Below are 56,966 nucleotides of genomic sequence, written 5' to 3'. Positions count from 1 at the left end.
CGTTCGTCACCGCCAAGTACGGCGTGCCGGGCCGCGCCTACGCCGACTTCGCCACCCTGCGCGGCGACCCCAGCGACGGGCTGCCGGGCGTGCCCGGGGTCGGCGAGAAGACCGCCGCCGCCCTCATCACCCGCTTCGGCTCGCTGCCCGCCCTGCTGGAGGCCCTCGACGCGGGCGTCACGGACGGCTTCCCCGCGGGCAGCCGCACCCGCCTGGCCGCCGCCCGCGACTACCTGGCCGCGGCGCCCGCGGTCGTCAAGGTCGCCCCGGACGCGCCGCTCCCCGACGTGGACCTGACCCTGCCCGCCAAGCCCCGCGACCCGGAGGCACTCGTCCGCCTCGCCGACCGCTACGGCCTGGACAGCCCGCTCAACCGCCTCCTGGACGCCCTCGGCCGCTGATCCCTCGCCCGCGACCCGCCCTCGACGCGCCGACCACTTCGCGCCGGACTCCGCCGCACACCACCCCGCCGACCCGGCGCCACGAGAGAGCCCGCCGGGGCAGGTGAAGCCGCCGGTACCGGGCCGAGGCGGAAGGCCCAGGCGGGAGGCCCCGCCGGGAGGCCATGCCAGAGGCGATGCCAGGAGTCCCAGGTGGGTGGGGCCGAAGGGCGGGCGCAGGCGGTGGGCCGGGAGGGGTGGGCGGGCCGCGTCAGGTGGCGAGGTAGGAGCGGACGGCGTCCTGGGCCGCATCCCGGAGCCGGGCGTGCACCAGCACGTTCTCCTCCCGGTCCGTCCGCACCTCCACGATCCGGGGCCCTTCCCCGCGCAACGCCTTCGGCAGGTCGCCGATGTCCCCCACCAGCGTGTACGGCGTGCCCGTGGCGGCGGCCACGTACCCGAGGTCCACCCCGTGCGGCGTCCCGAAGACCCGCTCGAACGGATCCCGGACGGCGGCCTGCGGCAGCAGCGAGAAGATGCCGCCCCCGTCGTTGTTGACGACGACGTAGCAGATGTCGGGCCGCGGCTCGCGGGGCCCGAGGATGAGCCCGTTCTGGTCGTGCAGGAACGACAGGTCGCCGAGCAGCGCGTACGACGGCCCGTTGTGCGCCAGGGCGGCCCCCATGGCGGTGGAGACGAGCCCGTCGATGCCGGAGGCGCCGCGGTTGGCCATGAGGCGGATGCCGCGCCGGGGCCGCATGGCCTGGTCGAGGTCGCGGATGGGCATGGAGGAGCCGCAGAACAGCAGGGCGCCGTTGGGCAGGGCGTCGACGAGGTCTCTGGCCAGGCGCGGCTCGCTGGTGCCGGACAGGTCGAGGACCTCGTCCATGGCGGCGCGGACGGCGAGGTCGGCCTGGCGCCAGGCGTGCAGCCAGGAGTCGTCGCCGGAGGCGACGGGGATCTCGACGGCCTGGGCGACCTGGGTGGCGGAGCGGGTGGGGTCGGGCCAGCGGTCGAGGTCGGGGGCGACGACGATGTGCTCCTCGGCCCGCCGCAGCCACGACAGCAGCGGCCGTGACAGGCCGGGCCGGCCGAGGGTGACGACGACGTCGGGCCGGTGCGTGTCGGCGAACTCGGGCGTGCTGAGCAGGTAGTGGTAGGTGGAGATGGCGTGGTCGCCGTAGCGGGCGCCGCCGTTCGGCTCGGACAGCACGGGCCAGCCGGCCATGCCGGCGGCGGCGACGTAGCGGCGCACGTTGGCGGCGCCGTCGCCGACGACGAGGACGCCGCGCCTGGTGGGCGGGATGTGCAGGGCGATGGGCGGGGGCGCGACGCGGGCGCGCACCCACGGCCCGGAGACGCCGCCGTCGAGCGGTTCGCACCAGCCGGTGTCGCCGTCGGGGATCAGCGGCTCGCGGAAGGCGAGGTTGAGGTGCACGGGGCCGGGGTTGCCGGCACCGGCGGCGCGCTGGTAGGCGCGGCAGGCCAGGGAACGCCAGTAGGCGACCTGCCCGGGACGGTCCTCGGGCACGCCGACCTCGGCGAACCAGCGGGTGGCGGTGCCGAACAGCTTGATCTGGTCGATCGTCTGGTTGGCGCCGGTGCCGCGCAGCTCGGGCGGGCGGTCGGCGGTGAGCACGAGCAGCGGTACGCCCGATTCGCCGGCCTCGATGACGGCCGGGTGGAAGTTCGCGGTGGCGGTGCCGGAGGAGCAGATCAGCGCGACGGGCCGCTCGGAGCGCTTGGCAAGGCCGAGGGCGAGGTAGGAGGCGGAGCGCTCGTCCACGCGTACGTGCAGGCGGACCCGGGACTCGGCGTGCAGGGCGAGCGCGAGCGGGGCGGAGCGGGAGCCGGGGGCCAGCACCACGTCGGTCAGGCCGCAGCGCACCAGCTCGTCGACCAGTACGGTGGCCAGCGCGGTAGCGGGGTTCAACGTGAGGCCTCCTGCATCCGGCGAAGCCACTGGGGAGATTCAATCTCAAAAGCCGACAAATGCTGAAAATCTACCGAGGGGCGCCTGACCGCCAGCCGGCCGTCCACCGGCACCAGCGGGTCCGCCACCACGTCGCCCGACAGCAGCGACACCGTGCCGAGCCCGCACGCGTACGGCAGCGCCGGCAGCGCCGCCGCCAGCGCTAACCCGGCCGCGAGCCCCACCGACGTCTCGACGGCGCTGGACACCACGGCAGGCAGCCCGCACGCCTCCACCACGCGCAGCGCGGCCCGCACCCCGCCGAGCGGCTGCACCTTGACCACGGCGATGTCGGCGGCCTCGGCCGCCCGCACCCGCAGCGGGTCGTCGGCGCGGCGGATCGACTCGTCGGCCGCGATCGGCACGTCGCAGGCCCGCCGCACGGCCGCCAGCTCGTCGAGCGTGGCGCACGGCTGCTCGGCGTACTCCAGGTCGAAGCGGTCGAGCCGCTTGAGCCTGCGCACGGCCTCGCCGGGCTCCCAGGCGCCGTTGGCGTCGACGCGCAGCCGCCCCGAGGGGCCGAGCGCGTCGCGGACGGCCTCGACCCTGGCGAGGTCGTCGTCGAACGTCTGCCCCCGCTCGGCCACCTTGACCTTGGCCGTGGCGCAGCCCGAGCGGCGCACGATCTCGTGGGCCGACTCCGGGTCGACCGCGGGGACGGTCGCGTTGACCGGCACGCTGTCGCGCACCGGCTCGGGCCAGCCCTCGAAGGCCGCCTCGCGCGCGCACGCCAGCCACCGGGCGCTCTCGCGCGGGCCGTACTCGGGGAACGGCGAGAACTCGCCCCATCCCGCCGGGCCGTGCAGCAGCACCCCTTCCCTGACGGTCTGCCCCCGGAACCGCGTGCGCATCGGGATCCTGAAGACTCTGGGACCCGCTGGAGCCACGGGAGAACGCGTCACGACCCTCCCCTGCGCCGCTGTCCGACCTGTCGCCATTAACCTTACGAGCATGTGGAGGAACCCGTCGCATCCGGACCGTCCGCTGCATGCCATTGTGCAGCCTCCGGGCCCCGCCCTGTTCGCGGCCGTGCGCGACGCCCTGTCCGGTGACGGGCCCGCGGTCCTCCCCCTGTCCCCCGGCCACGCCGGCGCCGCGGTGGCCGCCCTGCGTCCCACGCACGCCGGCGGCGTCCCGCTCGACGGCGGCGAGGGCGTGCCCGGCGACGTGGCGGTGGTGATCGCCACCAGCGGCAGCACCGGCGCGCCCAAGGGCGTGCTGCTCTCCGCCGCCGCCCTGCGCGCCTCGGCGGCCGCCTCGCTGCGCCGCGTCGAGGCCGCCGAGGGTGAGCGCTGGCTGTGCTGCCTGCCCGTCGCGCACGTCTCCGGCCTCCAGGTCCTGGTACGCGCCCTGCTGTCCGGCAGCGAGCCGATCATCCATCCGGCGTTCGACCCCGGCGCGGTGCTGCGCTCGGGCGCCGACCACGTCTCCCTCGTGCCCACCCAGCTGCACCGGCTGGTGGAGGCGGGGGCCGACCTGTCGGTGTTCAGGACGATCGTGCTCGGCGGCGCCGCCGCCCCTCCCGGCCTGCTGGAACGGGCCAGGGAGCGGGGCGCGCGCATCGTGACCACGTACGGGTCGAGCGAGACGAGCGGCGGCTGCGTGTACGACGGGCGGCCCCTCGACGGCGTGGACGTCAAGATCGGCGAGGACGGCCTGATCAGGATCGCGGGCCCGGTGCTGTTCTCCGGTTACCGCTTCGGCGTGCCCGCCGCCCCGCTCGACGGCGGCTGGTTCGTCACCTCCGACCTCGGCGAGCTGCGCGAGGGCCGGCTGCGCGTGCTGGGCCGGGCCGACGACGTCATCAACACCGGCGGCGAGAAGGTCGTGGCCGGCGCTGTGACCGACGTGCTGCGCACCCACCCGGAGGTCGCCGACGCGGCCGTGATCGGCGCCCCGGACCGCGAATGGGGCGAGCTGGTCACGGCCGTCGTCGTGCCCGCCAACCCCGACACACCGCCCACGCTTGAGCAATTGAGGGCGTACTGCCGCGATAGGCTTCCCCCTCACGCCGCCCCGCGCGACCTGCGGCTCGTCCCCGCACTGCCCCTGCTGCCCAACGGCAAGACCGATCTGGTACGGCTGAGAGCAGGAACCTGACGAGTTGCGGCTGCGTCATATTGGGGAGAAGGAGGGAGCCTTCATGGACCAGACCCGCAAGATGTGGGCATCCGCGGCCGTCGTCGGCGTCATCGTCGTCGGGGGCGCCTCAGTCGCGGCGGCCGCCTCGGCGGGCAAGCTCGACCAGGTCGCGAGGGAGACCCGAGCCGTGGTGGAGAAGGCGTCGCCGTCCGGTGAGCAGCAGGCCCCGGCCCCCAAGAGCACCAGCGACGACGGCCTCGTGGTCTCCACCGAGGTCAACCCCGACCCGCGCGAGGTCATCGACTACTGGACCGACGAGCGGATGGAGGACGCCGAGCCCATGCCGATGCCCGAAGTGACGCCCGGCCAGTTCGAGGTCGGGCCCGAGCAGGTCGAGTCCGGCCCTGGCGGCACCGTGTCCGGACAGGCCGAGCCCGCGGAATAGACCTGCCGCAGGGGTGGTTCCGCACAAGGGGCGAACCGCCCCTTTTTCATCTCGCAGGGGCGTACGGGAACAAATGACGGCGATTGGCGTTATTGATACTGGTGCGCCGTGCGGACGCGAAACCGCCCCACCACAACCTGCCTGATCGCTTCCACTCCGTACGGAGGAGGTGTCCTCATGCCCAGAACCGCCGTGGCGACCCCACCCGCAACTCTCGACCAGCTGATTGAACGAGGGCGAGCCCAGGGTCACCTTTCTCTGGCGGAGCTGCGTGACGCATTCGCCGAGGCCGGCATCAGCCCCTCTGAAGGCCGCACGATCCTGCGTGAGCTGTCAGAGGCCGGCGTGAGCCTGGCCGCCGAGAACGAGCCGTCTCTCAGCACCACCGCCCCGAAGAAGACCCAGAAGAAGCCGGCCACCGCCAAGAAGACGACCTCGCGGGCAAAGACTACCGGCCGCAAGGCCGGCGAGGCAAAAACCTCCGCTCCCAGCGGAACCGCCGCCGCCGCCAAGGCCGTGACGCCGCCCGAGGCCAAGCCCGAGCACGAGGAGGACGTCCCCGACGACCTCGTCCTGAGCGAGGACGCGGAGCTGGACAACGAGCCGCTCGACCTCGACGACACGCAGTCCGTCATGGGCGACTCCGTGCACACCTACCTCAAGTCCATCGGCCGCCGCACCCTGCTCACCGCCGCCCAGGAGGTCGAGCTGGCCCGGCGCATCGAGGCCGGACTGTACGCCGAGTACAAGCTGGAGACCCAGCCCGACCTGCCCCCGTCCGTCCAGGAGGACCTGCACCTCGTGGTCGAGGACGGCCGGCAGGCCAAGGACCACATGCTGGAGGCCAACCTGCGGCTCGTGGTCTCGGTCGCCAAGAAGTACACCGACCGCGGCATGTCGCTGCTGGACGTCGTCCAGGAGGGCAACCTCGGGCTGATCAGGGCCGTGGAGAAGTTCGACTACACCAAGGGCTTCAAGTTCTCCACGTACGCCATGTGGTGGATCAGGCAGGCCATCCAGCGCGGCTTCGCCGACTCGGCCCGCACGATCCGGCTGCCCGTGCACGTCCTGGAGATGCTCTCCAAGCTGTCGCGGGTCGAGCGCGACATGCACCAGCGCCTCGGCCGCGAGCCCACGCCCGAGGAACTGGCCGTCGAGCTCGACAAGACCCCCGACCAGATCGAGGAGCTGCTGCGCACCAGCCGCCAGCCCATCTCGCTGAACGCGACGATCGGCGAGGACGGCGAGACCACGATCGGCGACCTCATCGAGGACGTCGACTCCCCCGAGGCGTCCGAGATCGTCGACCGCCAGCTCCTGGGCGACCAGCTCCGGGGCGTGCTCGACAACCTCTCGCCCCGCGAGTCGAAGATCATGGCGCTGCGCTTCGGCCTGGTGGACGGCAAGCCGCACACCCTCGACGAGATCGGCAAGCACCTGGGGCTGACCCGGGAGCGGATCCGGCAGCTCGAGAAGGAGTCGCTGTCCAAGCTCCGCCACCCGAGCAACACCCGTCCGCTGCTCGACTGGGCCAGCTGACCCCATGCCCGGCCCCTCGGCCGGGCCCGAAAACACGCGACCCCCGGCACCTCCCATCGGCGCCGGGGCTCTCGTCTTTCGAGGGTCCGCCGTCGCAGGGAGACGACGCACGGCAGCAAGAGCACCTCGTCCCGGACGGCGCACCGTTCGCGCGGAGGCGCACCACGGCAAGGGCACCTCACCTGGGACAGCACACTGCTTGGGAGGCGCGTCACCGCAGGAGCCACGCAATCGCACGGGCGCGCCGTCACACGGGCGAGCGCCGCCGTCACGGGCACACCGCCACACGGGCGCGTGCCACCGTCACAGGCGCGCCCCTCGCAGGAGGCGCGGCGCCGTCACGGGTGCGCCCTCGCAGGAGGCACGGCGCGCGGCGTGGCGCGTCGCCTCAGGAGACGCGTCGTCTCACGTGAGGCACGCCCCCACCAAGGCACGCCGCGGCGAGGGCGCCTCCTCTCGGAGCGGACACCCGCAGGAGACGCGCCCTCTTGCGGGGAGCCGCCTCACTGGCACGCACCGCCCACACGTGGCACGCTGCGCCGTACGTGGCATGCACCGCCATGGCATGCACCGCCACACATGGCATGCACCGCCTCACGCGGCGCGCTGTCGCGGAACGGGCCGCCCTCGGAGGGCGGGCCGTCGTCTGGGGCGGGTGAGTTGCCTGGCTGGTCAGGCGGTGGCGGGCAACGGGCGCGGGACGCGCGGGATGCCCCACAGGCGGTTGTCCTCGCGGAGGGTGCGCAGCCGCTCGACCTCGGCCGTCCACATGGCCCCCGCCGGCGTCGCCTTGGCCTTGCGGCGGGCGATCCGGTCGTCGTAGGCCTTGACCCCGAACGTGGCCCGCTGCCCCGCCTCGGCGGCCCTCAGGGCCTCGGTGAGCGCCTTGTCGAACGCCCGCCCGGCCGCGAGCAGCTCGATCTCGTCGGCCCCGGCGGCGCGCAGCTCACGCAGTGTCTGCTCGGCCTGCCTGGCCTTGTCGAGCAACTCGGGGAAGCTCTTGGAGATCTCCTGGTCCGCGTGGTAGCGGACCTCTGCCTCCCGGCTCACCCGCGGACGGAAAAACGCCATCGACCCGGCCCTTTCAAAGCTGTCGGTACTCGTTCAACCGCCTAGCGTACGCCGTCGCGCGACACGGGCGGAAATCGCCCCGGAGCGAGCGCCTTTACATAGTAAGATGATCACCATGCCCGCCAAGAGACCGCCGGTGCCCCTGTCCCGCGAGCGCATCATCGAGGCCGCGCTCCACATCGCCGACAGCCAGGGCCTGCGCAGGCTCACGATGCGCCGGCTGGGCGACGCCCTCCAGGTGGAGGCGATGGCCATCTACCACCACCTGCCCCGGGGCAAGGAGGCGCTGATGGACGCCCTGGCCGAGCACGTCACGGCCGTGCACGTCGAGCAGGGCCCCACCTGGCAGGAGACGGCCAAGGCGTGGTGCCGGGCCAGCAGGGAGCTGCTGCGCGACCATCCGGGCGTCCTGGCGCTGGCGCTGACCAAGCCGCCCAAGGGCGCCACGGCGCTCGCGATCAGGGAGCAGGTCGAGCAGCTCGCCGACGGGGGCCTGGAGAGCGCCGCGGAGGCCGTGCGGGCGCTGCGGGCGTTCGTGTTCGGGAGCGTGGCGGTCGAGGTACAGCAATCCGGCTGGGCCGACCCGGAAGTTGATGAATGGGTCAGACGGGACGAAAGAGCCGATTTGGACTTCGAGCGCGGACTCGACGCTCTTCTCAAGGGATTGCAAACGTGATGCGCGTGTCGCGCTTGGCCCGTTATCCTGCATAAGGCACGCTGTGTCGAAGGTCACACGATCCGGGGATCCTCCTGTAACAGTCCGAACGGGCTATGTCGGAACGAGTGACATACGTCGCACACTTGCCAGCACAACTACCGAGCAGGCTCCCGCCCCTCCAGAACGGGAGCGAACCCTTACGAGATATCGGAGGCACGCCGATGTGCCCGCACGACCCGGCCTGTCCGGATGCCGAGGCGCCGGACCGCGAGGCGGCACGCACCCTCGCCTGCCACCCCGAGCAGGGGTGGAGTTTGCTCTGCAACGGAGTCGTCCTGTTCGAGGACACCGGCGAGCTCCTGCCCAGCGGCACCGCCATCGCCCCGCACCGCCCCGTGGTCGGTGCCGCCTGACCACCACGGCGAGCAGCCACACCCGGCCCGCCCGCACCTAGAGGCCACCGCCCTGGCCACCCAAGAGCCGCATGAGCCGCCCAGAGGCCGCGGCGGTAGTGGCGGGCTTCCCTCACGCGAGCAGCGGCAGGCTCGCCTCAGGCGAGCAGCCGCCCGCAACTCGCGCGAGTGGGGCGGGCTCTCAAGCGACCAGCCGCACGAGCGGCGGCGCGCTCGCCCCGCGCGAGTGGCGGCAGGTCCGCCCCGGTGCCGCGCCACAGAGCCGCACCGGGCGTAACGGAGGCCGCCGTCACGGCTCCGCGTAGCGCATGATCCAGTCGGTGACGACCTCGCCCACCTTGGCGGGGTCGCGCTTGAGGTCGTGGTTCTCCCCCGGCAGCACGACCAGCCGTGCCGCGTCCGCCGCGTCGGGGATCCCGAACGGGTCGCGGTCGCCGTTCACCACCAGCACGTCCACCCCGGCGCCCCGCAGCTCGTCGGCGCGGGAACGTTCCGGCTTGCCCGGCGGGTGCAGGGGGAAGGCCAGCGCCACCACGGCAGCCGCGCCGACCGCCTTGGCCGTGCGGCACGCCACCCGCGCCCCGTTGCTCCGCCCGCCCTGCACGAGGGGCAGCCGCTCCCGGCCGGCGCGCAGCTCGCCCAGGACGATCTCCCACGCCTCGTCCTGCTTGGCCGGAGAGCCCGGCGCCCGCGCCCCCGCCACCCTGAACGCCTGCGTCACCCTGGCCACGGTGGCCCCGGCGGCGAGCGCGGCGTCCCGTACGGCCAGCAGGTCAGGAGCGTCGACGCTCCCGGCCGAGCCGTGGGTCAGCACCAGCAGCAGCCGCGGGTCCGCGGCGGCCTCGTCGATCTCCACCAGCGCCGGCCCTCTCGGGGTCATCACCTGCATGGCAGCACCGTACCTGGGGAGGAGCGGCCCCTAGCCCTCAGGGCGGATGACGGCGCGCCGCTCAGCAGGGATGATGTCCTCTATGCCAGACAAACGCCTCCGGGATGATCTACAGGCTACGCTCGACGCTCGTCGAGATCTGGGTCCGGAGTACGAGAGCGCGCTCATCGACTCGTTCGTGGAGCGGCTCGACGCCACGATCGCCGCTCGGGTGCGGGCCGAGCTGGACCATCACGACCCCGTACGATCCGCCCCGCGCCGCCATCCGATGGTCCCGATCGCTCTGGGCTCGCTGGGCATCGGCGTGCCGCTGACGGCGGTGGCGGCCAGCGCGGGCGGAGCCGGGCTGCTGGTGGCCTGGATGGCGATCGTGGTGATCAACGTGGCGGCCGCGGTCGCGATCATGCGACGCTCCTGACCCTCTCGGAGGACCGCGACGGGCTGAGGAGGGAGCCGCGGGTCAGGTGTCGCGGTGGAAGCGCAGGCGTACCTCGGCGGCCAGGGTCTCGTCCTCGTGCTCCAGCCCGTACGACCACACCCGCCCCGCGTCCTCGTCGCGGCCGCGCAGCGGCAGCGTGCGGGCGAGCAGCTCGATCGCCAGGGCGCTCGTCTGCGCGTCGGCCCCGCCCTCGACGCTCTCGGCGAACTCGGCGCAGGCCAGCTCCAGGTGCGCGATGCCGAGCCGGACCCGCAGCGCGGGCACCTCGTCTCCGGGCGCGAACTCCAGGGCGTCGAGGAGCACCTCGGCGGCCGCTCCTGGCTCCCCGTGCTCCATCATCAGCTCGGCGAGCTCGGCCGCGGCCTGCGCGCCGACGCGTTCGTCGCCGCCCCGCGCGCCGGTGTCCATGGCGGCGCGGAACTCCTTCTCCGCCTCCTCCAGGTGCTCCGAGCGGACGGCGAGCCGGGCGAGGGCAAGGTGGGCGAGCGGCACGTAGGCGGCGGTGCCGACGCCGAGCACGGCCTGCCAGGCGCCCCTGGCCTGCTCGTCGCGGCCCTCCCGCTCGAACCCCTGCGCGAGGTGGCAGGCGGCCTGCGCGGCGTACTCGGGGTGGCCGGTGGCCAGCGCGGCCCTGGCGGCGGCCCGGGCGCCGTCGGCGTCGCCGCGCTGGTCGAGCACCACGGCGAGCCCGACGGCGGCCTGTGCCCGGTCGGGCCCGTCGGGGTCGGCGGCCAGCTCGCCCAGGATGCGGGCGGCGGCTTCGAGGTCACCGCGCTCGGCCAGCCGGCGGGCGGTGTCGAGGGGCGGGGTCTCCAGCTCAGAGGACGTCAAGGGAGCTCCTTGGGGCGGCGGTCGCACCGAGCCTAACGACTATTGGCGATCATGTCTGCTCACTTGACGGTGAAGGACTGGCCGGATCCCGCGCCCCGGGCGTCCCGCGTGCCCGGAGCTGCCGCGACGCATTTCCGGGCAAGCGGGGCGCGGTGTGCGCGCCCCGCGCGTGTCGGGGATCAGTCCTCGTACGCCTCGAGGGGCGGGCAGGAGCACACCAGGTTGCGGTCGCCGTAGGCCTGGTCGATGCGGCGCACCGGCACCCAGTACTTGCCCTCGCGCAGCGACGGCAGCGGGTAGGCGGCCTCGGAGCGGCTGTACGGGTGCGGCCACTCGTCGGCGGTGACCGCCTCGGCCGTGTGCGGGGCGTTGCGCAGCGGGTTGTCGGTCTTGTCGTACTCGCCGGAGGCCACCTTGGCGATCTCGCCGCGGATGGCGATCATGGCGTCCACGAACCGGTCGAGCTCGCCCAGGTCCTCGCTCTCGGTGGGCTCGATCATGAGGGTCCCGGCGACGGGGAACGACATGGTGGGCGCGTGGAAGCCGTAGTCGATGAGGCGCTTGGCCACGTCGTCCACGGTGACGCCGGTCTCCTTGGTGATCTGGCGCAGGTCCACGATGCACTCGTGCGCGACCAGGCCGCCGCGGCCGGTGTAGAGCACGGGGTAGTGCGGGGCCAGGCGCCTGGCCAGGTAGTTGGCCGACAGGATGGCCTGCTCGGTGGCGGCGGTGAGGCCGTCGGCGCCCATCATCCTGACGTACGCCCACGAGATCGGCAGGATGCCGGCCGAGCCGTAGGGGGCGGCGGCGACGGGGCCGACGGGGGTGCCGTCGTGCAGCGGGTGGCCGGGCAGGTAGGCGGCCAGGTGGGCGCGGACGGCGACCGGGCCGACGCCGGGGCCGCCGCCGCCGTGCGGGATGCAGAACGTCTTGTGCAGGTTGAGGTGGGAGACGTCGGCCCCGAACTCGCCCGGCTTGGCCAGGCCGACGAGGGCGTTGAGGTTGGCGCCGTCGACGTACACCTGGCCGCCGGCGTCGTGCACCTTGGCGCACACCTCGGTGATGGTCTCCTCGTACACGCCGTGCGTGGACGGGTACGTCACCATGATCGCGGCCAGCGCGTCCCGGTGCTTTTCGATCTTGGCGTCGAGGTCGGCCAGGTCCACGTTGCCGTCGTCGTCGCAGGCCACGACCACGACGCGCATGCCTGCCATGACGGCGCTGGCGGCGTTCGTGCCGTGGGCGGAGGACGGGATGAGGCACACGTCGCGCTCGCCCTGGCCGTTGGCCCGGTGGTAGGCGCGGATGGCCAGCAGCCCGGCGAACTCGCCCTGCGAGCCGGCGTTCGGCTGGATGGAGACGGCGTCGTAGCCGGTCACCTCGGCCAGCCAGCCCTCCAGCGTGCCGATCAGCTCCCGGTAGCCCTCGGTCTGCTCGGCCGGCGCGTACGGGTGGATCGCGGCGAACTCCGGCCAGGTGATCGGCTCCATCTCGGTGGTCGCGTTCAGCTTCATGGTGCAGGAGCCGAGCGGGATCATCGAGCGGTCCAGCGCGATGTCCTTGTCCTGGAGCCTGCGCAGGTAGCGCAGCATCGCGGTCTCGGAGCGGTGGCTGTGGAAGACGGGGTGCGTCAGGTACGGGGTCTCGCGCAGCAGCGCGGACGGCAGCGCGTCGGGGGCGTTCTCGGGGTCGGCCTCGACGCCGCTCACCCCGAACGCGGCCCAGACCTTGGCCACCTCGGCGGCGCCGGTCTTCTCGTCGCAGGCGATGGAGACGTGGTCGTCGTCCACCTGCCACAGGTTGACGCCCTGCTCGGCGGCGGCGGCCACGACGGCGGCGGCCCTGCCGGGGACGCGGGCGAGGACGGTGTCGAAGAACTCGCCGTGCACGACCTCCACGCCGGCGCCGCGCAGCCCCTCGGCCAGGGCGGTGGCGTAGCGGTGCACCCGGTGGGCGATGCCGCGCAGCCCGTCGGGGCCGTGGTAGACGGCGTACATGCTCGCGATGACGGCGAGCAGCACCTGGGCGGTGCAGATGTTGCTGGTGGCCTTCTCGCGGCGGATGTGCTGCTCACGGGTCTGCAGGGCCAGGCGGTAGGCGGGGTCGCCGTCGGCGTCGACGGACACGCCGACCAGGCGGCCGGGGAGCTGGCGCTGCAGCCCCTCGCGTACGGACATGTAGGCGGCGTGCGGCCCGCCGAACCCGAACGGCACCCCGAACCGCTGCGAGGAGCCGACGGCGATGTCGGCGCCGAGCTCGCCGGGGGCGGCGACCAGCGTCAGCGCGAGCAGGTCGGCGGCGGCCACCACGAGCGCGCCGGCCTCGTGCGCGGCGGCGGCCACGGCGCGGAAGTCGCGCAGCCGCCCGGAGGCGCCGGGGTACTGCACGAGCAGCCCGAAGCACTCGGGCAGGTCGCCGTCGAGGTCGTGCTCGACGAGCGTGATGCCGAGCGGCTCGGCGCGGGTGGCCAGCACGGCCTTGGTCTGGGGCAGCGCGTCGGCGTCCACGACGAACACGTCGCTCTTGGACTTGCCGGCCCGGCGCGCGAGCGTCATGGCCTCGGCGGCGGCGGTGCCCTCGTCCAGCAGGGACGCGCCGGCGACGGGCAGGCCGGTGAGGTCGGAGACGACCGTCTGGAAGTTCAGCAGCGCCTCCAGGCGGCCCTGCGAGATCTCCGGCTGGTACGGCGTGTAGGCGGTGTACCAGCCCGGGTTCTCCAGCACGTTGCGCCGGATGACGCCGGGGGTGACGGTGTCGTAGTAGCCCAGGCCGATCATGGAGGTGAGCACGCGGTTGCGCCCGGCCAGGGCGCGCAGCTCGGCGATGGCCTCGGCCTCGCCGATGGCGGCGGGCAGCTTGAGCTTGTCCTTGGCCCTGATCGCCTCGGGCACGGCCACCGCGACCAGGTCCGCGACGGATTCGAAGCCCACGGCCTCGAGCATGCGCTGCTGCTCGGACTCCGACGGGCCGATGTGCCTGGACGAGAACGGCGGAGCTGACAGGTCGGTCATGGGGTGTGCCTCCCGAGGCTTATGGAGACCGGCGCCAGGGCGCGGGCGAGTGCCGGGTCTCCCCCTCTGTCAGCGCGGCCCCGTCACCTGCGTCGGCGCCACGACCTGAGAGCTTCACCCCCGGTGGGGCTTGCACCGTCGGTGAGGCGCGCCTGGCGGGTGCGCCTGCTTTCCAGAGTTGCCTCGCCCGAGCGGTACTGGATGCCTGAGAGATTCCGGGGAGGGTTGCTCCTTCGGCGCCCCGGGACCGTCTGGTGCCCGGGGACTCTCCCGCACGGGGTCGTCAGCCTTGCTGTCCTAGATTACTACGGTAGCCCCCGATAACCGGTCATTGGACCCGCTTCCGGCCACGCTCGAGCCGGCTTCGAGGCACACGGATGCGACGGTGCAAGGTGAGCGGGGGTACGGGGAACCCTGGGCGCCGGGCGGGCGGCGCCGGATTCAGGAGGGGGCTCGGCCGGGTGGTGCGGGGCGCGAAGCCGTTTCACGCAGTGCGCAAGCCGTTTCAGGCGGTGCGCAAGCCGTTTCAGCCGGTGCGCCGGGCGCGGCGCCTGCGGGCCAGCTCGTCAGCGGGGTGATCGGCCGGGACGGTGTCCTCGACCGCCGCGCGTTCCCCCGGCAGCTCCGCGAGGGAGCCCTCGACCTCTCGCCAGACCCGCCCGAGCGCGATGCCGAACACGCCCTGGCCGCCCTGGAGCAGGTCGATCACCTCGTCGGCTGAGGTGCACTCGTAGACGCTGACGCCGTCGCTCATGAGCGTGATCTGCGCGAGGTCGGCGACCCCGCGGTCACGCAGGTGCTGCACGGCCGTGCGGATCTGCTGCAGCGACACCCCGGTGTCGAGGAGCCGCTTGACGACCTTGAGCACCAGGATGTCGCGGAAGCTGTAGAGCCGCTGGGAGCCCGACCCGTGCGCCGCCCTGATGGTGGGCTCCACGAGGCCCGTGCGGGCCCAGTAGTCGAGCTGCCTGTAGGTGATGCCGGCCGCGGCGCAGGCCGTCGGCCCGCGGTATCCGATGTCGCCCGGCAGCGTCGTCGGCTGCTCGTCGAAGAGCAGGCCCTGCTCCCCGGCACGCTGCCGCGCGCTCTCGCGCCGCACCGGATCTTCCTGGCCGGCCGTCTTTCCCTCGCCGCTGCTGACCGCCACGCGGACCTCCGGCTTTCTCTCATCCCGTGGCCTGATCTGGGGGTTCATAAAGGGCGACCACGGGTTTCACTTGCACCGTAGGACCGTGACCAGGCACAGTCAACGATCCGGCTCGGCGCGTCGTGAAGCGTAAATGCACTGAAATACCTACCCCGCCCTGCCGAAGTCCTCGGGAGTGATCGTGTCAAGGAACTCCCTGAACTTCTCCACCTCGTCCTCCTGGTCGTCCGGGATGATCACCCCGGCCTCCTGGACGACCTCCTCGCTGGCGAAGATGCGCGCCCCGGTGCGCAGGGCGAGCGCGATCGAGTCGGACGGCCGCGCGCTCACCTCCACGCCGTTGGAGAACACCAGATCGGCGAAGAAGATGCCGTCGCGCAGGGCGACGATGTTGACCGCGCGCAGGCCGACACCCAGGGCGCTCAGCACGTCTCGGAAGAGGTCGTGGGTGAGCGGCCGCGGCGGGGGCTCCTCCGCCTGGGCCAGCGCGATGGCCGTGGCTTCGGTCATGCCAATCCATATAGGAAGGAACCGCTCCCCGTGTGCCTCCTTGAGCAAGACGATCGGCTGATTTGTGGGCATTTCAACTCGTACGCCCACGACCTCCATCTGCAACACGGGCTGCTCCGTATTCCTGACCGGTCACCCGGCACAGCTCTTCGATCATCGCTTCTGCTGACTTGGCTTCGCAATTCAACGTAACACCCGGGGGGCCTGGAATGTGCCTCCGCCTCCCAGCTCGCTACGGTCTCAACGCCCTAGCACCGATCGGACCCCTGTGCGCAGCAGGGACGCGTGCAGGTCGAGCAGCAGCGTGGACAGCTCTCTGGCGACCTCGTCGGCCTCGCCGATGGCTCCCGGGCGGCGCCGTTTGAGTATGGGGGCGACCGTCTGCTCGACGAGCCCGGCCTCCCGCTCGGCCGCCGCCTTGACCGCCCGCAGGTGGCGGGCGTGCAGGCCGAAGCGGGCCAGGGCGCCCACGGTGCGGGCCACCTTGAGCGCCTCCTCGTCGTAGCGCCTGGCCACGGGGGCGAGCAGGCCGTAGTCCTCCAGCTCGGCGAGGGTCTCCTCGTCGATGCCGGCGGCCTCCAGCAGCTCGGCCCGGCTGAGCCTGGTCTCCTGCGGCTGCTGCAGCGCGCGCGGGCGGCCGAAGCTCTCGGCCATCCGGTCCTTGATCACCCGCAGCGGCAGGTAGTGGTCACGCTGCTCGGTGAGGATGAAGCGCAGCTGCTCCACGTGCAGGTGGGTGAACTTGCGGTAGCCGGACGGGCTGCGCTCGGGCTCGATCAGGCCCTCGCCCTCCAGGAACCTGATCTTCGAGATCGTCACGTCGGGGAACTCGCCCTGCAAGAGCGCGAGCACCTCGCCGATGCTCATGTGCGAGCGGGCCGCCTGGGAGCTCATGCCGCCTCCCGCCGACGGCCGCCCGTCTCCGTGAGTCGCTCACTGCGCCCGCTCATGCGCCGGAGTTGCCCCGCATCAGGAAGAGAAGGCGGAACTTGCCGATCTGCACCTCGTCTCCGGAGTGCAGAGGAACCTCCTCGATGCGCTCCCGGTTGACGTAGGTGCCGTTGAGGCTGCCTACGTCGCGCACGGAGAACTGGCCGCCGCGGTGGCGGTAGAACTCGACGTGCCGGCGGGAGACCGTGATGTCGTCGAGGAAGATGTCGCTCTCGGGGTGCCGCCCGGTGGTGGTCAGGTCCTTGTCGAGCCGGAATCGGCTGCCCTGGTTGGGGCCCCTGGTCACCGTGAGCAACGCCGTGCCGGGCGGCAGCTGCTCGACCAGCGCCCGCTCGGCCAGGAGCATGTCGCCTGTCTCAGCCTCGTACGCCTCGATTCCCGCGACGGAGATCGTCGATGTGGTGTCCCCGGAGACCTCGGGTCTGGTCAGCGGTGACCCACAGCGGGAACAGAAACGGGCATCCTCGGGGTTGGCGTGCCCGCACTGCGTGCAGTAGACGCTCGGCATCGATCGGCTCGGCCTCCTACCGCGAAGACGCGGCGACGGTGCTCAGGGCGCGCCTCGCTTCGCTTTTTCACGTTTGCGAATGCCGCAACTTACGCTGATCAGCGGCAAAGGTCAAGGCGGGGCGCTGCACGTTGGTTTGGACGCAGACAAAGTTACCGCCGCCCCCGCCCCGTGGTCCATGCCGCCGCGCGTTTCTACATTACGATCTTGCGGCACTCCCTGGGCACATCTTCGGCAAACCCTTTCCGATCACAGCGTGTGACAGTATCACCCCGCGGCCTGTTCCACGATCCGGGCCCAGCGTTCGATGAGGGCCTGCGCGCCGTCCATGTCCGCGGCCTCGGCCCACAGGTCCGTGACGGGCTCGGCGGCGGCGGGCAGCACCAGCACCCAGCTCCCGTCGTCGCGGGTCACCCGCACGCCGTCGGTGGTGTCGATGCGCTGCCCCTGCTCGGCGGCGGAGGCCTCCGCCTCGGCCGCCTCGATGACCGAGCGCATGACGGCGCCCTTGGTGGCCCACGGCGTGGGCACGGTGCGTTTGAGCAGCTTGACCTCGGGGATACGCGCGTCGATCTGGCTGAGCGAGAGCCGGGTGCGGGCGACCAGGCCGAGCAGCCGGATGAACGCGGCCAGCCCGTCGATGGCGGGGCTGAACTCCGGCACGACGAACCCGCCGCGCCCGTCGGCCGCGAAGATCATGTCGGGGCCGGCGGCGGCGGAGGTGAGGGCGTCCTGGGCGGTGGAGGTCCACTGCACCTGCACGCCGTGGAAGCGGCACACCTGCTCGGCGACGCGCGTCGTGGTCACCGGCAGCGCCACCTGGCCGCCCCTGCGCTCGGCGGCGACCAGGTCGAGCACGACGAGCAGCGCCCGTTCCTCGCTGATGAGCTGGCCCTTCTCGTCCACCAGGGCGATGCGCTCGCCGACCGGGTCGAAGCGCACCCCGAACGCCGCCCGCGAGCTGCTGACCAGCTCCGACAGGCGCTGCAGGTCGCGGCGGCGCTCGGCGAGCGTCTCGGTGGGCGAGACGTCGTCGAGGCGGGCGTTGACGGTGAGCACCTCGACGCCGAGCCGGCCGAGCAGGGTGGGCAGCACCAGCGAGGACGTGCCGCCGGCGCAGTCCACGACGACCTTCATGTCGCGCACGCCCTCGACGCCGACGTTGCGCAGCAGCTCGTGGGTGTAGCTCTCGAAGACCCTGGAGGGATAGGCCAGCTCGGCGATCTCGCCGGGGAAGGCGCGGCGGAACTCCTGGCGGGAGAAGACCCGCTCCAGCTTGCGCTGCGCGGCCGGCGGCAGGTCGGCGCCGCGGTCGTCCATGATGACGATGTCCACGCTCTGCGGGTCGCCCGGGGTGGTGCGCAGCGCGATGCCGCCGGCGGCCGACTCGCGCGCGGTGTGGAAGCGGGTGACGGGCAGCGGCGCGGCCTCCAGGTCGAGGACGTTGATGGCGCCCGCGGTGAGCGCGCCGATGACGGCCCGCTTGAGCGCCCTGGCGGCCAGGGAGCAGTCGCGGGAGGTGACGACGTACTCGCCCTTCCTGAGGGTGGTGGCGTACGCGCTGGCCAGGCGCACGCACAGCTCGGCGGTGATCTCGACGTTCACCAGGCCGCTGACCCCGCGCGGGCCGAACAGGTTGCGCTGGCCGCGCGACTCCCAGATGACGCTGGTGTTGACGACCGCGCCGGCCTCGATGGTCTTGAACGGGTAGACCTTGACCCCGCTGGAGACGTACGCCTCGGCCTCGATGACGCATTCGTCGCCGATGATCGCGTTCTCCTCGATGCGGGCGCCGGCCATCACGTCGGTGCTCTTGCCGATGACGCAGCCGCGCAGGTGGGCGCCGGGGCCGAGGTAGACGTTGTCGTGGACGACGGCGCGGTGCAGGAACGCGCCCTCGCGCACGACCGCGTTGTTGCCGAGGACGGTGTACTCGCGCAGCTCGGCGCCCGCCTCCACCTTGGCGTAGTCGCCGATGAGCAGGGGGCCCTTGAGGACGGCGTCGGGGTCCACGGAGGCGGAGTCGGCGACCCAGACGCCCGGGGAGAGCTCGAAACCGCCGACGTCCAGCTCGACCTTGCCCGATAAGGCGTCGGCCTGGGCCTTGAGGTAGCTGTCGTGGGTGCCGACGTCCTCCCAGTAGCCGTCGGCGACGTAGCCGTAGATGGCGGCGCCGCGTTCGAGGAGGGCGGGGAAGACGTCGGAGGACCAGTCGACGGGCTCGCCGGTCGCGACCGCGTCGAGGACCTCGGGTTCCATGACGTAGATGCCGGTGTTGACGGTGTCGGAGAAGACCTGGCCCCAGGTGGGCTTCTCCAGGAAGCGCTGCACGCGGCCTTCGTCGTCGACGATGATGATGCCGAATTCGAGGGGGTTCGGGACGCGCTTGAGGCCGATCGTCACGAGAGCCCCATTTTCCCGGTGAAAACGGATCATGTCGGATAAATCAATATCCGTCAGGGCATCTCCGGAGATCACCAGGAATCGGTCGTCGCGGAGGCGGTCGGCGGCGTTCTTGACGCTGCCGGCGGTGCCGAGGGGCACGTCCTCGGTGGCGTACTGGAGGCTCATGCCCAGCTCGTCGCCGTCGCCGAAGTAGTTGCGCACGAGCGCGGCCAGGAACTGCAGCGTCACCACCGTCTCGGTGACGCCGTGCCGCTTGAGCAGGCGCAGCACGTGCTCCATGATCGGACGGTTGGCCACCGGGAGCAGGGGTTTGGGCTGGTTGGCGGTCATCGGTCGTAGCCGAGTGCCCTCCCCGCCCGCCATGACGACCGCCTTCACCCGATCACCCCTTCAGCTTGGCCGCGGTTACGAGTTGGCGCACCTGTACCACATACAGCACCCCCGCCCACCAGTACAGGCCTGTTCCCCAGAGCGCGAACGCCCACCCGACAATCCGGGCTATTTCGGCATACCACCCAGAGTGGGAGGCAAGGAAGAGGAGAGGGAAGGCGTACATGAGGTTGAACATGGCGGCCTTGCCCAGGAAATGCACTTGAAGTGCCTTATACCCGTATTTGCGAAGTACGGGGAAGGAACTCGCGACCAAGAGTTCGCGGCTCAGGATCACCACGACCAGCCACCACGGGATGACCTCCCGCAGCAGGAGCGCGAAGATCGTGGCGAAGACGTAGAGCTTGTCCGCCGCCGGGTCGATGAGCCGGCCGAGCCTGCTGGTCTGGTTGAACGCCCGGGCGATCTTTCCGTCGAGCCAGTCCGTGAAACCGGCCACCGCCAGCACGCCGATGGCCCAGCCGTCCGCCTGGGGCACGAGAACCAGCCAGAGGAACACGGGGACGCCCAGGAGACGCAGGAAGCTCAGCAGGTTAGGAACCGTCCAGATCCGGTCCTCGGCGGAAGTTTCGCTCACGAGCAGACCCTACTGCGTGGAACTGCGCGGCAGCGCTCGCGTCCCGTGCCTCCTGCGGCCAGAGGGGCTCGGGGTCAGGTGCGCAGGAACGCGTGGGTGCGGCCGACCTCCTCGAAGCCGAGCCTGGCGTAGAAGTGGCGGGGCCAGTCGGCCGCGTCGGCCACCAGGAAGATCAGTTCGGCGCCGGCGGCCTCGGCCAGCAGCGCTTCCATCAGGGCCCGCGCGTAGCCCCTGCCCCGGTGCTCCTCGCCGGTGAAGACGCTCTCGATCTGCGCGACCCCGCCCTGCGCGTACAGGTCGGCGCGGGCGGCGATGTCGCCGGACGGGGCCCGCACGGCGCGGAAGCCCACCTGGTCGGCGCCGCGCAGCCGGGACTCCACGCGCCTGGCGAGCCCGTCGATCACCTCGTCGGGGGCCTGCGGCAGCGTGCGGCGCCAGTCGCGCCGCAGCACCGGCTCCAGCTCCGCCGGACCCAGCCGCTCGGCCGGGGGCGCGCCGTGCGGGATCTGGCCGCGAAAGACCATGACGAGGTTCGTCTCGTGCTCGTAGCCGGCCGCCGCGAACGCGGGCGCGCACGCGGTGCCGAGGCGGTCGTCGTCGACGCAGACGAGCCGGTGCTCGCGCCCGGACAGCACCTCCTCGGCCGCCGCGATCAGCCGCTCCGGCTCCGCCTCGGCCGCCGTGACGACGAGCTTGTTGTCGTCGTACGAGCCGGGGAACCGATCGTCGAGCACCCCGAACCCGCCTGCCACCGGCACCACCACGGGCGCCCTGCGCCGCGCGAACTCCTGGAGGAAGGCCAGCGCCCGCGCCAGGTCCGCCGCCGCGCCGCCGCGGCCGAGAGCCGGCCCGCGGAACAGCTCATCCACGGACGCTCCGCAGGAACTCCTCGATCAGGCGGGAGTCCTTGACGCCCGGCGCGCTCTCCACGCCGCTGGACACGTCGACCCCCCACGGGGCGGCGGCCTCGATCGCCTCGCGCACGTTGCCGGGGGCCAGGCCGCCCGCCAGCATCCACCGGCCGGAGGCCCGGCCGCGCACCGCGCCCCAGTCCCACCGCTCGCCGGAGCCCGCGTGCGGGGCGTCGACGAGCAGCAGGTCTTCGTCGTAGGCGCCGCACCGCAGGTCGGCCTGGTTGTCGACGGCCCTGATCAGGGTGATCCCGAGGTCTTTCAGCGCGGTGAAGTCGGCGTGCGGGTGCCGGCCGTGCAGCTGGACGGCGCGCACGCCCGAAGCCAGCGCCGCCGCGCGGACCGTCTCAGGGTCTTCCCCGCGGAAGACGCCGACGGTGAGAACGTGCTCGGGCACCTCGGCGGCCAGCTCGGCGGCCCGCTCGGGCGTGACGCGGCGCGGGCTGCGCGTCATGACGAACCCGATCGCGTCGGCGCCCGCCCCGACCGCCGTCGCCACGTGCTCGGCCTGGCTCAACCCGCAGATCTTCACAAACACATCTCCGACCTTAGCGGCGGCGGGCGGCTGCCGGTGACCACACCCAGACGAGCACGGCGACGATCAGCCCGAACAGCGTCACCCCGGTCGGCACGTGCGCCCCGAGCCACAGCCAGGTGACGTGCTGGAGCCCGCCGACCAGGAACAGCGCGACGCTGGCCAGCGCGGGCCAGCCGGCGCCGCGCCCCGGCCGCCAGACGAGCACGGCCAGGACGATCTGGACGAGCGCGACGAGGTGCACGACCATGCCGGCCATGACGTGCGTCTCGCTCATCGCCTGCGACTCGACCGCCTGCCCCGCGAAGGAGGCGGCCACCAGCAGCGCCGCCGCCTGGGCGGTGACGGCGACGCGCAGGCCGTAGAGCAGGCCCGGGGAGACGCGGCCCGCCGGCTTCGGCATGGTCATGGTGTCGTGGGGAGCCATGGAAGGTCCTTCCTGTAGGTGAAGGACCACATGCTCGCGGCGGGCCCCGCCGGCGGTCGTCCCCCTGCCGGATGACTCGCCGGTAGCCCAGGCGGCGGACTCAGCCGCCGCGCGGCTGGCGTACCGGGCGGAAGGAGGCGTCCACCAGGCCCGTGCGGTGGGCGACGACGGCGGCCTGGATGCGGTTGCGCAGGCCCAGCTTCTCCATCGCGGCCGCGATGTGCGTCTTGACCGTCGTGACGCCGACGTGCAGCTCCTCGGCGATCTCCGCGTTCGACAGGCCGGTGCCGACCAGGGCCAGCACCTCCAGCTCGCGCTCGGTCAGGCCGGGCGGGGCGGCGGGCGCCGCCTGCTCCTCGGCCGCCAGGAACCGCTCGACGACCCGGCGCAGCACGGACGGGGCGAGGAGCTGCTCACCGGCCGCGGCCCTGCGCACCGCGTCCACCATGCGCTCGGGCTCGTCGTCCTTGACCAGGAAGCCGACCGCGCCGGCCCGTAGGGCGGCGTAGACGTTGCCGTCCTCGGCGAACGTGGTCAGCACCACGATCCTGGTGCCCGGCCGGGCGGCCAGCACCCGCTTGATCGCCTCCAGGCCGTCGACCCTCGGCATGCGCAGATCCATGAGGATCACATCCGGCAGGTGCCGCTCGGCCAGGCGGACCGCCTCGGCGCCGTCCTCGGCCTCCCCCACGACCTCCATGTCGCCCGTGGCCTGCAGCAGCATGCGTACGCCCGCGCGGACGAGCGCCTGGTCGTCGGCCACCAGCACGCGGATCACGCGGCGCTCCCCGGGGAGACGCGGGTGTGCGTGGGCAGGTGGGCGGCCAGCAGCCAGCCGCCCTCCCCGTCGGGGCCGGCGCTGAGCGTGCCGCCCACCGTGCGCACGCGCTCCCGCATGCCGGCCAGGCCGCGCCCCGAGGAGGGCAGCCGCTCGATCGCGGTCGGCGGGCGGCCGTTGCGGATCTCGACGTCCAGCCCTTCCTCGGCCGGAGTCACGGAGACGCGGACCCGGGTGCCGGGGCCTGCGTGTTTGAGCACGTTGGTCAATCCTTCCTGAACGATGCGCGCCGCCGAGGTGCGGGCGATCAGCGGCGCCTGGTCGGTGGCCGGGTCGAGCTCCAGGTCGACGACGAGCCCGGCGGCGGCCATGCGCTCGGCGGACTCGCGTACCACGTCGGCGGGGTTGGCCAGCAGATCCGGCTGGCGGTCGGGGTCGCGCAGCAGGTCGAGCAGGTCACGCAGGTCCTGCAGCACCTGGTGCCCCGTCTCCCTGATGTCGTTGAGCGCGTCGGCCACGGGCCCGTCGGGGGCGGCGTAGCGGGCGGCGCTGGCCCGCAGCACCATCGCGCCCACGTGGTGGGCGACGATGTCGTGCACGTCGCGGGCGATGCGCTCGCGCTCGGCGAGCTGGTCGGCGCGCACCTGCGCGACCGCCGCGCGCGCCGCCTCCTCCGCGACCAGCTTCTCGGTGGCCGCCGCTGCCCTGCGCACGCCCAGGTAACGGCCGATCGCGATGGGCGTGGCCACCAGCGTCATGAGCACCCCCACCCGGAACGGCGTGACCTCGGTGTTGTCGCCGACGACGGCGATCGCGGTGAGCAGGCAGCCGGTCACGTACGCGGCCACCGTCCACGCCCACGACACCACCCGCATGGAGAACACGCCGATGGCGATGAGCGTGAGGATCACGCACGTGTTGACCGCCGAGTTCAGGTACGTGTCGGCCGAGACGAGCAGCACGCCCTGAAGGAGGAACACCAGGCCCGGCAGCCGCCTGGCGATGCCCAGCGACAGCCCGCCCACCACGGCCAGCAGCCCCACCACCCAGACGGGCTGGGTGCCGGAGTGCCAGGTCGTCCACGTGCTCAGCACCGTGATCGCCACGCCGCCGGCGGCGAGCAGCGCGTCGGGGGTCACCTCGCGCTCCTCCAGCCGCTCGGCCGAGCTGCGCAGGTACGAGCCGAGCACGACGGGAAAGACGGGCAGCAGGACGGAGTACATCCACATGTTGCCGGTCAGCGCCATGCCCGGATCGGCGATGTTGAAGGCCGTCGCGGCGAACGAGGCGGCCACGGCCAGCGCGGTCGCGCGCATCGGCGCGCGGTAGCCGGCCACGCCCAGCGACACGCAGACGAGGATCTGCGCGGTGTTGGAGGTGAACGAGCCGAGCTGGTCGGTGACGAACAGGGCGAGCGCCAGATAGAGGCTCACGGCCACCGGCCAGCGGCGCACCAGCCCCATCGGCAGGCCCACCAGCAGCGCCATCGGGATGTTCATCTCGGCGGGCAGGTATTCGGTGTCGCCCGCGTGCGCCGTGGTCAGCAGGTCGAGGCCCACTCCAGAGGCCGCGAGCAGGATATCGAGCGGCACACCACGCCAACGCATGGACACACCGTATCCGCCCCGCCGCCTCCCGGATCCCGCCCGCTCGTCCTCCTGCCGGAGGAGCGCGCCTCCTCCAAGTGGCCGGAGGTCCGCCCGGACGGTGGAGCGATCAACGGCGCTCGCGGCCCTAGGTTCAGGTCATGCCCAACGACACCGCACTGTTCCTCGGCCAGTTCTTGCGCAACCCCGCGACCATCGGCGCCCTCGCGCCGAGCTCGCGGCGCCTGGCCGCGGCCGTCTGCGCGCCGGTCCCCGAGAAGGGCGAGCCGGTCGTCGTCGAACTCGGGCCCGGCACGGGCCCGTTCACCGCCGAGATCCAGCAGCGGCTCGGCGGGCGCGGCCACCACCTGGCCGTCGAGCTCAACGAGCCGATGGCCCGGCTGCTGGCCGAGCGCTTCCCCAAGGTGGACGTCGCCAACGAGGACGCCACGCGGCTGGGCCGGCTCCTGGCCGAGCGCGGGCTCGGAATGGCGGACGTCGTGGTCAGCGGCCTGCCGTGGGCCGCGTTCCCCGACCAGCTGCAGCGCGAGCTGCTGGGCGCGGTGACGGGGGCGATGAGCCCGGGGGCGGCGTTCACCACGTTCTCCTACATCCACGCCATCCCGCTCAGCTCGGCGCGGCGCTTCCGCGCGCTGCTGGCCGAGCGGTTCGAGGAAGTGGTGCCGGGGCGTACCGTGTGGCGGAACACTCCGCCGGCCTTCGTGTTCCACGCCCGCCGCCCCCGGTAGGGGCCATCGCCCAAGCCCTGGGCCTTCGATGCTGAGCCCCGGGCCTTCGTGCTGGGCCTTCGTGCTGGGCCCTGGTGCGGGCCCCTTCTGCGGGCTCTGATCCGGACCTGCTGCCGGTCCTGATCCGGACCTGCTGCCGGTCCTGATCCGGAGCCCTCTGCGGGGAGCCCGGCCGCCCGATCGGCGCCGAGATCGGGCGGGCCACGCCATGTAAGCGGGGAGCTGGTTGCTCAACCCCTCGCGGCGCGGGCACTCGGACCGCCCCGCGGCCTTCCGCGGCCGGCGACCGCGTCGTCTGACCTCCTCCCCCGTCGTCGTCCTCCGTGACAGCCGACTACCCGAGGGTCTGGGAAGCATTCGTCCCGCGCCAGGATCCGGCGGCCCGGACGTCTCAGCCGAAGGCGGGCGGCCGCTTCTCCCGCAGCGCGCGCACGCCCTCCGCGATGTCCGGGCCGGTGAAACCGAGGAACTCCATCGCCAGCGACGCGTCGAACGACGGGCCGGCCAGGCGCAGCCAGTTGTTCAGCGAGTACTTGGTGAGCCTGATCGCCTCCTGCGCGCCGGCCGCGAGCCTGACGGCGATCTCCATGGCGCGCTCGTGCACCTCGTCGTCGTCCACGCACACGCTGACCAGACCCATCCGCTCGGCCTGCTCGCCCGTCACAGGCTCGCACAGCAGCAGGTGGTACTTCGCCTTCGCCATGCCGCACAGCAGCGGCCAAATGATCGCCGCGTGGTCGCCGGCCGCGACCCCGAGCCGGGTGTGACCGTCGATGATCCGCGCGGTGCGGCCCGCCACCGAGATGTCGGCCAGCAGCGCGACCGCCAGCCCCGCGCCGACGGCCGGGCCCTGGATGGCGGAGACGACCGGCTTGGAGCAGTTGAGGACGTTGTAGACGATGTCGCGGGCCTCGGCGAACACGCGCAGCCGCGTGGCGTGGTCGCGCATCATGTCCTCGATCATGGACAGGTCGCCGCCCGCCGAGAACGCCCGGCCCTCACCCCTGACCAGGATCACCCGCACGCTGTCGTCGCGGTCGGCGTCGCGCCAGACCTCGCCCAGCTCGCGGTGGGCGGTGGCGTCGACGGCGTTGAGGCGGGCGGGCTCGCTGATCGTGACCCGCAGCACGCCTTCGGCCGGGGTGTCGAGCTTGAGCTTGGTGTAGGCGTCCATCACAGGTGCCCCCGCAGCATCGTTCGAGCGTCGCCCACAGGTGCGCCGGCAGCTTTTGCGCGGGCGATCACAGGTGCTCCCGCAGCCGGTCGGCGACGTACTCGCGGGCCTCGATCGCCTGGTCGAACAGGCCGGGCAGGACGTAGAAGCTGTGCACCGCCCCCTCGAACCTGCGCAGGTCCACCGGCACGCCCGCCTCGGCCAGGCGTGCGGCGTACCGCTCGCCCTCGTCCCTGAGCACGTCGTACTCGGCGGTCACCACCGTGGCCGAGGCCAGGCCCGACAGGTCGGGCAGGCGCAGCGGGGACAGGCGCGGGTCGGCCGGGTCGGCGCCGGGCGCGTACTGGCGGGCGAACCAGGCCATCTCCGCGGCGTCCAGGCCGAAGCCCTTGGCGAACTCGCGGTAGCTCGGCGTGTCCATCGCCACGTCGAGCACCGGGTAGACGAGCACCTGGTGGGCCAGGGTCAGGCCGGCGTCGCGCGCCTGCCACGCCGCGACCGCCGCCAGGTTGCCGCCGGCGCTGTCGCCGCAGACGGCGACGCTGCCGTTGCTCTGGTAGAAGGCGGGCCTGGCGAACAGGTCGCGCACCACCGTCCAGGCGTCGTCGGCGGCGGCCGGGAACGGATGCTCCGGCGCCAGCCGGTAGTCGACCGACACCACGACCGCGCCCGTGCGGATCGCCAGATCCCTGGCGGTCGCGTCGTTGCGCTTGACGCTGCCGAACACCCAGCCGCCGCCGTGGAAGTAGACCACGACCGGCAGCGGGTCGTCGCCGGGATCGGCGCGGTAGATGCGGATGGGGACGCCCTCGGCCAGCTCGTCACGCACGAACGGCAGCTTCGTCAGCGGCCCGCGGTGGTCCGCGAAGGCGTCCTGCGCGCGCATCTCCTGGATCGCGGCCAGGTCGAGCGCGGCCAGGTCGGTGTCCAGATCCGATGGGTATCGGGCGAGGTGCTCCCGCGCCTGGGGGTGCAGCGGCATGATCGCAGCCTAGCGGGCCGCCTCGATGAACGCATCGAAGAGCCGGTTGTCGCCGCCCCTTTCCGGATGCCACTGCACGCCCACGCCGAAGCGGTGCCCCTGCAGCTCGATGCCCTCGACGATCTGGTCCTCGGCCCAGGCCACGGCCAGCAGGCCCGTGCCGAGGCGGCGTACGGACTGGTGGTGCGGCGCGCTCGTCTCCACCCGGTCGCCCACCGCCTTGCCCAGCTTGCTGGACACGCTCACCTGGATCGTGTGCCCGCCGTCGGGCTCGGCGTGCCGGTCGCTGTCGAGCACGTCCGGCAGCCACGGGATCAGCGTGCCGCCCTGGGCGACGTTCAGCACGTGCATGCCCCTGGCGACGGCCAGGATGGGCACGTCGGCGCGCACCGCCGCCCGGGCCAGCGCCAGCTCGAACCGGTCACGCTGCGCCTGCGGCTCGTGGACCCGCGCGTCCTGCTCGCCGCCGTACGCCTCCGCTCCCAGCTCCACGCCGCCCGCCAGGACGACGCCCTTCAGCCCGCTCACGTAGTCGTCCACGGCGCTCGGGGCCAGCGGCGGCAGCACCACCGGCGCGCCCCCTGCCCGCCCGACGGCCCTGGCGTACGAGGGCGGGGACAACACGGCCTCCCGCACCCAGTCGCCCCAGCGGGCTGCTTCGAAATAGGCGGTGATACCGATCAGCGGTCGGGACATGCGATCTCCAGGGGGCATGGTGGAGTCGGGCGGCCATCGGCTTCGGCCTCACGGGGACGGCCCCATGCCCCATCATGGCGCACTCCCTTTCCGATATGTCACCCCTCCCAAAGATCCCTTGCCTGCCCCTGCGCGGGCTTTCCGCGATTCGTCCCGGTACCTCCCACGAGGTGCCCGATCCCGCCACCCGCCCCAGCGCACACGTCCGGTCACGACGCCCGGGGCACGGCCACCGCCCGGCACGACGCCGGGGTCGCGCAGGCCGTGGCGGGCCGACACGCGCGATCTTGCGGGCACACGGCACGTGGCGCACGGAGCGCCGTGACGCCCGGCGCAGCAGGGGGCCCACCGCAGCATGCGGCGCGGCGTAGCGCGAGGGCGGTGCCACGTGGGCGGCGTGAGACGCCACGGCGCAGCACGGCGCGGGGCAGCACGGCGCGGGGCAGCACGGCGCGGGGCAGCACGGCGCGGGGCAGCACGGCGCGGGGCAGCACGGCGCGGGGCAGCACGGCGCGGGGCAGCGCGCTGCCTGGAGGCGCGACCGCCGGCCCGCACAACGCGAAGCGCGCAAGACGGGGCGCCAGAGCGTGGCCCCTCAGGGGCAGCGGGGCGCACGCCGCGTGTGCACCACAGCACGCGGCGCGGATTGCGTGAGGCGACACGTGACATGCGGCACGCTGCGGTGCGGCGCGCGGTGGGTGGGGTCTTGGGTGGGGTCAGGGGAGGCGAGAGGTGGTTTCGGTGATGAGTTGGGTGAGGAGGGAAGCGGTGGAGGGGGTGGCGGTCAGGAGATCGTCGAGGCGGGCGCGCCAGGCCCCGACCTCCTCGTACGCCACCTCCACGTCCGGATCCCCCTGCAGCCGCAGCCGTGTTTCGCAGAGCTGGAGCTGGTACATGAGCCCCAGGTACTGTCCCACCGTGTCGCTGAGCCACCAGTAGGCGTCCGTGGTGGCGGCGGAGACGAAGGTGCGTGCGCCCTCCCAAGCGACCCGCTTGGGGTGGAGGACTGCCATGGCCGGATCGTACGCCTCCCGCCCCGGCCCGGAAACCGTTCCACCGAATGATGTTCCGCCCGCCGACAAGGGACGACCCCACAGCAGGGCCGACCAAATGCGAGAAATAATTACTTTCGCCGCCCCCAATCGAAAACACGCGAAATTGGGGAGAATCGGTTGTGACGCGTCATCGGTGGTGTAAGACTCAATTTCGAGCGTACGGGAATGGCCGGGGAGGGCCCCGCGCTCGCGACCCGGACTGTCAGGGAGGTGCAGGTCGAGGCCGGAATGCGTGCCGGCCGAAAAAGGGTGGGGCTGGAATATGTCGTTGAATCCGCGACTGGTCAAAGAGAGTTTCTCCGTCGTCGAGCCGATGGCCGACAAGGCCACGGCCTACTTCTACGGCCGCTTGTTCGCCGAGAACCCGCACTTACGGGGCATGTTCCCGCCCGCCATGGACGTCCAGCGGGACCGGTTGTTCGGGGCGCTGACGCGGATCGTGTGGAGCCTGGACAGCCCGGACAGCCTGGCGGCCTTCCTCGGGCAGCTCGGCAGGGACCACCGCAAGTACGGCGTGATCGCGGAGCACTACACGGCCGTGGGCAACGCCCTGCTGGCCACGATCCGCCGGTTCGCGGCCGACGTCTGGAACCACGAGATCGAGGCGGCCTGGGTGTCGGCGTACACGGCGGCGGCCAACCTCATGATCGAGTCGGCCGAGTCGGACGCCGGGGTCTCCCCCGCCTGGTGGCTGGCCGAGGTGATCGACCACGAGCTGCGTCACCGTGACATCGCGGTGCTGACGCTGCGGCCGACGCAGCGCCTGCCGTTCACGCCGGGCCAGTACGTCAACGTGCAGACGCCGCGCTGGCCGCGCGTGTGGCGGACGTTCTCGATCGCGAACGCGCCCCGCCCGGACAACACGCTCACGCTGCACGTGCGCTCGGTGCCGGGCGGCTGGGTCTCGACCACGCTGATCCGGCACACGCGCGTCGGCGACACGCTCATGCTGGGCCCGCCGATGGGCACGATGGCGCTGCGCGAGCACAGCGTGCGCGACATGCTGTGCGTGGCCGGCGGCACGGGCCTGGCGCCGCTGAAGGCGATCATCGAGTCCGTCATCGCCTCCGGCCGCCGCCCCAACATCCACCTGCTGTACGGCGCCCGCACCGCCGAGGAGCTGTACGATCTGCCGGACCTGATCAGGATGGAGGCGTCGTTCCCGTGGCTGCGGGTGCTGCCGGTGGTGTCGGACCAGCCCGCCTACGACGGCATGCGCGGCAACCTGCCGGAGGTGACGCAGCGCTTCCATTCGTGGGCGGAGCACGACGTGTACGTGTGCGGCCCGCCCCTCATGGTCAACGAGACCGTGCGGCGCCTGCAGATCGACGGCGTGCCGCTGGCGCGCATCCACCGGGACGTCGCCCACGGCGAGCGCTGAGACGTTCAGGGGAGGGACGTCCCGGAGCGAGCGCCTCTCACGGCGTGCCGGCCCGGCCGATGAGCAGGGGATCTTCACGGTGAGGAAGGGTGTGGCGTAGATCGGGAGTTGACAGCGGGCGCTGGACGGTGCCAAGTGGATGTTGACACGCCTGTGAGGTGAACCGTGCCATCGCCCGCCCGGCGCCGAGTATTCGGCGGACTCGTCACCGTCGTCACCGCGACCCTGCTGTTATCCCCGTCGCCCGCGGCGGCGGTCTCGGAGGCCGTGCCGCTGACGGAGTTATCCGCGGGTGCGGGTACGGGCGGCCAGCGCGGCACCTCGGCCGGGCCCGACACCTACCACTGGGGCTCGACGATCGTGACCGCCCAGCAGGCGGGCCGCTTCCACGACGGCGGGGCGGCCGGCGTCACGTTCGCCACGTCCACCGACAACGGCGCCACCTGGACGAGGGGCACGCTGCCCGGCATCACGGCGCCGGGCGGCGGCCCGTACGGGCGGGTCAGCGACCCGTCGGTGGCCTTCGACGCCGAGCACGGCACCTGGCTGATCACCTCGCTCGCGCTCGACGACGCGGGCGGGCTGACGGGGGCGGCGGTGCTGACCAGCCGCTCCACCGACGGCGGCCTGACCTGGAGCGCGCCGGTCACCACGGCCACCGGCGGCGATCTGGACAAGAGCTGGGCCGTCTGCGACAACGGCGCGGACAGCGCCTTCCGCGGCACCTGTTACGCGGTGTTCGACGACCACGCGGCGGGCAACGCGATCAAGGTGGCCCGTTCCTCCGACGGCGGCCAGACGTGGGCCGTGACCGGCACCTCCGCGACCGGTCTGGGCGCGCAGCCGGTGGTGCGGCCGAACGGCGCCGTGGTGGTGCCGTACCTGGGCGAGGCCGGCGAGATCCGCTCCTTCCGCTCCCGCGACGGCGGCGCGAGCTGGGAGGACAGCGTGCTGGTGTCGGCGGTGCAGCGGCACACGGTCGCGGGCGGGCTGCGGGCCGCGCCGCTGCCGTCGGCCGAGGTGGACGCGGCCGGCACCGTGTACGTCGTCTGGCAGGACTGCCGCTTCCAGGTGGAGTGCGCGGGCAACGACATCGTGCTGAGCAGGTCGGCCAACGGCACCACCTGGAGCGAGGCCCTCCGCGTCACCAGGGGCGACGGCGACCACTTCATCCCCGGCCTCGGCGTGGACCGCGAGAGCTCGGGCAAGGGGGCGCGGCTGGCGCTGGCCTACTACCGCTACCCCGACGCCGCCTGCGCGCCCGCCGCCTGCCGGCTCACGGTCGCCTTCACCTCCTCGGCGAACGGCGGCGCGAGCTGGTCGCAGCCGACGGAGCTGCACGCGGGCATGGCGCTGGACTGGCTGGCGACCAGCACGCAGGGCCGTACCGTCGGTGACTACATCTCCACCTCGGTGGTGCCGGGCGGCAGCGCGTTCCCCGCGTTCACGGTGGCGGGGGCGCCGTCGGGCGGGGCGTTCGACGTGCGCACGCTGACGGTCACGGGCGGCCTGTCGATCGCGGGCGGCGAGCCGCCGACGATCGCCGTCGAGGCGGAGGTCGCATCGGGCGAGCCCCCGCCCCAAGCACCCCAGACCGCCCGCTGACGCCCATTCAGGCGTTCTTGCGGAACGCGGCGGCGGTCTCCTCGTCGCTGGGCCAGAACGTCTCGATGGCCAGCTCCGACACCGTCACGTCCACCGGCGTCCCGAACGTGGCGATCGTCGTGAACATCGACAGCACCCGGTCCCCGGCCGCGATCCGCAGCGGCACCAGGATGTCGGCCGGTCCGGGCACGTGCGCCACGTTGAGGTCCACGCCCGGGTAGGTGTAGGAGGCCAGCTCGTCGTGCAGCTCGGCGAGCTGCCCGTTGCCGGACATCTCGGCCTGCCGGCGGAGCTGGTGCAGCAGGTGGGCGCGCACCTCGGCGAGGTTCAGCAGCCGCCCGCCCATCGCCTGGGGGTGCAGCGACAGCCGCATCACGTTGACCGGCTCCCGCAGCAGCTCCTCGGGCACCCCTTCCATGAACATGGCCGCCGCCGCGTTCGCGGCCACCAGGTTCCAGGTCGCGTCCACCACGACCGCCGGGTACGGCTCGTGCCCGGCGAGGATCTTGTCCAGCGCCTGCCGGATCACCCCCATCTCGGGGGCGCGCACCTCCCGTTCCGGGTAGACGGGCGCGAACCCGGCGGCCACCAGCAGCCGGTTGCGGTGCCGCAGCGGCACCTCCAGCTCCTCGGCCAGCCTCATCACCATCTCGCGGCTCGGGCGGGCGCGGCCCGTCTCCAGGAAGCTGACGTGCCGCGCCGACACGTCGGCCTCGATGGCCAGGTCGAGCTGGCTCACCCTCCTGCGCTGCCGCCACGACCGCAGCAACTCACCGAAAGAATCCTCATGTACGGCCACAGCTCCCATGCCGGACACGGTAGCGGTCGCAGGGAAGCGCCTCGATTACCTGCCAGGTAAGCGACGCAGGAGCGCGCCTGCTTGCGCGGGGAATCTCCCAGTCCTCGGTAACTGTCGGTGGCGCGTGGCACGATGGCCGCAAGACCGACTGGGAGCGCTGCCACGGCCACTCCCACCTCCTGGAAGGGGATCTCACGCCCGCCCGTCCGCCAGCACCCCAGCTCCGCGACACAAGGTTTCCAGATGTGAGGAGATTCGATGAGTGACGCAGTGGTCGCGATCGGCACCCGCAAGGGTCTGTTCCTCGCCCGTTCCACCGGTGGCGGCCCCTTCCGGGTCGAGCCGATCCAGTTCTCCACGGTCGCGATCCCCTCGGTCGCGATCGACACCCGCGGCGCGACGCCCCGGCTGCTCGCCGGCATCGAGTACGGCCACTTCGGCCCGTCCGTCATGTACTCCGACGACCTGGGCGAGACCTGGCAGGAGGCCGAGCAGCCGCCGATCGCCTTCCCGGAGAAGACGGGGGCGACGCTGACCAGGGTCTGGCAGCTCGCGCCCTCGCCGTCCGAGGCCGACGTGGTGTGGGCGGGCGTCGAGCCCGCCGCGCTGTTCCGCTCGGAGGACCGCGGGGTCACCTACCGCCTGGTGGAGGGCCTGTGGGAGCACCCGCACCGCGAGCACTGGCAGCCGGGCGGCGGCGGCCTGTGCCTGCACACGATCGTCAACCACCCGACCGACCCGGAGATCATGGCGGTCGCGGTGTCGGCGGCCGGCTTCTACCGCAGCACCGACGGCGGCCTGTCGTGGGAGGCGGCCAACAAGAACATCCGGGCCCCGTTCATGCCGGAGGGCCAGCAGTACCCGGAGTACGGGCAGTGCGTGCACAAGGTGTCGATGCACCCGTCGCGGCCCGAGCGGCTCTACCTGCAGCACCATTTCGGCGTCTACCGCAGCGACGACTTCGGCGGGAGCTGGCACGACATCGGCTCGCCGCTGCCGTCCGACTTCGGGTTCCCCATCGCGGTGCACCCGTCGCGGCCCGACACGGTCTACGTGCTGCCGCTGACGGCCGACATCGACCGCACGCCGGTCGGGCACCGCTACCAGGTCCACCGCAGCGACGACGCGGGCAAGACCTGGCAGGCGCTGTCGAAGGGGCTGCCCGAGGGGCCGGTGCACGCGACCGTCCTGCGCGATGCGATGACCGCGTCGGAGGCGGGCGTGTTCTTCGGTACGCGCGGCGGCGAGGTCTACGGCTCGCGCGACGACGGCGAGACCTGGGCGGCGATCGCCACCCACCTGCCCGACGTGCTGACCGTGCGGGCGGCGGTGCTCTGAGGCATGCTCTCGAAACCGGTGACGATGGTGGTGTTCGTCCTGCCGAGCGTGCTGCGCAGGTGGGTGAGCGGGCGCACCGAGGTCAAGGTCTTCGCCGTCGGCGCCGATCGCGACTCGCCGCCCACCCTGGGCTCGGCCCTCGACATGCTGCGGCGTACGCATCCGATGCTGGAGGAGCGGCTGCGCGACGAGTACGGCCGCATCCGCCGGCACATCAGCATGATCGTGTGCGGCGAGAACGCGCAGGGCCTCGGCGGGCTCGACTGCGCGCTGCCGCCGGGCGCCGAGGTCTACGTGCTGCCCGCCCTGGGCTGACGCGCCGGCCCAGTGACGGCCTGACGACCTGCCCGGGCGCCTGCCTCACACCCGGGCAGGCGTCCGGGGCGGGCGCACCGGCCCGTGCCCGGGCGGGCGGTCAGACCTTGCGGTAGCCGGGGATCCAGGCGCCGTCCTCGACGACGTAGTCGCCGAAGAGAGCCGGGGCCTCCTTGCGCATGAGCTCGCCGATGCGCTGGAACAGCAGGCGGATCTCCTCCTCCGCCCCGGCGGCGGTGCGGGCCTCGATCGTGTGCCGCAGCGTGCGCACGTTCGCGGTCCACACCAGCCCGGTGGCCAGCCCTTCGGGGGCGAACCTGCGCATGAAGGAGGTGCGGTGCTTCTTCTCGGAGAACGGCACGCCCTCCTCGTCGAGCCCGAAGTGCCCGGCCATCCAGAGCTGGAACTGCTCGAGCTGCTCCAGCACGGCGGTGGCCCGCTTCATCAGCTCCTCGTCGGCCTGGGCCCACTCGGGGAACCAGAACGGCAGCTCGTCGAGCCGGACGAAACGCAGCGACTCCTGCGAGATGGCGACGCCGGGCCGGTGCCGGACCAGCTCGTGCGTCAAAACCCGGCTGACGTTGTGCAGCACGAAGCTGAAGCTGAGGTGCTCCAGGACGGACCCGTGCGCGCTGGCCAGGATGTTACGCAGGTAGTCGTCCTGGTTGTCCCTGATCCTGACGACGTTGGGGTTGAGGCCGGGCTCGAAGGAGCGGTAGCAGAGGCGGCCGGCGAACTCCGCCAGGTTTTGAGCGTCGAGGTCGCCGCGGTCGAGCCGCTCCAGCCAGCTCTCGCCGCCGACCTCGCGCAGGTAGCGGGCCAGCTCGTCGTAGTCGAGGGATGGACGGGCGACGATGAAGACCTCGGGTTCGACTGTGCGCATGGGGAGCCCCCGCTCGGATCGGCAGTGTGACGGCCCAAGCAAACCAGGTCACGGGCCCGCGCGCGACTCGGCGCCCGTCGCGCCCCCATGAGGGCGCGACGGGCGCCTGCCCAGGTCAGCGACCTGAGGTGACGCGGATCAGGCCCTGGGTCAGCCGCCGGACGAGCAGCGGACGGCGGGTCTGTCGCGCGTCACCAGGTCGGTGTTACCGCTGGTGCCGTCGAGCCAGGCGAGCCTGCTGCCCTCGCCCGCGGCGAAGTAGTCCTGCGTGCCCTTGTTGCAGGACTGGCGCCACATCTGCCCGCCTCCCGCGGGAAGCTGGAAGATCTTGGGCAGGGTGGCGTTCTCGAGCCGGTCCCCGTCCGGCCACACGCCGATGGACACGACGGTGTCGTTGGCGTCGAACCAGTTGGGGAACGGCGCCTGCGGGCCGTCGGCCAGGACGAAGGCGGAGCCGGTGCCGTCGGTGGCGGCGCGCATGATGCCGTAGCGGCCGTCGCCGTTGGTGTCGACGGTCCAGAACACGTACTTGCCGGTGATGACCGGCAGGACGGTGTCCGAGGGCAGCCCGCCGGTGCCGGGCGCTTCGGGGATGACGACCTCGGTGCCGGTGGCCAGGTCGTAGACGGCGGGCGTGCTGTGCGTGACGCCGCCTTCCTGCCAGAGCCGGTTGTAGGCGAGCTTGCCGCCCTTGATCGTCGGCCCGACGCCGGCGACGCCCTGCGCGGTGGTGATCTTGACGGGGGCGGCGGCGCCGCGCTTCAGCCAGACCTCGGGCTCCTGGCCGGCCGGGTCGAGGGCGTCCCAGGCGATGTACTCGCCGGAGACGGCCAGGCTGTTGACGGGCTCGGGCGACTGGTGGACCAGCCGCGCGGGCGCGCTGCCGTCGATCGGGCGGGCGTGCACCTGGAAGCTGTCGAACGCGGCGTTGTACGACGCCCAGGCGACCTGCCGGCCGTCGGTGACAGGCAGGTAGTTGTAGCGGTCGTTGTCCTCCAGGGTCACCGGTGTACCGCCGCGCAGCCGTCCGGCGAGGATGCGGGTGGGGGGCTCGCCGGCGGGCGAGGCGTCGGAGACGACGTAGCGGTCGCCGGCCACGTCGGGCCTGGCCTGGATGTCGGTGATGCCGTCGATCAGGGTGCGGCTGTCGGTGCGCAGGAGCCGTTCCCAGCCCGCCTTGATGCCGTGCTGGTCGAACGCCCGCGCGACGGTCTGCCGGTCGCGCGCGGACCAGCCCAGGGCGCGGGCGGCCGACTCGACGGCGCGGCGGCCGTCCACGAAGTCGTCGAGCGGCGTCATGTACTCGGTCAGCGCCTTGTAGGCCAGCTTGTCGGCCTTCTTGCCGCCGAGCTGCTCCCTGACGTCCCACAGGGCGCCGGAGAAGATGGTGGAGTTGAGGTGCACGCCGCCGTTGTCGATGCTGACGGTGGCGCCGAGGTAGTCGCGCGCGGCGACGCGGGCGTCGTCGAGGTCGCGACCGGCGCACTCGGCGGGCGGCAGGGTCTTGCACAGGCCCTCGCCGAGCAGGCTCGCGTCGGGATCGCTCATCGGGATCCCGAACGTGTCCACCTGGATGGCGTTGCCGAAGTAGTCGGCCAGGCCCTCGTTCATGGCGCCGGACTGGCCGAGGTAGACCAGGTCGGCGCTGTGCTCGATGACGCCGTGGGTCATCTCGTGGCCGACCACGTCGAGGCTGGCGGCGAAGGAGTGGTACTCGGGGCCGCCGCCGCCGTAGACCATCTTGGTGCCGTCCCAGAAGGCGTTGGCGAACGGCTGGCCGTCGAGGGTGACGTTGACGACGGAGTACATGGTGCCGCCCTGCCCGTCGAGCCCGTCGCGGCCGAGCCCCCGGTAATACTCGTAGACCTGGCCGGCGCCCCAGTGGGCGTCCACGGCGCCGGTCTGGGTGTGCTCGGGGCCGAAGACGGGGGTGGCGGAGCGGGCGAGCTCGGTGCCGGGCGGGATGCCGGGCTCGAGGTAGTCGAAGACCTCGCCGCCCTTGGCGTCGTAGGTGAGGATCTCACCGGTGGTGCCGTTCCACATGGGACGGGTGCGGTCGCGCAGCTCGTAGGCGCCGTCGGCGCGCTGGTAGGCGTTGAGCGGGACGGTCTGCCCGTGCGCGGTCTGCCCGCTGCCCTGGACGGGGCCCTCGAAGCGGAGCCGGTCCACGGCGAACAGGGGGCGGCCCGAGTGGGCGTCCACGTACGCGTCGAGCAGCACCGGCCGCCGGGCCGTCCGGTCCTTCCCGCTGAGCACCACGTGCCAGGCCAGCACGCCCGCGCCGCGCGGCACGACGACCAGCTCGCCGGTACGGGCGGCCAGGCCCTCAGGCGCGCCGTAGGGGCGTGCCATCAGGCTGCGGGCGATCTTGGCGGCGCTCTCCTTCTTCACGGCCGGGGCCGGGTCCACGCTCAGCTCGGTGAGGAAGCGGCCACCCGCGCCGACCACCTCACGCTGCCCGCCCTCGGTACGGAAGTGCACGAGGTAGTGGGCGCCGAAGACGGGCAGGCCACGGTAGCGCTGGGCGAACCTGACGGTCTCGTCCTGGCCGTCCTTGACGGTGCGCAGCGGGGCGAGGTCGGCGGGGTTCAGGTGGTAGCGCGGGTCGGCCAGGTGCGCCTTGGCGGCGGCCACGGGGTCGCCGGCCTTGGCGGGCTCGGACAGGCCGCTCACCTCCGCCGGGGCCTGTGTGCCGGCCCTGGCCTCCACCTCGGGGGGCGGGTCCTCCGCCGCGGCCACCCCCGGGACGGATAAAGCCGTACATAACGCGGTGATGAGGATGATGGGACGCCAGGACACGACACCTCCAGGTGTGTGCGACGAGTTTTCTGGCGCTCCCGATCATCACCAGGACTTTGACAAACAGACAAATCACAATTCGGTCAACCCAAAGGGGAATGATGCATTTCCCCAGGAAATCCCGGAAACTTTCCGCGTCACAAGCGGTAGATCCGCCGCGCGTTTCCCGAGCCGATCATGTGCGCGATGCGGGCCGCGTCGGACGTGCTCCACTCCCCCGCCGCGATCCGGGCCTGCAGCGCGCCGGCCAGGGCCCGCCGGTAGGTCAGCGCGCCCAGGTAACCGGTCTCGGCCAGGCCGCGGCAGCCGGAGCTGAACAGCTGCTTGTGGAAGGGCGCCAGCTCCAGCAGCTCGTCCATGACGCGGGCCGCGGCGGCGGTGCCGTGCGGCGGGGCCAGGCCGACGTCCACGTACACGTGCGGGAAGATGCCGGCCAGGTGGGCGGCCTGGCGGTGGAACGGGTAGCAGTGCAGCAGGATCACCGGCACGCCGAGCGGCTGCAGCGCCGCGGCGAACGCGCTCAGCCGGGCCGGGTCGGCGCGGTGCGGCTCGCCCGCCGGCCCGCCGGCCCCGTGGTGGACGGAGCCGCCGAACCCGGTGTGGAACTGCACCGGCAGCCCCCGCTCCCTGGCCACGTCGACGGCGCTCCACAGCAGGTAACGCAGCAGGACGTGGTCGGTCAGCGGCTCCTTCGGGTCGGCCAGGCGCCGGTTGGCCGCCGCGATCACCGCCCCCCTGGAGGGCCGGGCGGGGTCGAAGTCGAGGCCGCACAGGGCGCCGATGACGGTCTTGAGCCCGACCGCCCTGGCGGCTCTGGCGGTCAGCTCCTCGCCCAGGTTGTCGAGGTAGTCCACGGCCAGCTCGGCGGTGGCGGCGACGTCCCGTTCGATCCGCTCGATGCGGACCAGCTCGTCGGCGGCGGCCCCGCCGTGGCGGCCCATCTCGGCGGCGGTCAGCACCTCCAGCTCATCGTGGGAGGCGTCCACCAGGAACGCCACCACCCCGGAGCCCGCCAGCAGCCGCCGGTTCACCTCGGCGGCGCCCAGCTCGGCGCGGCGGGCCAGGTAGACGGCGGGCGGCGCGTGCGGCTCCAGGTCGAGCAGCGGCGCGCACCAGCGGCGCACGGCCGCGCCGAACGGGGTGTCGAAGTGCGTGGTGCCGGGCGGGGCGGGGCCGCCGCCCTCGCCGCTGAGCAGCTCGAACTGCGCTCTGCTCAGGTCGTCCCGCCGCACCCCGTGACAGTGGTGGTCGACGAGCGGGGCGAGCAGCGCGTCACGCACCGTGCCGGGCAGGTCTACGGGGAGCATGCGGGAACTCTAGGGGAGCCCCGCATGCCCCCGCCCGGGTTTTACCTACCTGCGGGACAGACGCAGCACGTTCGCGATGATCTTCGCGCCCGCGCCGCCCTCCTGGGTCAGGATCGACTCGGGGTGGAACTGCACGGCGAAGCGCCGCCGCTCCGGGTCCTCGATGGCCATGACGTTGCCGTCGGGTGTCAGCGCGGTCGGGGTGAAGCCGACCACGCCGGGCCGCTTGGCGTGCAGCGAGTGGTAGCGGGCCGCGGTGAACTCGCCGGGCAGCCCGTCCAGCAGCGCGCTGTCGCCGAGCCTGGACACCTGGCCGCGCTTGCCGTGCTCGGGGTAGTCGAGCAGCTCCAGCGTGCCGCCGGCGTGCTCGACCATGGCCTGCAGGCCCAGGCAGACGCCGAAGACGGGCAGGTCGCGGGCGTAGACCTGGTCGAGCAGGGCGGAGATGCCGAAGTCGGTCGGCCAGCCCGGCCCCGGCGAGAGCACCACCAGGTCGGGGGCGATCTCGTCGAGCATGGCGGACGGGAAGCCGTGCCGCAGCGTCACGACGTCGGCGCCCTCCTGGCGGAAGTAGTCGGCCAGGGTGTTGACGAAGGAGTCTTCGTGGTCGACGAGCAGCACCTTCATGCCGGCGCCCGGCTGCTCCCTCGTCTCGGCCGGCCGCGCGGCCTCGGGCTGGTCGACCGCGGCCAGGGCGCCGAGCAGGGCGCTGGCCTTCAGCTCGGTCTCGCGCTCCTCGGCCTCGGGGTCGCTGTCGAACAGCAGCGTCGCCCCGGCCCGCACGGTCGCCACGCCGTTCTTGATCTGCGCGGTGCGCAGGGTCAGGCCGGTGTTCATGGAGCCGTCGAAGCCGATGAAGCCGATGGCGCCGCCGTACCAGCGGCGGGTGGTGGCCTCGTGGTCCTCGATGAACTGCATCGCCCACGTCTTGGGGGCGCCGGTCACCGTGACGGCCCACATGTGGGTGAGGAAGGCGTCGAGCGCGTCGAACTCGGGGCGCAGCCGGCCCTCGATGTGGTCGACCGTGTGGATCAGCCGGGAGTACAGCTCGATCTGGCGGCGGCCGATGACCTTGACGCTGCCGGGGACGCAGATGCGCGACTTGTCGTTGCGGTCGACGTCGGTGCACATCGTCAGCTCCGACTCCTCCTTCACGCTGGACAGGAGGGTGCGGATCGCCTCGGCGTCCTCGACCGGGTTGCTGCCGCGGGCGATCGTGCCCGAGATGGGGCAGGTCTCGACGCGGTCGCCGGTGACGCGGACGTACATCTCGGGTGAGGCGCCGACCAGGTGCTCGCCCTCGCCGAGGCTGATGATGAACTCGTACGGGGCGGGGTTGCTGTGGCGCAGGCTCCGGTAGAAGGCGGACGGGTCGGCGCAGGTGGCGTGGAAGACCTGGCCGGGCACGACCTCGAACAGGTCGCCGCGCTTGAACTTCTCCTTGGCGGCGGCGACGACCTTGGCGTACTCGCCCTTCACCGGGTTCGGTGGCAGCTCGGCGGGCGTCACCGGCGGGGCGGAGGTGCCGGTGCGCTCGAGGCCGCGGGTGCCGGCGCCGTCGACGGTGAACTCGTAGCGGTACTCGAAGCTGGTCTCCCGCTGCCGGTCGATGACGACCAGCCGGTCGGGCAGGTGCAGCACGAGGTCGCGCTGGTCGTCGGGGCGGACGAGCTCCTGCCTGATGGGCTCGAACTGGAAGGCCAGGTCGTAGCCGAACGCGCCGTAGAGCCCGAGGTGCGGGTCGTCGCCCTGGAAGGCGGCGATGACCTCGCGGATGGCGGTGAACACGGTGGGCCGGCGGCTGCGCAGCTCCTCCGGCAGGAGGTCCTCGGACTCCGGCACGTACACCTCGACGCGGTCGGCCGTGGGCTCGGTGACCGGCTTGCCCGCGGCCAGCAGGCAGGAGGTGACGGCCGGGAGCACGACCCGGCCCCGCTCGTTGAGCGCGGTGGCCGAGATGGTGCGGCCCTTGGCGACCAGCTCCAGGCACGGGTCGACGTAGCCGAACGCCCATCGGCTGTAGCGGCCCGGGTAGTCCATGCCGGAGGAGAAGGCGCCCCCGCGCCGCTCCGACAGGGCGGTCACGATCTCTTCGAGGGCGGCCTCGTCCACCTCGCGTGTCTCGCGCTCGACACCGATGCCCCCGGCGGTGGTATATCCGCTCGTCTCCACTTGCTGCCCCTTTACCACTTCAAATGATCGAGCCCCGGGGCGGACAAGAGAAAGGCCGCCTATCCGGGGCGGCCGTCCGTTGGAAGGAATGCGAAACACGCGCCGCCTAGGAGCGGCGCCACCACTGGAGCTGAGCGTGATTTCGCATGACGTCCAGGGTAACCGCCGGACCATGATCGCGCAACGCGGACGCGCCGCCCCGCTTGCCAGAGTTTCAATACAGAGCTGTACTGTATTTGTGCTGGGCGAAAGGAGTCCTTCATGACCGACACCGAGGTGATCACGCTGCCCACCGGGCGGCCCACCCCGTTCGATCCCCCCGCCGGGCTGGGCGAGCTGCGCGAGAGCCGGCCCATCACCCCGCTCGCCTACCCCGACGGCCACGTCGGGTGGCTGGTCACCAGCCACCCGCTGGCCCGCGAGGTGCTGGCCGACCAGCGCTTCAGCGCGCGCTCCGAGCTGCGGCACCTGCCCACCGAGTCCGGCGGGCAGGCCGGGCGGCCCGCGCCGCCCGGCATGTTCGTCTCGACCGACCCGCCGGTGCACACCCGCTACCGCCACCTGCTGACCGGCGAGTTCACCGTGCGCAGGATGCGGCAGCTCGGCGAGCGCATCGAGGACGTCACCCGCTCCCACCTCGACGCCATGGAGCGGCAGGGGCCTCCGGCGGACCTGGTGGAGGCGTTCACCGCGCCGATCCCCGCCGTGGTGATCTGCGAGCTGCTGGGCGTGCCGGAGCAGGACCGCGGCCGGTTCATGGCGCGGAGCACCACTCTGATGCGCACCGACGTGCCGCAGGAGGAGAAGATCGCGGCCTACCTGGCCATGCAGGCCCACATGAAGGAGCTCGTCCTGGCCAAGCGGGCCGCCCCTGCCGACGACCTGCTCAGCGGGCTGACCAGGAGCGACCTGACCGACGAGGAGCTGGCCAACATCGGCTTCATGCTGCTCGGCGCGGGCCTGGACACCACGGCCAACATGCTCGCCCTGGGCACGTTCGCCCTGCTGCGGCACCCCGACCAGCTCGCCGTGCTGCGCGAGCGGCCGGAGCGGGTGGACCAGGTGGTGGAGGAGCTGCTGCGCTACCTCAGCGTCGTCCCCTTCCTCGTGCGCACCGCGCTGGAGGACGTCGAGCTGGGCGGCGAGCAGGTCAGGGCCGGCGAGACCGTCACGATCTCGCTCGCGGCGGCCAACCGCGATCCCGCCCGCTTCCCCGCCCCCGACCGCCTGGACGTGCTCAGAGCGAGCGGCGGCCACGTGAGCTTCGGCCACGGCGTGCACCAGTGCCTGGGCCAGCAGCTCGCGCGGGTGGAGATGCGGGCGGGCTTCCCCGCGCTGTTCGAGCGCTTCCCGTCGCTGCGGCTGGCCGTCGATCCCGGCCAGGTGCCGCTGCGCACGGACATGCTGATCTACGGCGTGCACGCGCTGCCCGTCACGTGGGACGCCCCGTGACCGGCGGGAGCCGGGTCCGCCTGGCCACCGGGGCCTCGTCCGGGATCGGCCTGGCCCGGCTGACGCAGCTCGTCCTGCCGGGGATGCGCGAGCGCGGCTCGGCACGATCGTGAGCATCTCCTCGATCGGCGGCGAGATCGCGCTGCCCCTGAGCGCCTGGTACCACGCCTCCAAGCACGCGCTGGAGGGGTACTCGGACTCGCTGGGCCAGGAGGCCGCGCGGTCCGGCGTGCGCGCGTCGTCGCCGCGCCCGCGCCCCGGCCGCGCTACGCCGTCGGCCGGCTCGCCAAGGTGATGCCGGGGGTCACTAGACTCCTGCCGGACCGCCTGTACGACAAGATGGTGACGCGAGGGGCATGACCGGGCAGCCAGACGAGACGACCGGCGGCACGCGGGCGGCGCGCCCGCCGGGCCGGCCGCGCAGCCAGGAGGCCGATCTCGCCATCCTGTCGGCGGCGCTCGACCTGCTGATCGAGCAGGGCGCGGCGCAGACCAGCATCGAGCAGGTGGCGCGGCGGGCCGGGGTGACGCGGGCGACGGTCTACCGGCGCTTCGCCGACAAGACGGCGCTGCTGGTGCGGGCGCTGGAGTGGGCCAACCACGACAACGATCCGGCGTTCACCGGCTGGCGCGACCTGGAGCACATGTTCGCCGACTGGGCGGCGTACCTGGCGGTGCCGCGGCACCGCCGGCTGCTGCGCCGCCTGTACGGCAGCGTGGACGACTACCCGGAGCTGGTGGCCGCCTACCGGGTGGTCAACGGGGGGCGGCGGGCGGCGGTGGTGCGGGAGCTGCTGTGCCGTACGCGGGATCTGGGGCGGCTGCCGGGCGACGTGGACGTGGACGCGGTGCAGCGGATGCTGACGGCGGCGGTGCTGTACGAGGTCGGCATCCAGCCCGACCGCGACGACCAGGCGGCGATAGCGGCGGATTTCCTCGCCGTCATGCGCCTGGTCGGTTACGACATTTCAGGTGACCAGATTACATTTCATCGCGCAAAGTAACTTTTCGCGACATCTCTTGCTTTCCGAACAAGATCTCTTCACCCTTCTCGACAGAGGCGTAAAGATCACCTCTCCCCGTGTCGTGAAGGAGAGCAAGTGCCCCCCATCTCCCGCTTACGCGCGACCCTTTTGGGGCTCGTGACCGCCGCCGGCCTGCTGGTCCCGCAGGCCGCGGCGCAGGCGGCGCCGGATCCCGGCAAGATCGACGCAACGGTCCGGGCGCAGCTCGCCCAGGACGACAAGGCCACCTTCTGGGTGCGGTTGAAGGGGGAGGCCGACCTGAGCGGCGCCCGCCGCGCCCTGACGAAGGAGGCGAAGGCCGAGCGGGTCTTCGAGGCCAAGACGGAGCAGGCGCAGGCGTCCCAGGCGGGGCTGCGCAAGCTGCTCGACGCCCAGCACGCCGACTACCGCCCGTTCTGGATCGTCAACGCGGTCAAGGTGACCGCGGGCGAGAAGCTGGCGGCCGAGATCGCGAGCCTGCCCGAGGTCGAGCGCATCAACCCGGTCCGCACGCTCACGCTGCCCAAGCCCGTCGAGGGCAGCGCCCAGGCCAGGGTCAACGCCGTCGAGTGGAACATCGACCGGGTCAACGCCCCGCGCGTGTGGGACGAGCTGGGCAACCGCGGCGAGGGCATCGTGATCGCCAACATCGACTCGGGCGTCCAGTTCGACCACCCCGACCTGGCCGCCAGCTACCGGGGCAGGAACCCCGACGGCACCTACACCCACGACTACAACTGGTTCGACCCGGCGGGCGTCTGCCCGACGGCGGCGCCGTGCGACAACAACGACCACGGCACGCACGTCATGGGCACCATGGTCGGCGCGAACGGCATCGGCGTGGCGCCCGGCGCCAAGTGGATCGCCGCCAAGGGCTGCGAGGTCAACACCTGCACCGACGCGTCCCTGCTGGCGGCCGGCCAGTGGGTGATGCGGCCCACCGACCTCAACGGCGAGAACCCGCGCCCGGACCTGGCGCCGGACATCGTCAACAACTCGTGGGGCGGCTCCGGCTTCGACCCGTTCTACAAGGACGTCGTGGACGCGTGGGTCGCCGCCGGCATCTTCCCCGCCTTCTCCAACGGCAACGAGGGCCCCGCCTGCGACACCAGCGGCTCGCCCGGCCAGTACGTGAACGCGTACAGCGCGGGCGCCTTCGACGTCAACAACGCGCTCTACGCGCGCTCCAGCAAGGGCGAGGGCGAGAACGGCGAGATCAAGCCGAACATCGCCGCGCCCGGCGTCAACGTGCGCTCCTCGGTGCCGGGCGGCTACGACAGCTTCACCGGCACGTCGATGGCCTCGCCGCACGTGGCGGCCACGGTGGCGCTGATCTGGTCGGGCTCGCCGGGGTTGCAGGGGAACGTGGCGGCCACCCGGCCGCTGCTGGACGGCACCGCCGTGGACGTCGCCGACACCAGCTGCGGCGGCACCGCGGCCGACAACAACGTGTGGGGCGAGGGCCGGCTGGACACCTACGCCGCCGTGCTAGCGGCCCCCGACGAGGGCCTGGGCGACCTGTCCGGCACGGTGACGGCGGGCGGCGCGCCGCTGTCCGGCGTCACGGTGACGGTCAGCGGCCCGATGACCCGCACCATGGTCACCGGCGCCGACGGCAGGTACGCGATCCCGCGCCTGCTGGCCGGCTCGTACGAGGTCGCCGCGGAGAAGTTCGGCTACGCCCGCGCCACCGCGACCGTCACGATCAGCGCCGGGCAGGCCGCGACCGCGGACGTGCCGCTGACGGTGCTGCCGACGGGCGTCGTGTCGGGCACGGTCACCACGGCCGGCACGCCGGAGCCGGGCACCACGGTCACGGCCGCCGGCACGCCGGTGAGCGCGGTGACCGACGCGTCGGGGCGGTACTCGATGACGCTGCCGCACGGCTCGTACGAGCTGCGGCTCACGCCGTCCTCCCGCTGCTCCAGCGCGGCGACGGCGGAGGTGACGCTGGCCGGTGACGTGGTGAAGGACGTGGAGCTGCCGCTGCGCGGCGACAACTTCGGCTACACGTGCAGGAGCGGCGCGCAGCCGTACCAGGCGGGGGCGGAGAAGCTGGCGCTGAGCGGGGACGACGAGGCGCAGCAGGTGACGCTGCCGTTCCCGGTGCCGTTCTACGGCACGGGCTACACGAAGGCGTGGATCGCCACGAACGGGTTCGTCACGTTCGCCGACCGGATCACGACCGGCAGCAACGGCAGGCTGCCGACGTCGGGAACGCCCAACAACGCCGTCTACCCGTACTGGGACGACCTCATCGTGGACGCGCAGGCGGGCGTCTACACGGCGGTGACGGGCACCGCGCCGCACCGGGCGTTCGTGGTGGAGTGGCGCGACGTCACCTTCTACAACGAGGGCGGGCAGCGGGTGTCGTTCGCGGCGCTGCTGGGCGAGGACGGCTCGATCGCCTTCCGCTACCAGGACGTCGAGAGCGAGCGCGACCGCGGCTCCAGCGCCACGGTCGGCATCGAGAACGCGGCCGGCAACGACGCGCTGCTGTACTCCTACGAGGAGCCGGTGCTGGCGACCGGGCAGGGCCTGACGTTCACGGCCAGCCGGCACGGCCTGGTCACCGGCAAGGTCACCGACGCCAACGACGGCGACCCGATCGCCGGGGCGACGGTGAAGATCGGCGACGTGGCCACGCTCACGACCGCCGCGGACGGCACCTTCTACGGGCAGGTGCTGGCCGGCGACTACGAGGTCGTGGTCTCCAAGGAGCACTACGGCACGTTCACCCGGCAGGTCACGGTGGCCGCGGCGGCGGTGACGCGGATCGACACGGCGCTGGTCACCGGGCGGGTCAGCGTGTCCACGGCGGAGCTGACCGTGGTGCTGCCGGCCGAGTCCAGCCGGACGCGGACGCTGGAGCTGACCAACCTCGGCTCGGCGACGCCGTACACGGTGACCGGGGAGCCGTGGTTCACGGTGACGCCGTCGGCGGGCGAGCTGGCCAAGGGGCAGCGGGTGGTCCTGAAGGTGGAGCTGTCCAGCGCCGGGGTGGCGGCGGGCACGTTCCGCACGGGCAAGCTCCTCGTCAAGTCGGCCAGCGGCCGGCAGCCCACCATCGAGGTGAAGGTGACGGTCGTGGTGCCCAAGCTGCAGGTGGCCATCGACGCCGGCGCCACGAGGAGCTTCGTGGACGCCGCCGGTGACACCTGGACGCCGGACAAGAAGTACGCCCAGGGCGGCTACGGCTATCTGACCAGCCAGAACCGCACGCAGAGCACGTCCAGGACGATCGCCGGCACGCCGGACCAGGCGTTGTTCAGGACGGCGCGGGAGTCGATGCTGGAGTACCGCTTCGACAACGTGCCGGCCGGGACGTACACGGTCGAGCTGGACTTCGCCGAGATCAGGAACATGCGGATGGGGCAGCGGGTCTTCGACGTCCTGGTCGAGGGGCAGCTCGCGATCCCGGCGCTGGACCTGGCGCTGGAGTCGGGCACGTACACGGCGGTGAGCAGGCAGTACACGGTGAAGGTGACCGACGGCCAGCTCAACGTGCGCTTCGCGACCCGGCAGGGCGCGACGATCGTGAGCGGGCTGCGGATCTCGGAGCGCCCGGACAAGGCGGCTTCGTAGCGATTGCGCAAGGGCGGCCCCCGGGCTACCGCCCGGCGGGCCGCCATGTTACTCGTTGGTATATGAGACGCGTACGGCTCCAGCGTGATCTACCGGTGCCGATGCCCGACGGCGTGACGCTGCTGGCCGACCACTACGCCCCGCCCGGAGGGGAGCGCGCCCCCGTGATCCTCATGCGCTCCCCCTACGGCAGGCGTGGCCTGTTCGGGCTGGTGTACGGCCGGGGGTTCGCCCGGCAGGGCTTCCACGTCGTCATCCAGAGCTGCCGGGGCGGTTTCGGCTCCGGCGGCCTGCTGGACCCGCTCGGCGACGAGCACGAGGACGGCCTGGCCACCGTGGCGTGGCTGCGCGAGCAGCCCTGGTACGGCGGCTCGTTCGCGATGTTCGGCCCCTCCTACCTCGGCTACACGCAGTGGGCCGTCGCCCCCTACGCCGGGCCGGAGCTCAAGGCGATGGCCCTGCAGATCACCGCCTCCCAGTTCAGGGACGCGGCGTACGTGGGCGGCGCGTTCGCGCTGGAGTCGGCGCTGAGCTGGACCACGCTCACCGACGGCATGTCGCGGCGCTTCGGCGGCGCCGCGGTGCTGACCGCGCCCCGCCAGACCCGCAGGGCGGTCCTGTCGGGCCGGCCCGTGGCGGAGCTCGACCTGGTCTCGGCCGGCCGGCCGCTGCCGTTCTTCCGGGACCTGCTCGCCCACCACGCCGACCCGGCCGTCCCCTACTGGCACAAGCGCGACTTCTCCGCCAAGGTGGGCGAGGTCGATGCGGCGGTCACCATGCTGGGCGGCTGGTACGACGTGTTCCTGCCCTGGCAGCTCAAGGACTACGCGGCGCTGCGGGCCGCGGGCCGCCGGCCGTACCTGACGATCGGGCCCTGGTACCACATCGACGCCCGGCACGGGCGGCCCACGATGGCCGAGGCGACGGCGTGGTTCCGCGCGCACCTGCTCGGCGACCCGGCGGGGCTGCGCCCCGACCCGGTGCGGATCTACGTGACGGGGGCCGAGGAGTGGCGCGACCATCCCGACTGGCCGGTGCCCGGGATGCGGGAGCAGCGCTGGCACCTCCAGCACGGGTTCGGGCTGGGCGTGGCGGGGCCCCTGGAGGCCGGGCCCGACCGCTTCCGCTACCACCCGGAGCACCCGACGCCGTCGATCGGCGGCCCCGTCCTGCTGGGCGACTCCCGGCCGCGCGACCAGCGGCGCCTGGAGCAGCGCCGTGACGTGCTGGTCTACAGCTCGGCGGCGCTGGAGTCGGACGTGGAGATGATCGGCCCGGTACGCGCGGAGCTGTTCGTGCGGGCCAGCACCCCGTCCGCGGACGTCGTGGTGCGGGTGTGCGACGTGCACCCCGACGGGCGGTCCATGAACGTGTGCGAGGGCGTGCGCCGGCTCGCCACGGGCGGCGGATCCGGTAGCGTGCAGCGGGTGGACGTGGAGCTGTGGCCGATGGCCCACCGGTTCGGCCGCGGTCACCGGATCAGGGTGCACGTGGCGGCGGGGGCGTACCCGGCGATCGCCCGCAACCACGGCACCGGCGACCTGCTCGGCGCGGCCGGCTCAGGGGGCGCGGCGCCCACCGACGTCGAGGTCTTCCACTCCCCCGACCGGCCCTCGGCCGTGGTGCTGCCGCTGTGCGCGCCGCACGCCTGATGTCCCTGGTCCTGCTGCTGCAGGGCCGGGGCGGGATGACGGCGGCCGAGCTGGCCAAGGAGCTGGAGGTCTCCGAGCGCACCGTGCACCGCGACGTGCTCGCGCTGTCGGAGGCGGGCGTGCCCGTCTACGCCGACCGGGGGCGGGGCGGCGGCTACCGGCTGCTCGACGGCTACCGCACCCGCCTGACCGGGCTCGACCGGGCCGAGGCCGAGGCGCTGTTCCTGTCGGGGGTGCCGGCGGCGCTGCGCGAGATGGGGCTCCAGGACATCGCCGCCACCGCCCGGCTGAAGGCCGCCGCCGCGCTGTCCCCGGCATTGCGGGACGCGCCGGCGACCGCCGCGCAGCGCTTCCACCTCGACGCGCCCGGCTGGTTCGCCGCCGACGACCCGCCGCCGGCCGCGCTGGCGCCGCTGGCCAGGGCCGTGTGGGGAGACCGGCGCGTGGCGGCGGTCTACAAGGACGACCCGCGGGTGCTGGAGCCGTACGGGCTGGTGCTCAAAGCCGGCGCCTGGTACCTCGTGGCGCGGCAGCGGGCCCGGTTCCTGATCTTCCGGGTGCACCGGTTCGGGGAGATCTCGGTGCTGGAGGAGCAGTTCGACCGCGACCCGGGCTTCGACCTGGCGGCCTTCTGGAAGGAGCAGGCGGCCTCGTTCACCCGCTCGCTGCTGCGGCAGGTCGTCACGCTGCGGCTCAGCGAGCGGGGGCGGCGCATGCTGCGCTACGTCGCCGACCCGGCCGCGCTGGAGGACGCGCTCGCCTCGCTCCGGCCCGACGGGACCGTGCGGCTCGCGGTGGAGTCGGTGGAGGTGGCGTTCTCGCAGGTGCTGCGGTTCGGGCCGGAGGCAGAGGTGCTGGACCCGCCGGAGCTGCGGGCGATGGCCGCCGAGGCCGCCGCCCGCATGGCCCGCCTGTACCAGAGCCCCCCGCAGGATCAGCGGTAGTCCTCCCGCAGGGGCGCCGGGAGGATCAGCGGTAGTCCTCCCAGCCGGTCTCGCCGCCCTTCTCGCGGACCTCCGTGATGTAGCTCCACACGCGCGGGCGGCTGCCGTCCAGGTCGGTCACGTCGTACGCCAGCGCCAGCTCCTCGCTCGTCACCGACTTCCCCGACCAGCGCGCCCGGTCCGGGTCCCGCGCCAGGGCGGCCACGCCCCGGCCCAGGTAGGCGGGGGTCTCCGAGACCATCCACGTGGGGTCGGCCTTGGCCTCCCGCCAGGTGTCCTCGGTGACGCCGAAGTTGTCCAGCATGGCCTCCGAGCGCAGGAAGCCCGGCGTCACCGCCAGCCCCGTGCCCCCGTACGGGCGCAGCTCGTTCGCCCAGGCGTAGCCGAGCCGGTTGACCGACATCTTGGCCAGGTCGTAGTAGACGTTCTCCCGGTAGCGGGTCTCGTTGAACTCCCACGTGCCGTCGGTGACCTCGACCACCAGGCCGCCCTCGTTCTCGATCAGCAGCGGCAGCAGGTGGCGCGCGCTGATGAGGTGGGTGTCGACGGCCAGCCGGAGCAGGCGCAGGCCCTTGTCCTGGTCGTGCCGCCAGACCGGGGTGTTCCACGTCCACAGGTGGTCGCCGCCCCAGATGTCGTTGACCAGGACGTCGAGGCGGCCCTGCTCACGGCGTACCCGCTCGGCCAGCGCCGCCACCTGCTCCGGCTCCAGGAAGTCGGCCCGGACCGGGATGCCGGTGCCGCCGGCCGCCGTGACCAGCTCGGCCGTCTCCTCGATGGTCTCCGGCCGGTTCATCTCGGAGCGCTGCTCCCGGGTGCTCCGGCCGGCACAGTAGACGGTGGCGCCGGCCTCGCCCAGCGCCACCGCGATGCCCCGTCCTGTTCCGCGGGTCGCGCCCGCCACCAATGCGATCATGCGGCCCATCGTGCGCCCAAAAGCCGACATGTCCTGTCATGTTTTCCCGTCGTGTCTTTCCGGGAACCCCTGTGATAAGCAAGGAGTTACCATGAACGGCGAATTCGAGCTCCGCGGGGTCAACCACGTCGCGCTGGTCTGCTCCGACATGAAACAGACCGTCGCCTTCTACTCCGGCGTGCTGGGCATGCCGCTGATCAAGACGATCGAGCTGCCCATGGGCTGGGGCCAGCACTTCTTCTTCGACTGCGGCGGCGGCAATGCGCTGGCCTTCTTCTGGTTCCCCGACGCGCCCGACGGCGTGCCCGGCGTGTCCGCGCCGAAGAACCTGCCCGACCGCGGCGAGCTGCTGTCGGCCGTAGGCTCCATGAACCACATCGCCTTCGACGTGCCGCCGGAGAAGATCGAGGAATACCGCGAGCGGCTCATCGCCAAGGGCATCGACGTGGGCGTGCTGCTCAACCACGACGACAGCGAGTTCGGCGTGGCGCCCGAGCCGCACGACGGCGTGTTCGTCCGGTCGATCTACTTCAAGGACCCCGACGGGATCCTCGTCGAGTTCGCCGCCTGGACGCGGCCGGTCGGGCAGCCCGGCGACGTGCGCCACGAGCCCCGCACGGCGGCGGACCGGACCGTCTGATGGCGCGCCTGCGCCGGGTGCCCCGCGCGGAGATGACCGACCCCGTCGTGCAACTCTTCCACGACCGCCTGATCCTGCCCGGCGGGGGCACGGCCACCGGCTCGCCGGGCGACTGGTGGGAGGTGTTCGCGCTGCACCCCGCGATCTTCCGGCACTGCGTCAAGGGCTTCGAGCTCTATCGCGGCACCGCGCTCGACCCGGTACTGCGCGAGCTGGCCCAGGTCCGGGCCGGCTGGGCGCGGCAGAGCCAGTTCGTCTACTCCCAGCACTGCAAGCAGTTGCGGGCGCTGGGGGTGGCGGAGGAGAAGGTGCGGGCGGTCGCGCACTGGCCGGTCAGCGACGTCTTCGACGCGGCGGAGCGGGCCGTGCTCGCCTACGCCGACGCGCTGGTGCTCGACGGCGGGCGGGTGCCCGACGAGGTGTTCGCCGCGCTCGGCCGGCACCTGCCCGACGAGCAGATCCTGGAGCTGACGTACGTGACGTGCCTGTACGAGATGCACGCCACGATGGCGCGGGCGCTGCGGCTGGAGTTCGACGACCGGCCCGACCCGATCGTGGAGGTGCCGGCGCCCGACGGGTACGGCACCCGGGACATCGCGGACGAGCTCACCGAGGACTCCCCGGGAAGGTGACCGCCCGGCGCGAGCAACCGACCGCCCACGACTCCCCGCGAACGTGACCGCTCGGCGCGAGTAACCGACCGCTCACCGATCGGCGATCCCGGTCGCCGCGCGTCCGTCGTTAGGGTGGCCCTGGTCCGCGCGGCACGCCGTCTCACATGGCGAGATTTCATCTCGACATTTAGGCCAAACCGTAACACGGCGGACATTGGGTTTAATATCCCCGAAAAGCTACCCTCCCTCCATTGACACACACGTCAGGACCGGGTCAACAGCCTGGTCCTGATCCGTTCATCGGAGGGACGATGACTACCGGGGAACCCGGGCAGCCACGCACCGACCGCAGCCCGTGGAACTGGCTGCTGGTCGTACCGATCGTGCTGCCGTTGCTGACGTTCCTGTTCAACGCCGACGAGCCGCGCCTGCTGGGCTTCCCGCTCTTCTACTGGCTGCAGATCGCCTTCGTCGCGGTCGGTGTCGTGTGCACCACCATCGTCTACAGGATGACGAAGTGAGCGGGCACACGACCGAGCTGGTCGTCTTCATCCTGCTGTTCCTGATCGTCAGCGGCATGGGCTTCGTCGCCGCCCGCTGGCGCCGGCCCACCGACCTGGCCAGCCTCAACGAGTGGGGCCTCGGCGGTCGCAGCTTCGGCTCCTGGATCACCTGGTTCCTGGTCGGCGGCGACCTCTACACCGCCTACACCTTCGTCGCGGTGCCCGCGCTCGTGTTCGGCTCCGGGGCGCTCGGCTTCTACGCGCTGCCGTACACCGTCGTGGTGTACCCGCTGGTGTTCCTGGTGCTGGCCCGGATGTGGTCGGTCTCGCACGTGCACGGGTTCGTCACGCCGGCCGACTTCGTCCGGGCCCGGTTCGGGTCGCCGACGCTGGCGCTGGTCATCGCGATCACCGGGCTGGTGGCCACGATGCCGTACATCGCGCTGCAGCTCGTCGGCATCGAGGCCGTGCTCAAGGCGATGGGCATCACCGGGCACCTGCCGATCATCATCGCGTTCGCCATCCTGGCCGCCTACACCTACCAGTCCGGCCTGCGCGCGCCCGCGCTGATCGCGTTCGTCAAGGACACGCTGATCTACGTCGTGATCCTGGCCGCGGTCATCTACATCCCCGCCAAGCTGGGCGGCTGGGACTCCATCTTCGAGGCGGCCAAGGCCAAGTTCGACGCCACCCCCGCCCCCGGCGACGGGATCTTCCTCAACGCCAACAACCAGCTCCAGTACGTGACGCTGGCCTTCGGCTCGGCCCTGGCGCTGTTCCTGTACCCGCACAGCCTCACCGGTGTGCTCGCCTCCAAGAACCGCAACGTCATCAAGCGGAACATGTCGGCGCTGCCCGCCTACAGCCTCGTGCTGGGCCTGATCGCGCTGCTCGGCTTCATGGCCATCTCCGCGGGCATCAAGCCGATCGCGACGGACGGCAAGGTCGACAACAACACGGTCGTGCCGCTGCTGTTCGACAAGATGTTCCCCGACTGGTTCACCGGCGTGGCGTACGCGGCCGTCGGCATCGGCGCGCTCGTCCCTGCCGCGATCATGTCCATCGCGGCGGCGAACCTGTTCACCCGCAACATCTACCGCGAGTACATCAACAAGCAGGCCACCGACGCCCAGGAGGCCAACGTCTCCAAGATCGTGTCGCTGCTGGTCAAGGTGGGCGCGGTGGCGTGCATCCTGCTGCTCGACCCGCAGTTCTCGATCGACCTGCAGCTCATCGGCGGCGTCATCATCCTGCAGACGCTGCCGTCGGTGGCGCTCGGCCTCTACACGCGCTGGTTCCACAAGGGCGGCCTGATCGCCGGCTGGGCGCTCGGCCTGGCGGCCGGCATGTGGATGCTCTACCTCATCCCGAACCCGGCCAACGGCAAGCAGCACTTCGGCGGCTCGGCGTTCGCGCTGTCGAACCTCGGCTTCGACACCAAGATGACGATCTACGCCGGGTTCCTGGCGCTGGCCGTCAACCTGATCGTGGCCGTCGTCGGCACGCTCATCTTCAGGGCCGCGAAGGTGGCCGACGGAGACGACGCCACCGCGCGGGACGACTACTTCGCCGACGAGGGCGACCCCAAGGTCAAGGACCTGGACCTCACCGGCTCCCACTGACCCGCACGCCTCGAACGCGGTCCGTCCCCTCCCCCGGGGCGGGCCGCGTCGTCATTCCCGGGTGAGGCGGCCGGGGTCGCCCCGCGAGGTGGCCGGGATCGGCCGCCTCATTCCCCGGCGAGACAGCCGGGATCGGCCGCCTCATTCCCCGGCGAGACAGCCGGGATCGGCCGCCTCATTCCCCGGCGAGATAGCCGGGATTGGCCACCTCCAGCTTCGCGCGTACCGCCTGCTCCAGGACCCGCACCAGCGCGTCGTCGTCGGCGACGCGGCCCTCGCGGACGGCGGCTGCCAGCTCCGCGTCATCGGCCACGCCCAGCTCGGCCAGGCTCGCCGCGTGCCGCTCGGCCTGTTCCCCGCCGAGCTCGATCTCCCGCTCGACCATGGCGAGCACGTTGATCGCCACGCGGGTGTGGTAGCGGACCCTGCCCTCGACGGCCGGGAGCACATCCGTCTGGAGGAAGTCGCGGACGGCGGCCACCAGGTCCGCCGCGGTGGGGACGTCGTGGGGAGCGTTCACAGCTCCTCCTTAGCAGAGTAGGAGCGTGGTCCCAAGACGAATTCGTCCCTGGGTCCGAGGGATCGGGGAAGATCGCTTGCGAGGGTGGGGACATGGACATCAAAGCCCTCGTGGCCGCGGGCCTCCTGCTTGCAACGGCACTCGCCCCGGCCACCTCGACCGCCGAGACGTCCCCGCCCATGCGCGTCACCGAGACGTCCCCACCCGCCCGCACCTCCGGAACGTCCTCGCCCGTCCTCGCCTCCGCGACCGCCGGGATGCCCCCACCCACCCGCGCCTTCGGGACGTCCTCGCCCGCTCATGTCACCGGCGAGCGTTTCGAGGTGGCGCCGCACGAGTGCCGGCGCGCCACCTCGCGGTGCGACGGCACGGTGAGTGTGCCGCTGGACTGGGGCGACCCCGACTCCGAGCGCGTCCAGGTCGCCTTCGCCTGGCTCCCCGCCGCCGGCGGGCGTGCGGCCGGCACGATCCTGGCCAACCCCGGCGGCCCCCTGCCCGCGCTGCCCGACCTGCCACTCGTCCGCGACACGCTCGGGCCCGCCCTGGAGCATCGCAACCTGCTCGTCGTCGACCCGCGCGGCCTCGGCAAGTCCACGCCTCTGACCTGCCCGGGCCTGAAGCTCACCGACCCGGACACGATCGCCGCCTGCGCCCGGCACCTCGGCCCCAGGGCCGCCTTCTTCACCGCCGACCAGGCCGCGCACGACCTGGACGCCGTGCGCCGCGCCCTCGGCGCCGGCCCGGTCACCTTCTACGGCAACTCCTACGGCACCGCCTTCGCCCAGGCGTACGCCGCCCGCCACCCCGAGGGCCTGGCCGCGGCGTTCCTGGACAGCACGACGATCACCTCGCCCGACGGCTACGTCCTGTGGCCCACGCGTTCCCGTCCCGACCTGCTCGGCCTCGTCTGCGAGCGCTCGCGCGCCTGCCGCGACCTGCCCGGCGACCCCCAGCGCCGCTACGCGCGGCTGGTGGCGCACCTGCGCGAGCACCCCGACCCGGAGGTGCCGCTGCCCACCCTCAAGAGTGTGGAACGGGTGGCGGAGCCGGTCCTCGGCCGGGAGGCCAACGCCGCCGTCACCGCCTACCTGGCCGGCGACCGGGAGCCGCTGCGCCGGCTGGCCCGCGTTCTGAAGGGCGGCCCGGGCCAGCCGATCGAGGGCCCTGAATGGGCCGGGTACCTGGCCTACCGGTGCGGCGACGGCGCCTTCCCGTTCGACCGGGACGCGGGGCCGGACGAGCGGCTGGCCCAGCTCCAGCGGTACTACGAGCGGGAGCGGCCGCTGGCGCCGTACACGCCCGCCGACCTCGGCCTGGACGTGCGGACGGGGCTGGAGTTCTGCGTGCACTGGCCGACGCCCCGCCCCAGTCCCGTGCTGCCGCACGACGCCGCGCTGCCCGCCGTGCCGGTGCTGGTGATGGGCGGCGACTTCGACACCCAGACGCCCGCCGAAGTGGCCCGCGCCATGCGGGTCTTCCCCCGGGCGACGTTCGTCCGGGTCCCGTTCGGGACGCACAGCCTCGCCTGGGGCGCCGGCGAGTCCGGGGAGTGCGTCCGGACGATGCTGCGGTCCTTCGTGACCGACCACCGGGTGCCTCCGCAGCGCTGCACCGCCGAGAACTACCGCGCCATCGGCGCCTTCCCCCGCTCCCTGAACGAGGTCGCCCCTGTCCCGGCACGCATCCTGAACGCGGCGCACGGCCCAGACGAGGGGCGGGGCCTGGACGGACGGCGGGGCCTGGGCGAGGGGCAGCGGCGGGGGGCGGGCGCCCGGGACCCCACCCCCCCCCGCGCCCGCCCCC

At 72.6% G+C, this 56,966-nt stretch carries 51 protein-coding genes and 1 riboswitch (1 of these 52 running past the window's edge); of the genes, 23 read left to right on the top strand and 28 right to left on the bottom strand.

Annotated elements, in window-relative coordinates; translation table 11 throughout:
- Positions 1-401, top strand: the 3' end of a protein-coding gene (locus HCN51_RS23110; RefSeq protein ID WP_168011667.1) for a 5'-3' exonuclease. 496 nt of this gene lie to the left of the window's left edge; the window shows 401 of its 897 coding nt (coding positions 497-897); its start codon lies off the left edge, out of view; it ends in the stop codon at positions 399-401.
- 250 nt (positions 402-651) lie between these two features.
- On the opposite strand, the gene menD is transcribed toward HCN51_RS23110, so the two are convergent.
- Together menD and HCN51_RS23100 are read right to left on the bottom strand one after the other, a co-directional pair.
- Positions 652-2,313: a 2-succinyl-5-enolpyruvyl-6-hydroxy-3-cyclohexene-1-carboxylic-acid synthase gene (gene menD, locus HCN51_RS23105; protein WP_168011550.1), complete on the bottom strand. Its 1,662-nt coding sequence runs from the start codon at positions 2,311-2,313 to the stop codon at positions 652-654.
- Entirely contained in the window at positions 2,310-3,203 is an 894-nt protein-coding gene (locus HCN51_RS23100; RefSeq protein ID WP_240973158.1) for an o-succinylbenzoate synthase, read from the bottom strand. Before HCN51_RS23100 ends, menD begins: the two co-directional genes overlap by 4 nt.
- A 100-nt stretch (positions 3,204-3,303) precedes the next feature.
- On the opposite strand from HCN51_RS23100, the gene HCN51_RS23095 reads away from it, so the two are divergent.
- The 3 genes from HCN51_RS23095 (at position 3,304) to HCN51_RS23085 (ending at position 6,418) form a co-directional block, all read left to right on the top strand.
- Positions 3,304-4,452 carry an AMP-binding protein gene (locus HCN51_RS23095; RefSeq protein WP_168011548.1) on the top strand — a complete coding sequence of 383 codons (1,149 nt, stop codon included), beginning with the start codon at positions 3,304-3,306 and terminating at the stop codon, positions 4,450-4,452.
- 43 nt (positions 4,453-4,495) lie between these two features.
- A complete protein-coding gene (locus tag HCN51_RS23090) occupies positions 4,496-4,879 on the top strand; it encodes a hypothetical protein (RefSeq protein ID WP_168011547.1) in 384 nt (127 codons plus the stop codon).
- Between the two features lie 177 nt (positions 4,880-5,056).
- On the top strand, positions 5,057-6,418 hold the full coding sequence (locus HCN51_RS23085; protein ID WP_168011546.1) for an RNA polymerase sigma factor: 1,362 nt from the start codon (positions 5,057-5,059) through the stop codon (positions 6,416-6,418).
- Between the two features lie 672 nt (positions 6,419-7,090).
- On the opposite strand, the gene HCN51_RS23080 is transcribed toward HCN51_RS23085, so the two are convergent.
- On the bottom strand, positions 7,091-7,468 hold the full coding sequence (locus HCN51_RS23080) for a hypothetical protein (RefSeq protein WP_230466316.1): 378 nt from the start codon (positions 7,466-7,468) through the stop codon (positions 7,091-7,093).
- 136 nt (positions 7,469-7,604) lie between these two features.
- On the opposite strand from HCN51_RS23080, the gene HCN51_RS23075 reads away from it, so the two are divergent.
- Together HCN51_RS23075 and HCN51_RS23070 are read left to right on the top strand one after the other, a co-directional pair.
- Entirely contained in the window at positions 7,605-8,165 is a 561-nt protein-coding gene (locus tag HCN51_RS23075; protein ID WP_168011545.1) for a TetR/AcrR family transcriptional regulator C-terminal domain-containing protein, read from the top strand.
- 203 nt (positions 8,166-8,368) lie between these two features.
- Positions 8,369-8,560, top strand: coding sequence for a DUF5999 family protein (locus tag HCN51_RS23070; protein WP_080040273.1), 192 nt, complete (start codon positions 8,369-8,371; stop codon positions 8,558-8,560).
- Positions 8,561-8,849: 289 nt separating this feature from the next.
- Here HCN51_RS23070 and HCN51_RS23065 read toward each other — a convergent pair whose 3' ends face one another.
- Positions 8,850-9,449, bottom strand: a complete 600-nt coding sequence (locus HCN51_RS23065) for an alpha/beta hydrolase family protein (RefSeq protein ID WP_168011544.1) — start codon at positions 9,447-9,449, stop codon at positions 8,850-8,852.
- An 82-nt stretch (positions 9,450-9,531) separates the two neighbouring features.
- Here HCN51_RS23065 and HCN51_RS23060 point away from each other — a divergent pair, with 82 nt between their 5' ends.
- On the top strand, positions 9,532-9,867 hold the full coding sequence (locus HCN51_RS23060; protein WP_206067556.1) for a hypothetical protein: 336 nt from the start codon (positions 9,532-9,534) through the stop codon (positions 9,865-9,867).
- A 42-nt stretch (positions 9,868-9,909) separates the two neighbouring features.
- Here the strand turns inward: HCN51_RS23060 and HCN51_RS23055 are convergent, their stop codons facing one another.
- From HCN51_RS23055 to HCN51_RS22995, 13 genes are all read right to left on the bottom strand, one after another.
- Entirely contained in the window at positions 9,910-10,719 is an 810-nt protein-coding gene (locus HCN51_RS23055) for a tetratricopeptide repeat protein (protein ID WP_168011542.1), read from the bottom strand.
- 179 nt (positions 10,720-10,898) lie between these two features.
- Complete coding sequence (gene gcvP, locus HCN51_RS23050) at positions 10,899-13,730, bottom strand: aminomethyl-transferring glycine dehydrogenase (protein ID WP_168011541.1); 2,832 nt, start codon at positions 13,728-13,730, stop codon at positions 10,899-10,901.
- 182 nt (positions 13,731-13,912) lie between these two features.
- Positions 13,913-14,013: riboswitch (glycine riboswitch) on the bottom strand.
- A 243-nt stretch (positions 14,014-14,256) separates the two neighbouring features.
- A complete protein-coding gene (locus tag HCN51_RS23045) occupies positions 14,257-14,877 on the bottom strand; it encodes a MerR family transcriptional regulator (RefSeq protein WP_155127945.1) in 621 nt (206 codons plus the stop codon).
- A gap of 147 nt (positions 14,878-15,024) precedes the next feature.
- Positions 15,025-15,495 carry a bifunctional nuclease family protein gene (locus HCN51_RS23040; protein WP_090771501.1) on the bottom strand — a complete coding sequence of 157 codons (471 nt, stop codon included), beginning with the start codon at positions 15,493-15,495 and terminating at the stop codon, positions 15,025-15,027.
- Between the two features lie 132 nt (positions 15,496-15,627).
- Positions 15,628-16,281 (bottom strand): transcriptional regulator FtsR, encoded by a 654-nt coding sequence (gene ftsR, locus HCN51_RS23035; RefSeq protein ID WP_168011540.1) that lies wholly within the window; start codon positions 16,279-16,281, stop codon positions 15,628-15,630.
- 52 nt (positions 16,282-16,333) lie between these two features.
- The gene (locus HCN51_RS23030) at positions 16,334-16,846 is read right to left on the bottom strand and encodes a double zinc ribbon and FHA domain-containing protein (RefSeq protein WP_080040279.1); all 513 of its coding nucleotides are present in this window, start codon (positions 16,844-16,846) and stop codon (positions 16,334-16,336) included.
- A gap of 267 nt (positions 16,847-17,113) precedes the next feature.
- Positions 17,114-19,630, bottom strand: a complete 2,517-nt coding sequence (locus tag HCN51_RS23025; protein WP_080040280.1) for a mannose-1-phosphate guanyltransferase — start codon at positions 19,628-19,630, stop codon at positions 17,114-17,116.
- Positions 19,631-19,634: 4 nt separating this feature from the next.
- On the bottom strand, positions 19,635-20,219 hold the full coding sequence (gene clsA / locus HCN51_RS23020; protein ID WP_168011539.1) for a cardiolipin synthase ClsA: 585 nt from the start codon (positions 20,217-20,219) through the stop codon (positions 19,635-19,637).
- A 74-nt stretch (positions 20,220-20,293) separates the two neighbouring features.
- Positions 20,294-21,088, bottom strand: a complete 795-nt coding sequence (locus tag HCN51_RS23015; protein WP_168011538.1) for a GNAT family N-acetyltransferase — start codon at positions 21,086-21,088, stop codon at positions 20,294-20,296.
- Complete coding sequence (locus tag HCN51_RS23010) at positions 21,081-21,668, bottom strand: phosphoribosylanthranilate isomerase (RefSeq protein ID WP_168011537.1); 588 nt, start codon at positions 21,666-21,668, stop codon at positions 21,081-21,083. The genes HCN51_RS23015 and HCN51_RS23010 overlap by 8 nt, the downstream gene beginning before the upstream one ends.
- Positions 21,669-21,678: 10 nt before the next feature.
- The gene (locus tag HCN51_RS23005) at positions 21,679-22,092 is read right to left on the bottom strand and encodes a hypothetical protein (protein WP_230466317.1); all 414 of its coding nucleotides are present in this window, start codon (positions 22,090-22,092) and stop codon (positions 21,679-21,681) included.
- Positions 22,093-22,192: 100 nt separating this feature from the next.
- Entirely contained in the window at positions 22,193-22,870 is a 678-nt protein-coding gene (locus HCN51_RS23000; RefSeq protein ID WP_080040284.1) for a response regulator, read from the bottom strand.
- Positions 22,867-24,477: a sensor histidine kinase gene (locus tag HCN51_RS22995; RefSeq protein WP_240973157.1), complete on the bottom strand. Its 1,611-nt coding sequence runs from the start codon at positions 24,475-24,477 to the stop codon at positions 22,867-22,869. Before HCN51_RS22995 ends, HCN51_RS23000 begins: the two co-directional genes overlap by 4 nt.
- Positions 24,478-24,617: 140 nt before the next feature.
- On the opposite strand from HCN51_RS22995, the gene HCN51_RS22990 reads away from it, so the two are divergent.
- Positions 24,618-25,205 (top strand): class I SAM-dependent methyltransferase, encoded by a 588-nt coding sequence (locus HCN51_RS22990; RefSeq protein WP_080040285.1) that lies wholly within the window; start codon positions 24,618-24,620, stop codon positions 25,203-25,205.
- Positions 25,206-25,596: 391 nt separating this feature from the next.
- On the opposite strand, the gene HCN51_RS22985 is transcribed toward HCN51_RS22990, so the two are convergent.
- The 4 genes from HCN51_RS22985 to HCN51_RS22970 form a co-directional block, all read right to left on the bottom strand.
- Positions 25,597-26,379 carry an enoyl-CoA hydratase/isomerase family protein gene (locus HCN51_RS22985; RefSeq protein ID WP_080040286.1) on the bottom strand — a complete coding sequence of 261 codons (783 nt, stop codon included), beginning with the start codon at positions 26,377-26,379 and terminating at the stop codon, positions 25,597-25,599.
- Positions 26,380-26,446: 67 nt separating this feature from the next.
- The gene (locus HCN51_RS22980; protein ID WP_168011536.1) at positions 26,447-27,361 is read right to left on the bottom strand and encodes an alpha/beta hydrolase; all 915 of its coding nucleotides are present in this window, start codon (positions 27,359-27,361) and stop codon (positions 26,447-26,449) included.
- 9 nt (positions 27,362-27,370) lie between these two features.
- On the bottom strand, positions 27,371-28,057 hold the full coding sequence (locus HCN51_RS22975; protein ID WP_168011535.1) for a gamma-glutamyl-gamma-aminobutyrate hydrolase family protein: 687 nt from the start codon (positions 28,055-28,057) through the stop codon (positions 27,371-27,373).
- Between the two features lie 716 nt (positions 28,058-28,773).
- Positions 28,774-29,070, bottom strand: coding sequence for a hypothetical protein (locus HCN51_RS22970; protein ID WP_168011534.1), 297 nt, complete (start codon positions 29,068-29,070; stop codon positions 28,774-28,776).
- A 304-nt stretch (positions 29,071-29,374) separates the two neighbouring features.
- On the opposite strand from HCN51_RS22970, the gene HCN51_RS22965 reads away from it, so the two are divergent.
- Both HCN51_RS22965 and HCN51_RS22960 read left to right on the top strand, forming a co-directional pair.
- Positions 29,375-30,493, top strand: coding sequence for a globin domain-containing protein (locus HCN51_RS22965; RefSeq protein ID WP_168011533.1), 1,119 nt, complete (start codon positions 29,375-29,377; stop codon positions 30,491-30,493).
- A gap of 165 nt (positions 30,494-30,658) precedes the next feature.
- Positions 30,659-32,098, top strand: a complete 1,440-nt coding sequence (locus HCN51_RS22960; RefSeq protein WP_168011532.1) for a sialidase family protein — start codon at positions 30,659-30,661, stop codon at positions 32,096-32,098.
- Positions 32,099-32,105: 7 nt separating this feature from the next.
- Here HCN51_RS22960 and HCN51_RS22955 read toward each other — a convergent pair whose 3' ends face one another.
- Positions 32,106-32,906, bottom strand: coding sequence for a helix-turn-helix domain-containing protein (locus HCN51_RS22955; protein ID WP_080046921.1), 801 nt, complete (start codon positions 32,904-32,906; stop codon positions 32,106-32,108).
- 249 nt (positions 32,907-33,155) lie between these two features.
- Here HCN51_RS22955 and HCN51_RS22950 point away from each other — a divergent pair, with 249 nt between their 5' ends.
- Together HCN51_RS22950 and HCN51_RS22945 are read left to right on the top strand one after the other, a co-directional pair.
- Positions 33,156-34,235 carry a WD40/YVTN/BNR-like repeat-containing protein gene (locus tag HCN51_RS22950; protein ID WP_168011531.1) on the top strand — a complete coding sequence of 360 codons (1,080 nt, stop codon included), beginning with the start codon at positions 33,156-33,158 and terminating at the stop codon, positions 34,233-34,235.
- A 3-nt stretch (positions 34,236-34,238) separates the two neighbouring features.
- A complete protein-coding gene (locus tag HCN51_RS22945) occupies positions 34,239-34,550 on the top strand; it encodes a ubiquitin family protein (protein ID WP_206067554.1) in 312 nt (103 codons plus the stop codon).
- 100 nt (positions 34,551-34,650) lie between these two features.
- On the opposite strand, the gene thyX is transcribed toward HCN51_RS22945, so the two are convergent.
- From thyX to HCN51_RS22925, 4 genes are all read right to left on the bottom strand, one after another.
- The gene (thyX, locus tag HCN51_RS22940) at positions 34,651-35,433 is read right to left on the bottom strand and encodes an FAD-dependent thymidylate synthase (RefSeq protein ID WP_168011530.1); all 783 of its coding nucleotides are present in this window, start codon (positions 35,431-35,433) and stop codon (positions 34,651-34,653) included.
- Between the two features lie 150 nt (positions 35,434-35,583).
- A complete protein-coding gene (locus HCN51_RS22935; protein ID WP_168011529.1) occupies positions 35,584-38,232 on the bottom strand; it encodes a M4 family metallopeptidase in 2,649 nt (882 codons plus the stop codon).
- A 137-nt stretch (positions 38,233-38,369) separates the two neighbouring features.
- Positions 38,370-39,539: an amidohydrolase family protein gene (locus HCN51_RS22930; RefSeq protein WP_168011528.1), complete on the bottom strand. Its 1,170-nt coding sequence runs from the start codon at positions 39,537-39,539 to the stop codon at positions 38,370-38,372.
- 45 nt (positions 39,540-39,584) lie between these two features.
- On the bottom strand, positions 39,585-41,711 hold the full coding sequence (locus tag HCN51_RS22925; RefSeq protein WP_168011527.1) for an anthranilate synthase component I: 2,127 nt from the start codon (positions 41,709-41,711) through the stop codon (positions 39,585-39,587).
- 261 nt (positions 41,712-41,972) lie between these two features.
- Here HCN51_RS22925 and HCN51_RS22920 point away from each other — a divergent pair, with 261 nt between their 5' ends.
- From HCN51_RS22920 to HCN51_RS22895, 6 genes are all read left to right on the top strand, one after another.
- Positions 41,973-43,163, top strand: coding sequence for a cytochrome P450 (locus tag HCN51_RS22920; RefSeq protein ID WP_168011526.1), 1,191 nt, complete (start codon positions 41,973-41,975; stop codon positions 43,161-43,163).
- A gap of 109 nt (positions 43,164-43,272) precedes the next feature.
- The gene (locus HCN51_RS22915; protein WP_346433755.1) at positions 43,273-43,458 is read left to right on the top strand and encodes an SDR family NAD(P)-dependent oxidoreductase; all 186 of its coding nucleotides are present in this window, start codon (positions 43,273-43,275) and stop codon (positions 43,456-43,458) included.
- A 61-nt stretch (positions 43,459-43,519) separates the two neighbouring features.
- Positions 43,520-44,167, top strand: a complete 648-nt coding sequence (locus HCN51_RS22910) for a TetR/AcrR family transcriptional regulator (protein WP_168011525.1) — start codon at positions 43,520-43,522, stop codon at positions 44,165-44,167.
- Between the two features lie 96 nt (positions 44,168-44,263).
- Positions 44,264-47,752: a S8 family serine peptidase gene (locus HCN51_RS22905; protein ID WP_168011524.1), complete on the top strand. Its 3,489-nt coding sequence runs from the start codon at positions 44,264-44,266 to the stop codon at positions 47,750-47,752.
- 62 nt (positions 47,753-47,814) lie between these two features.
- On the top strand, positions 47,815-49,404 hold the full coding sequence (locus HCN51_RS22900; RefSeq protein WP_206067552.1) for a CocE/NonD family hydrolase: 1,590 nt from the start codon (positions 47,815-47,817) through the stop codon (positions 49,402-49,404).
- Positions 49,386-50,348 carry an HTH domain-containing protein gene (locus HCN51_RS22895; RefSeq protein WP_168011523.1) on the top strand — a complete coding sequence of 321 codons (963 nt, stop codon included), beginning with the start codon at positions 49,386-49,388 and terminating at the stop codon, positions 50,346-50,348. Before HCN51_RS22900 ends, HCN51_RS22895 begins: the two co-directional genes overlap by 19 nt.
- A 25-nt stretch (positions 50,349-50,373) precedes the next feature.
- Here the strand turns inward: HCN51_RS22895 and HCN51_RS22890 are convergent, their stop codons facing one another.
- On the bottom strand, positions 50,374-51,264 hold the full coding sequence (locus HCN51_RS22890; RefSeq protein ID WP_168011522.1) for an SDR family oxidoreductase: 891 nt from the start codon (positions 51,262-51,264) through the stop codon (positions 50,374-50,376).
- 91 nt (positions 51,265-51,355) lie between these two features.
- Here HCN51_RS22890 and HCN51_RS22885 point away from each other — a divergent pair, with 91 nt between their 5' ends.
- From HCN51_RS22885 to mctP, 4 genes are all read left to right on the top strand, one after another.
- A complete protein-coding gene (locus HCN51_RS22885; protein WP_168011521.1) occupies positions 51,356-51,904 on the top strand; it encodes a VOC family protein in 549 nt (182 codons plus the stop codon).
- On the top strand, positions 51,904-52,536 hold the full coding sequence (locus HCN51_RS22880; RefSeq protein WP_168011520.1) for a carboxymuconolactone decarboxylase family protein: 633 nt from the start codon (positions 51,904-51,906) through the stop codon (positions 52,534-52,536). Before HCN51_RS22885 ends, HCN51_RS22880 begins: the two co-directional genes overlap by 1 nt.
- Positions 52,537-52,829: 293 nt before the next feature.
- Entirely contained in the window at positions 52,830-53,039 is a 210-nt protein-coding gene (locus HCN51_RS22875) for a DUF3311 domain-containing protein (RefSeq protein WP_080040306.1), read from the top strand.
- On the top strand, positions 53,036-54,643 hold the full coding sequence (gene mctP / locus HCN51_RS22870; protein WP_346433754.1) for a monocarboxylate uptake permease MctP: 1,608 nt from the start codon (positions 53,036-53,038) through the stop codon (positions 54,641-54,643). The genes HCN51_RS22875 and mctP overlap by 4 nt, the downstream gene beginning before the upstream one ends.
- Positions 54,644-54,818: 175 nt before the next feature.
- On the opposite strand, the gene HCN51_RS22865 is transcribed toward mctP, so the two are convergent.
- The gene (locus HCN51_RS22865) at positions 54,819-55,163 is read right to left on the bottom strand and encodes a DUF6285 domain-containing protein (RefSeq protein ID WP_168011519.1); all 345 of its coding nucleotides are present in this window, start codon (positions 55,161-55,163) and stop codon (positions 54,819-54,821) included.
- A gap of 92 nt (positions 55,164-55,255) precedes the next feature.
- Between HCN51_RS22865 and HCN51_RS22860 the strand changes: the two genes are divergently transcribed.
- On the top strand, positions 55,256-56,966 hold a 1,711-nt coding region (locus HCN51_RS22860), incomplete at its 3' end, for an alpha/beta fold hydrolase (protein WP_168011518.1).

This window comes from Nonomuraea composti, from assembly GCF_012034275.1.
Classification (GTDB): Bacteria; Actinomycetota; Actinomycetes; order Streptosporangiales; family Streptosporangiaceae; genus Nonomuraea; species Nonomuraea composti.
The sequence above is the reverse complement of the archived record's forward strand: the minus strand, read 5'-3'. Positions and strand labels throughout refer to the sequence as shown.

Coding starts and splice junctions, on each gene's coding strand:
- thyX (WP_168011530.1), bottom strand. CDS start 35,433: ATGCGCACAGTCGAACCCGAGGTCTTCATCGTCGCCCGTCCATCCCTC.
- HCN51_RS22985 (WP_080040286.1), bottom strand. CDS start 26,379: ATGGACGCCTACACCAAGCTCAAGCTCGACACCCCGGCCGAAGGCGTG.
- HCN51_RS23060 (WP_206067556.1), top strand. CDS start 9,532: ATGCCAGACAAACGCCTCCGGGATGATCTACAGGCTACGCTCGACGCT.
- HCN51_RS22975 (WP_168011535.1), bottom strand. CDS start 28,057: ATGTCCCGACCGCTGATCGGTATCACCGCCTATTTCGAAGCAGCCCGC.
- HCN51_RS22950 (WP_168011531.1), top strand. CDS start 33,156: ATGAGTGACGCAGTGGTCGCGATCGGCACCCGCAAGGGTCTGTTCCTC.
- HCN51_RS23085 (WP_168011546.1), top strand. CDS start 5,057: ATGCCCAGAACCGCCGTGGCGACCCCACCCGCAACTCTCGACCAGCTG.
- HCN51_RS23090 (WP_168011547.1), top strand. CDS start 4,496: ATGGACCAGACCCGCAAGATGTGGGCATCCGCGGCCGTCGTCGGCGTC.
- HCN51_RS22955 (WP_080046921.1), bottom strand. CDS start 32,906: ATGGGAGCTGTGGCCGTACATGAGGATTCTTTCGGTGAGTTGCTGCGG.
- HCN51_RS22900 (WP_206067552.1), top strand. CDS start 47,815: ATGAGACGCGTACGGCTCCAGCGTGATCTACCGGTGCCGATGCCCGAC.
- HCN51_RS22945 (WP_206067554.1), top strand. CDS start 34,239: ATGCTCTCGAAACCGGTGACGATGGTGGTGTTCGTCCTGCCGAGCGTG.
- HCN51_RS22970 (WP_168011534.1), bottom strand. CDS start 29,070: ATGGCAGTCCTCCACCCCAAGCGGGTCGCTTGGGAGGGCGCACGCACC.
- ftsR (WP_168011540.1), bottom strand. CDS start 16,281: ATGAGCTCCCAGGCGGCCCGCTCGCACATGAGCATCGGCGAGGTGCTC.
- HCN51_RS22890 (WP_168011522.1), bottom strand. CDS start 51,264: ATGATCGCATTGGTGGCGGGCGCGACCCGCGGAACAGGACGGGGCATC.
- HCN51_RS22990 (WP_080040285.1), top strand. CDS start 24,618: ATGCCCAACGACACCGCACTGTTCCTCGGCCAGTTCTTGCGCAACCCC.
- HCN51_RS22880 (WP_168011520.1), top strand. CDS start 51,904: ATGGCGCGCCTGCGCCGGGTGCCCCGCGCGGAGATGACCGACCCCGTC.
- HCN51_RS22920 (WP_168011526.1), top strand. CDS start 41,973: ATGACCGACACCGAGGTGATCACGCTGCCCACCGGGCGGCCCACCCCG.
- HCN51_RS22965 (WP_168011533.1), top strand. CDS start 29,375: ATGTCGTTGAATCCGCGACTGGTCAAAGAGAGTTTCTCCGTCGTCGAG.
- gcvP (WP_168011541.1), bottom strand. CDS start 13,730: ATGACCGACCTGTCAGCTCCGCCGTTCTCGTCCAGGCACATCGGCCCG.
- HCN51_RS22930 (WP_168011528.1), bottom strand. CDS start 39,539: ATGCTCCCCGTAGACCTGCCCGGCACGGTGCGTGACGCGCTGCTCGCC.
- HCN51_RS23095 (WP_168011548.1), top strand. CDS start 3,304: ATGTGGAGGAACCCGTCGCATCCGGACCGTCCGCTGCATGCCATTGTG.
- HCN51_RS23075 (WP_168011545.1), top strand. CDS start 7,605: ATGCCCGCCAAGAGACCGCCGGTGCCCCTGTCCCGCGAGCGCATCATC.
- HCN51_RS22980 (WP_168011536.1), bottom strand. CDS start 27,361: ATGCCGCTGCACCCCCAGGCGCGGGAGCACCTCGCCCGATACCCATCG.
- HCN51_RS23100 (WP_240973158.1), bottom strand. CDS start 3,203: ATGCGCACGCGGTTCCGGGGGCAGACCGTCAGGGAAGGGGTGCTGCTG.
- HCN51_RS23030 (WP_080040279.1), bottom strand. CDS start 16,846: ATGCCGAGCGTCTACTGCACGCAGTGCGGGCACGCCAACCCCGAGGAT.
- HCN51_RS22910 (WP_168011525.1), top strand. CDS start 43,520: ATGACCGGGCAGCCAGACGAGACGACCGGCGGCACGCGGGCGGCGCGC.
- HCN51_RS22875 (WP_080040306.1), top strand. CDS start 52,830: ATGACTACCGGGGAACCCGGGCAGCCACGCACCGACCGCAGCCCGTGG.
- HCN51_RS23070 (WP_080040273.1), top strand. CDS start 8,369: ATGTGCCCGCACGACCCGGCCTGTCCGGATGCCGAGGCGCCGGACCGC.
- HCN51_RS23005 (WP_230466317.1), bottom strand. CDS start 22,092: ATGGCTCCCCACGACACCATGACCATGCCGAAGCCGGCGGGCCGCGTC.
- HCN51_RS23065 (WP_168011544.1), bottom strand. CDS start 9,449: ATGCAGGTGATGACCCCGAGAGGGCCGGCGCTGGTGGAGATCGACGAG.
- HCN51_RS22885 (WP_168011521.1), top strand. CDS start 51,356: ATGAACGGCGAATTCGAGCTCCGCGGGGTCAACCACGTCGCGCTGGTC.
- HCN51_RS22995 (WP_240973157.1), bottom strand. CDS start 24,477: ATGCGTTGGCGTGGTGTGCCGCTCGATATCCTGCTCGCGGCCTCTGGA.